The organism is Rhodococcus sp. 7Tela_A2, from assembly GCF_049311045.1.
GTDB lineage: Bacteria > Actinomycetota > Actinomycetes > Mycobacteriales > Mycobacteriaceae > Rhodococcus.
The window spans coordinates 1-56814 of the sequence record NZ_JAXION010000012.1; the positions used below are offsets into that span (position 1 = coordinate 1).

Sequence of the window (56814 nt, forward strand, 5' to 3'; positions counted from 1 at the left end):
CGGGGGGCGCTGCTCTGTGCGGTCGGGATTATCCGGAGTAATCGCGCAGGGTGAACACGAACCCTATGGCGATGACGACGACAGCGAGAATGTAGACGACGATCCGGAGCCACACCGGCCCGTAGAAACTCACCGCGATCGCGGCCGCAAGTGCCGCGATGATCATCAGCACGCCGTAGAGCGGCGTGCGCTGAGGGTCTTCCCGGCGATGGTGCCCCGTGTCGGCCATGGGTGCATTCTGCTCGCTCGGCGAGCGTGTTGGCAGCGGAACCGGTCGAACCGGCCCACATTGTCAGCCGGTCGACGGCAGCCGTCGAGGTGCGTGGATCGCCGTGACCGCGACGTCGTCTTGGACGCCGGACCCGAGAGCCCCGAGCAGTTGCCGCACCGCGGCGACGGTGTCCGTGGCGGTCGCGGGCGTCGTTGCCCTGGCGAACTCGAGCAGCGACTCCTCGCCGTACCGGTCCTGAACGGTGTCCGCGATACGCGCCTCGGTCACCCCGTCGGTGTACAGGAGCAGCGTGTCGCCGGGATCGAGCCGGACCTGCGCGGTGACGAAACGCGGATCGGCGAGCAGTCCGACCGGGTGCCCTCCCACCATGGGCAGATAGTCGGCCGTGCCGTCCGCTCGCATCAGTACGGCCGGTGGGTGGCCGCCGGTGGCAAGGGAGATCACGAAGCTCCCCGCGCGGGTGCCGGGGGTGATGGTGCCGAACACGATCGTGCAGAACGGCGCCCGGGGCTCACCGTCGCGGGATTCACGCGCCCGTTCCTCGAGGAACGCGGTGTTGAGTACGCCGAGTACCGCGACCGGGTCGGACTCGTGCACCGCCGCGGCGCGCAGCGTGTACCGGACCATCGACGTCGCCACCGCCGCGCGGGCACCCTTACCGCACACGTCACCGAGATACAGACCCCACGAATCGGTGCCGAGCGGGAACAGATCGTAGAAATCTCCGCCGACCTCGTCCGGGGACGCGATGTGATAGTGAGCGGCGACGTCGAGTCCGGGTACCTGGGGCAGGGCCGGCGGCAGGAGGGTGGTCTGCAGGACCGCGGTGATGCGCTGAAGTCGTTCGCGTTCCTTCTCGGCCTCGCGCCGCGCACGGAGCAGTTCGATCTCGTAGGCGCGTCGTTCCCTCGCGTCGAACAGCGTGGTCCGGACGAGGACGGGCCGTCCCGCTGCGTCCCTCTCGAGGTTCGAGGTCACCAGAACCGGAAGCCGCGACCCGTTCGCCGCCGTCAATTCCAATGCGATTCCGCCGATTTCGCCGTGAAGCAGGAGAAGTGGCGCGAAATGGGTCTCGTGGTAGATGCGTCCACCCACGGACAGCAGATCGGAGAAGTATCGCCGGCCCACGAGGTCCTCGCGCGGATAGCCGAGCCACGCCAGGAGCGTCGTGTTGATCTTCACGATGCGACCGTCGGGGAGGGTCGTCATGTAGCCGCAGGGAGCATTCTCGTACAGGCTTTCCGCGCTTTCCTGGAGGCTTTGCCCGAGGGCTGCGCTCCCCGGTTCGTCGTCCGGGTGCGCGCCCGGCAGGTCGCGTCGCGCGGGCCGATCCTCGGGATGGGGCGGGGTCGTCATCCGATCCGTGACACGAACTCGGCGATGGCGGCGGCCGTCTCGTCCGGGGCACTGAGCTGTGGGCAGTGGCCTGTCGCATCCAGCGTCACGAGTTCGCTGCCGGGGATGGCCGCATGGACGAAAGCGCCCACTTCCGGCGGTGCGATGGCGTCGCGCGAGCATTGCGCGACGAGCGTGGGCACCGAAACCGCCGCAAGATCGTCGCGGTTGTCCGACAGGAAGGTCACGCGCGCGAAGACACGGGCGATGTCGGGGTCGGTGCGGCAGAACAGATCGGTCAGTTCGTCGCCGAGTACCGGACGCTCCGGGTTCCCCATGATGACCGGCGCCATCGCACCCGACCAGCCCAGATAGTTCGCTTCCAGTGCCTCGAGAAGCTCGTCGATGTCCTCGGCGCTGAACCCGCCCCGGTATCCGGTGGCCGGGTCGTCGATGAAGCACGGCGACGGCACGAGGAGAACCAGGCCGCTGAACGCGTCGGGGTCCTGTGCCGCGGCGAGAACCCCCATCATCGCGCTCACCGAATGACCCACGAAGACAACGGGTCCCAGTCCGAGATCACGGCACACCTCGAGCGCGTCCTCGGCGTAGCTGTCGAGAGTCGAGTACCGCGACGCGCTCCATGCGGACAGGTCCGAGCGGCCGGCTCCGACATGGTCGAACCGCACCACGGTGAAGTCCTGTTCCAGGGTGGGAACCACGAGACGCCACAGACTCTGATCACAGCCGAAACCGTGTGCCAGCACGATCACCGGGGCGCCTCGGCGTCCGGTCACGGTGACGTGGTTCCTGCTCGGTGTCCGCACGTGGTTCCCCATGTCCACCCTCCCTTGCGTGAGAGAGTGCCACAAATCGGGCCCTTGCGGAGACTGCGCGCTCGTCGACCTGCGAAGGAGCAACTGCGTGTCCGTTCCGGCCTGCCGCTAGCCTTCAACGGGTACGGAGCAGAGAAGGGGCCCCTATGGCGAAGATCGAAGACATCCTGGCGCTGGAACGGATCGAGAACGACATCTTCCGAGGTATCGCGACCGAGACGTTGCTGCAGCGGACATTCGGCGGTCAGGTGGCCGGGCAGTCCCTCGTGTCCGCGGTGCGCACCGTCGATCCGGACTTCGGTGTGCACTCGCTGCACGGCTACTTCCTGCGTCCGGGGAATCCGGACAAAAGCATCGTGTACCAGGTCGAACGGATGCGGGACGGACGCTCGTTCGCCACCCGGCGGGTCACGGCCGTACAGGACGGCAAGGCGATCTTCACGATGTCGGCGTCGTTCCACATCGAGGACCACGGCATCGAGCATCAGGACGTGATGCCCGCGGTGCCGATGCCCGACGAGCTGACCGACGCCATGGACTCACCCGACCCCGAATACCGGTGGGTGAACCGGGAGTGGTCGGAATGGGAGTTCCGGTTCGTACCGCAGGATCGCATCGTGCGACGCGACGGCTCGGCCTCCCAGCAGCAGTTGTGGTTCCGGTCGCGCCTGCCGCTGCCGGACGACCCGGTTCTCCACGTGTGCACGCTCGCCTACATGAGCGATATGACGCTGCTGGGCTCGTCGATGGTCATCCACCGCGACGAGGACATCCAGGGCGCCTCGCTCGACCACGCCATGTGGTTCATGCGCCCGTTCCGCGCCGACGACTGGCTGCTCTACGATCAGACCTCTCCGGCCGCGGGATTCGGGCGCGCACTGACCCAGGGCAGAATCTTCGACAGCCGTGGACAATTCGTCGCTGCCGTCGTGCAGGAGGGCCTCAGCCGCACGCCGCGGCCGTAGGCGGCTTCCCCCGGGAGAAGGTACGAATACATGACCACGACGCCGACCATCGGGGTGCTCGCACTGCAAGGCGACGTCCGGGAGCATCGCGCAGCACTCGAGGCCGCCGGTGCCCGCACGATCGCGCTTCGTCGTGAAAGTGAACTCGACGCTGTCGACGGGATAGTGATCCCGGGTGGGGAGTCCACCACGATGAGCCGGTTGCTGCGCGTGTTCGATCTGCTCGACCCGTTGCGGTCCCGGCTCGGGGCGGGGATGCCCGCCTACGGTTCGTGTGCCGGGATGATCCTGCTCGCCTCCGAGGTTCTCGACACGCGACCGGACGCCGAGCACCTCGACGCGCTCGACATCACAGTGCGACGCAATGCGTTCGGGCGGCAGGTCGATTCGTTCGAGGAGGACCTCGATGTGAGGGGCGTCGAGGGTGGTCCGGTCCGGGCGGTGTTCATCCGGGCCCCGTGGGTCGAGAGGACAGGACCGGACGTCGAAGTCCTCGCCACCGTGCCCACCGGACCTGCTGCGGGCCGCGTCGTGGCGGTGCGGCAGGGCGCGGTGTTCGCGACCTCGTTCCACCCGGAGGTGGGCGGTGATCTGCGAGTGCACCGGCTCTTCGTCGATGCGGTGCGCGTACATGCGTGATCCGGCAGGTAGAATCGGCTCTCCGAACAGTCGGTAGTGATCCGACGTACCTCGCCGGAAGGGGCTCCAAGCGAATGAGCGGCCACTCCAAATGGGCCACCACCAAGCACAAGAAGGCGGTCATCGACGCCAAGCGCGGGAAGATGTTCGCGAAACTCATCAAGAACATCGAGGTGGCAGCCCGGACGGGTGGTGGTGACCCCGCCGGAAACCCGACGCTGTTCGACGCCATCCAGAAGGCGAAGAAGAGTTCGGTCCCGAACGACAACATCGAGCGGGCCCGTAAGCGCGGCGGCGGCGAAGAAGCCGGTGGCGCCGACTGGCAGACCATCATGTACGAGGGCTACGGCCCCAACGGTGTCGCGGTGCTCATCGAGTGTCTGACCGACAACCGCAACCGCGCCGCGGGTGAGGTCCGTACCGCCATGACCCGCAACGGCGGGAACATGGCCGATCCCGGTTCGGTGGCCTACCTGTTCACCCGCAAGGGCGTCGTCGTGCTCGACAAGGGCGAGCGCTCGGAGGACGAGATCCTCGAGGTCGTGCTCGAAGCAGGCGCCGAGGAGATCAACGACCTGGGCGACCAGTTCGAGGTGGTCTCCGAAGCCGGCGATCTCATCGCGGTACGCACCGCGCTGGTGGACGCGGGTATCGACTACGACTCGGCCGATCCCGATTTCCGGGCGTCCGTCGAGGTCCCCGTCGATGCGGAAGGCGCGCGCAAGGTCTTCAAGCTCGTCGACGCGCTGGAAGACTGCGACGACGTGCAGAACGTGTACACCAACGTCGATGTCTCCGACGAGGTCCTCGCCGAACTCGAAGACTGACCCCCCGGCGGCCGCCGGCCGATCGCGTGTCGGACCGGCGGGCGGCGGACCCGTTCCGATAGGCTATCGAACAATTGTTCGTAGTGCGTAAGGGGTATGACGGGTGCGTGTGATGGGTGTCGACCCGGGGCTGACGCGATGCGGCTTCGGGATCGTGGACGCCGGCCGGGGGCGGGAGGTCACCGCCGTGGCCGTCGACGTCGTCCGGACGCCCACCGATCTCGACCTTGCGACACGACTGCTGCAGATCTCCGATGCGGCAGAGACCTGGCTCGACCGGTACCGGCCCGAGGTCGTCGCGGTCGAACGAGTTTTCTCGCAGAACAACGTCCGTACCGCGATGGGAACGGCGCAGGCCGGGGGAGTGGTCGCACTGTCCGCCGCGCGACGCGGCATACCCGTCATGTTCCACACTCCCAGCCAGGTGAAGTCGGCGGTGACCGGCAACGGTGGAGCAGACAAGAAGCAGGTGACCGCGATGGTCACCCGCATCCTCGGGCTGGCGCAGGCACCGAAACCCGCCGACGCCGCGGATGCTCTCGCCCTGGCGATCTGCCATTGCTGGCGGGCGCCGATGATGGCCCGCATGGCCGCGGCGGAAGCCGCTGCGGCAGAACAGAAACGACGTTACGAGGCACGGTTGCGGGAGCAGGCCGCAGCCCGGAAGGCAGGAACACGGTGATCTCCTCCGTCCGCGGCGAGGTCCTCGAGATCGCACTCGACCACGTCGTCATCGAATCGGCGGGGCTGGGCTACCGCGTCAACGCGACCCCGGCAACCCTGGCGACCATGCGACGCGGCGAGCACGCGCGGCTCATGACGGCGATGATCGTGCGCGAGGACTCGATGACCCTGTTCGGGTTCGCCGATCCCGATGCCCGCGATCTGTTCGGGCTCCTGTTGACCGTCTCCGGCGTCGGACCCCGGCTCGCGATGGCGACGCTCGCCGTCCTCGAACCGGACGCGTTGCGGGCGGCGCTGTCGGACGGCAACACCGCCGCCCTCACCCGGGTTCCGGGAATCGGCAAGCGTGGCGCCGAACGGATGATCGTGGAACTGCGCGACAAGGTCGCCGCGTTCGGCGGCAATGGCGCGGCTCCACTGTCGGCCGTGCCCGCATCGCCGGTGCGCGAGCAGGTCGTCGAGGCGCTCGTCGGTCTGGGTTTCCCGCTCAAACAGGCGGAGCAGTCCACCGACACGGTGCTGGCCGATGGCCCGGACGCCGACACGTCCGCCGCGCTGCGGGCGGCGCTGTCGTTGCTGGGTAAGTCCCGGTGACCGGCGACGATCTGCCCGACGAGGGCGGTTCGTACGACGATCCGCACGACTCTCCGGTGACGGCCGCGTTCACCGCGACCGACGGTGACATCGAAACGAGCTTGCGTCCGAAGAGTCTCGACGACTTCATCGGGCAGCCCAGAGTGCGCGAGCAACTCCAGCTGGTGTTGCGCGGTGCGACCATGCGCGGCGGCACACCCGACCACATCCTTCTCTCCGGCCCTCCCGGGCTGGGCAAGACGTCCATGGCGATGATCATCGCCGCCGAGTTGGGAGCGTCGCTGCGCCTGACGTCCGGTCCGGCGCTCGAGCGTGCGGGCGACCTCGCGGCGATGCTGTCGAACCTCGTCGAGGGCGACGTCCTGTTCATCGACGAGATCCACCGGATCGCGCGCCCGGCCGAGGAGATGCTCTACCTCGCCATGGAGGATTTCCGGGTCGACGTGGTGGTGGGGAAGGGGCCGGGAGCTACTTCCATACCCCTGGAGGTCGCGCCGTTCACGCTCGTCGGTGCCACCACCCGCTCCGGTGCTCTCACCGGTCCGTTGCGCGACCGGTTCGGGTTCACCGCCCACATGGATTTCTACGAACCCGCGGAGTTGCAGCTCATCCTGCGGCGTTCGGCGACGATTCTGGGTATCGACCTGCACGACGACGCGAGCGCCGAGATCGCCGGACGCTCGCGCGGCACACCTCGCATCGCCAACCGGTTGCTGCGCCGGGTGCGCGACTACGCCGAAGTCCGGGCAGACGGTGTCGTGACACGCGACATCGCCCGCGCGGCGCTCGAGGTGTACGACGTCGATCCGATCGGCCTCGATCGCCTCGACCGCGCGGTGCTCGGCGCTCTGGTGCGCAGCTTCGGTGGTGGGCCGGTCGGCGTGTCGACATTGGCGGTGGCGGTCGGCGAGGAGCCGGGAACCGTCGAGGAGGTCTGCGAGCCGTTCCTCGTGCGTGCCGGAATGATCGCCCGCACGCCACGTGGTCGCGTCGCGACGCAGGCGGCCTGGCTGCAGCTCGGACTGACTCCGCCCCCGGAGGCAGCCACCGGTGGCATCGAGGTGCGCGCACGGGAACCGCAGCTCGATCGATCCGGTGAGGGCCCGGGACCACCCGGGGTCTAGCACCCCGTGCGCGTGGTCGTAGGGTCTGCGGCGAGGTAATGGCACACTGGTTTATTGCATCGGTCCGTGGAGGCCGATTCCGACGTCGAGCCGGCCCTGCTGCCGCCACGACACTGGCTACAACCGAGGACTGACTTCAACGATGGAACTGCTATTCCCGCTCCTGATTCTCGCCTTGCTCGTCCCGACCTTCCTGGGCGTACGGCGTCAGAAGAAGGAAATGGCCAAGGTAGCGGAGCTGCAGGACTCGCTGCGCATCGGCGACCGCGTCATGACGACGGCAGGCCTGCACGCCACGGTGGTCTCGCTCGCGGAGGACACGGTCGAACTCGAGATCGCACCGGGCGTCGTGACCACATGGTCGCGCCTGGTCGTTCGTGAGCGCGTCGAGCCCGCGCACGACTCCGCAGACGACGGCGGCATCGTGTCGCTGGGCAAGGACGACCCGTCCGAAGGGCGTCCCACCGAGCACTGACGCCGACGCTGCGGCGCACCGAGACATTGTGTCGGCGCCGATGCGGCTGCGTGGCCGCCCCACGCGCGTAATGCGCCTCTGAGGGCTGCTCATCTCCGATTCCACTCACTCGTATCGAGGAGACACACACACCGTGGCACCTTCCAATGGATCGGTGCATCCCGCGCGTTCGCTCGCCCTGTTCGGGGTGATCCTGGTAGCGCTGTATGCATTGGTCTTCTTCACCGGGGACAAGTCGCCGGCTCCCAAGCTCGGCATCGATCTGCAGGGCGGCACCCGGGTGACGCTCACCGCGCGCACCCCGGACGGCAGCAGCCCGAGCGCCGACAGCTTGAAGCAGGCTCAGCAGATCATCGAAACCCGCGTCAACGGGCTCGGTGTATCGGGCTCGGAGGTGGTCGTCGACGGCGACAACCTGGTGATCACGGTGCCCGGCGACGACAGCTCGCAGGCGAAGACGCTCGGACAGACGGCGCGGCTCTATATCCGTCCCGTGCTCGGAGGACCGATCGCAAGCTCCAACTCGGCGGCCGAGCAGCCTGTCGAGGAGGACGGCCCCGCCGACGGCGCCCCGGCCCCGGAATCGGAGACGGACGCTCCGGCAGAAGCTCCGCCGGCCGAAGAAGAGGGTCAGGCACCCGCCACGGACGGCGCGGAGCCGCAGGGCCGTCCGTTCCCGGCACAGAACCCGACGGACGCGCCGGTCGAACCGGGCGAGCCCGCGGACACACCTGCGCCTGCGACAGACGCTCCCGCGACGGACGCTCCCGCCGAAGCCCCGGCCGCCGACGCGGTTCCCGGAAGCCCGCAGGCAGAGGCCGCCGACCAGATCGCTGCGGCCCGGGCCCTCCGTCAGAGTTCCGACCCTGCCGTTCAGCAGGAGGCGGCTCTCTCGCTCGACTGTTCGGCTGCCGACCCGCTCGCGGGCAACGACGATCCGGCACTTCCGCTCGTGGCCTGCTCGACGGACGACACCTCCGTCTACCTGCTCGGCCCGAGCATCATCGACGGACAGCAGATCGCCGACGCGTCCTCGGGATTCAACTCTCAGCAGTCCCGCTACGAGGTCAGCTTGACCTTCGACACCGAGGGCAGCAACACGTGGGCGCAGTTCACCGCCGCCAACATCGGTAAGCAGGCCGCCTTCACCCTCGACTCGCAGGTGGTCAGCGCTCCGGTCATCCAGGGTGCGACGCCCGCGGGCAGTGCCACCTCGATCACCGGCAACTTCACCAACACTCAGGCGAGCGAACTCGCGAACACGCTCAAGTACGGTTCGTTGCCACTGTCCTTCGTCGCATCGGAAGCCGAGACCGTCTCGGCCACCCTCGGATTCGCTTCTCTCGAAGCGGGTCTGATCGCGGGTGCCGTCGGACTGGTCCTGGTGTTCCTGTTCTGCCTGGTCTACTACCGGATGCTCGGTATCCTCACCGCGTTGTCCCTCATCCTGTCCGGGCTGGCGGTCTACGCGGTGATGGTGCTCCTCGGCCGGTACATCGGATTCACGCTCGACCTCGCCGGAATCGCGGGCCTGATCATCGGTATCGGCATGACCGCAGACTCGTTCGTGGTCTTCTTCGAACGCATCAAGGACGAGATCCGCGAAGGCCGGAGCTTCCGCTCCGCAGTGCCGCGAGGCTGGGCACGTGCCCGTCGTACCATCCTGTCCGGCAATGCGGTCAGCTTCATCGCCGCAGCGGTGCTGTACGTTCTCGCGGTCGGACAGGTGCGAGGGTTCGCCTTCACCCTGGGTCTGACCACGATCCTGGACGTCGTGGTGGTCTTCCTCGTGACCTGGCCGCTCGTGCACCTGGCCTCGCGGTCGAAGTTCTGGTCCAAGCCGAGCGTGAACGGTCTGGGCGCAATTCAGCAGGTGGCGCACGAGCGCCAGCTCGCTGCGGTAGCGGCGAAGGAGGCGTGACCATGACCGACACGACAACAGCGGAACGACCCACCACGCGTCGCGGAACACTTGCCGGGCTCTACACCGGTACCGGCGCCTTCGAGATCGTCGGGCAGCGCAAACGCTGGTACATCGTGACCGCGGTGATCGTGCTGCTCGCGTTGCTGAGCATGCTCGTGCGCGGCTTCACGTGGGGCATCGACTTCGAAGGCGGCACCCGCATCCAGATGCCGGTCGTCGCCGATGTGACCACCGAGAACGTCGAGACCGTTTTCAGCGACACGCTCGGTTTCGAGCCGGAGTCGGTCCAGACGGTCGGCGCCGGTTCGGGCGCCACCATCCAGATCCGTTCGGACACTCTCGACCAAGGACAGGTCGCCGCCGTGCAGTCGGCACTGTTCGAGGAGTTCCAGCCGGCCGGCGCCGACGGGCAGCCCTCGATCAACTCGATCAGCGTCGCGGACGTGAGCGAGACGTGGGGCAGCCAGATCACCGACAAGGCACTCATCGCCTTGGTGGTGTTCCTGGTGATCGTCAGCGTGTACATCGCGATCCGGTACGAACGCGACATGGCGGTCGCGGCGATCGCCGCCCTGTTCTTCGACATGATCGTCACCGCGGGTGTGTACGCGCTCGTCGGTTTCGAGGTGACGCCCGCGACCGTCATCGGCCTGCTGACCATCCTCGGTTTCTCCCTGTACGACACGGTGGTGGTGTTCGACAAGGTGGAGGAGAACACCCGGGGCATCCTGCATCTGCATCGGCGGACCTACGCAGAGCAGGCGAACCTCGCCGTGAACCAGACCCTCATGCGGTCGATCAACACGACCGTGATTTCGGTGCTGCCCGTGATCGCGCTGATGGTCGTGGCGGTGTGGTTGCTCGGGGTCGGCACGCTCAAGGATCTGGCACTCGTCCAGCTCGTGGGCATCATCGTCGGCGCGTTCTCGTCGGTGTTCTTCGCCACCCCGCTGCTCGTTACGCTGAAGGAATGGCGCGGACCGATCGCCAAGCACACCCGCAAGGTACTGGCCAAGCGCGAGGAGGCAGCGGCACGCGCCGCAGCCGCCGGAAGCGGCGAAGTCCCCGGCACCGCAGGGACTTCGGTGGCCACGCCTGCAGGTCCTCCGGCAGCCCGCTACGCGCCCGTTCAGCGAGCCCCCAGGCCGGGAGCCCGACCGACCGGAAAGCGCGCCAAGAGAAAGTCCTGATATGCCGGTGACCGAGTGGATTCAGCGAACGCACGCCTCCCGCCGGAGGGACCGGCCACGACGCGCGGCTCTGGGCATCGCGCTTGCGGTGGTCGCGGCGGCAACGGTCTCGTGTGCCACGGAAGAAGAACGGGTGCACTCGATCGGCTACGCCATCGACAACACGGTGACCAGCTACAACGCCAACACGGTCGACGGTGCTGCGTCGGGAGCCCGGCAGGCGTTCACGCGGGTACTGCCGGGCTTCGGGTACATCGCCCCGTCGGGCTATGCCGTCTCCGACACGGACATCGGCGCCCCCCCCCCCGGGGGGGGCCGGGGGATCCGCTCACCGTGCAGTACCGGCTCTCGCCCGACTCGGTCTACTCGGACGGTGTGCCGATGTCGTGTGACGATCTCGTACTCACCTGGGCGGCGGCGAGCGGACGGTTCACCACGCCGGACGAATCCGGCGGGCAGGTCAACGTGTTCGACTCGTCCCGGCGCGGCGGGTACGCCGACATCGACCGCGTCGACTGCCAACCCGGATCGAAAGACGCGACCGTCGTGTTCAAGGGCGGTCGCGGCGACGCGGACTGGAACACGCTCTTCGGTGCGACCGAACTGATGCCCGCCCACATCGCCGCGCGGCAGGCGGGTGTCGCCGACCTGGTCGGGGCGATCAACGGCAACAACCTCGACGACGTCCGCCGGATCGCCGAGTTCTGGAACACCGGATGGTCGCTCACGCCGGGCGAATTCGATCCCGCGTTGTTCCCGTCCGCGGGCCCGTACCGCATCGAGTCCTACACCGTGGAGGAGGGACTCGTCCTGGTCGCCAACGAACGGTGGTGGGGTAACGCACCCGGCACCGACAGGATCGTCGTCTGGCCGAGAGGGACGGAGATGACGGCTGCGGCGGAAAGCGGACAGATCCAGGTCGTCGACGTCGGCGCCGGATCCATGAGCGAGGCGCACAGGGTGGTGGGCACCGTCGAATCCTCCACGGTGATCTCCCGCAATCTAGAACAGATCGTGTTCGCCACCCGCGGGGTCTTCGAGAATCCCGCAGCGCGCCGGGCATTCGCGCTGTGCGTTCCCCGCACGCAGTTGTTCGACGAGCTCGGTGCCTCGGGCGCGGGCTCGGGCTTCGCGACGGGCCCGGTCTCCTCGCGTCTGCTGGCGACCGATTCGCCGTTGTACCCGCAGACGGCTGGTCCCGCCGAGCGATACCTCCAACCCGACCTCGAGGCGGCGCGCGGCGAACGCACCGCGTCCGGTCAGGAACGCATGGAGGTCCGGGTCGGTTACCTCGCGCCGGACGACAGGCGGGCCCGCACCGTCGAACTGATCGCCGCGTCGTGCCGCGACGCGGGGATCGACGTGGTCGACGCCGGATCGGAGTCGTTCGTTCCGTCCCAGCTGGGAACCGACGTCGATGCCGTGCTCGCCGGTACCGCCGCGGCGGCAGGTTCCGGTGGCACTGCCGACATGGACATCGCGCGCGGCGCGCTGCACTCGGGTACCGGCAGCAACATCGGCGGATTCGCGAACGGGCGGGTGGACGAGATTCTCGACGGACTGCTCGTCGCGGGCGACCAGCAGGGCATCTCGGGTCTCGTCGGCGACGGAGAACGGATCCTGTGGGACGAGATGCCGACTCTGCCGCTGTTCGTGCAGCCCCGCTCGATCGGGTTTGCGTCCGGGCTGGCAGCCGGGGTTCCGAATCCCACCACCGCGGGTTCGGGCTGGAACATGGACCGGTGGATACTGACAGGATGAACGTTTCTCGGACCGATTCCTCCGATTTGATCGACCAGGCCGCCGCAGCCGTCACCGCCCACACGCGGTGGGTCGACGACTTCCCGAACCCGGGTGTCCGATTCGCCGATCTCACGCCGGTGTTCGCCGACGGTCCGGCGTTCTCCTCGATCATCACCGCTCTGTCGTCGGTCGCCCCCGGTGCAGAACTGGTCGCCGGGATCGACGCCCGCGGGTTCCTGCTGGGCGGCGGCATCGCCCGCGATCTCGGCGTCGGGGTGCTGGCCGTGCGCAAGGCCGGCAAGCTTCCCCCGCCGGTGCAGACGTGCGAGTACACCCTCGAATACGGCACTGCCGCCATCGAGATCCCGGGTGATTCCAAGATTCTGCACGGGCGGCGGGTACTGATCGTCGACGACGTGCTCGCCACCGGCGGCACTCTCGGCGCGACCGTCGAACTCCTCGAGCGCGCCGGCGCCGACATCGTCGGCGTCACCGTGGTGACGGAGATCGAGGCCCTGGGCGGACGTGCGCGGCTCGCGGGGTACCCACTGACCTCGCTCGTCCGGATCTGAGTACTACAGTTGCGGCAGGTACCGGTGGACCGGCCGTGCCCCGTACGTCCGGACAGGATCTGTCCGGACTCCGGGCGCGCGGCCGAGATGGGAGAGTGGCATGACCCAGAATCTTGATCGGTCCCAAGGCTCCGGACCGACGCCGACCCCGGCGTCGACGTCCGCATCCCGCCGTGTGCGCGCCCGCTTGGCGCGCCGCATCACGGGCCAGCGCGGTACCACCTTGAAGCCCGTTCTCGAACCGCTCGTCACGATCCATCGCGAGTTGTATCCGAAGGCCGACCTGTCGCAGCTGCAGCACGCCTACGACGTAGCGGAAGAACGCCACGCCGATCAGAAGCGCAAATCCGGCGACCCGTACATCACCCATCCCCTCGCGGTCTCGACGATTCTCGCCGAACTGGGCATGGACACCACCACTCTCGTGGCGGCACTGCTGCACGACACCGTGGAGGACACCGGCTACAAGCTCGAAGACCTCACCGCCGATTTCGGTGAGGAGGTCGCACACCTCGTCGACGGTGTGACCAAGCTCGACAAAGTGGTGCTCGGTAACGCCGCCGAGGGCGAGACCATCCGGAAGATGATCATCGCGATGGCCCGGGACCCCCGGGTACTCGTGATCAAGGTCGCCGACCGGTTGCACAACATGCGCACGATGCGGTTCCTGCCGCCAGAGAAGCAGGCGCGCAAGGCGCGGGAGACGCTCGAGGTCATCGCACCTCTCGCACACCGGCTCGGCATGGCGACCGTCAAGTGGGAACTCGAAGATCTGTCGTTCGCGATCCTGCACCCGAAGAAGTACGAGGAGATCGTTCGCCTCGTCGCGACGCGTGCGCCCTCTCGTGACACCTATCTGGCGAAGGTCCGGGCGGAGATCAATCAGACACTCGCGGCATCGCGTATCGATGCGGTTGTCGAAGGCCGCCCCAAGCACTACTGGTCGATCTATCAGAAGATGATCGTCAAGGGCCGCGACTTCGACGACATCCACGACCTGGTCGGTGTGCGGATCCTGTGCGACGAGATACGCGACTGCTACGCCGCGGTCGGTGTCGTGCATTCGCTGTGGCAGCCCATGGCCGGACGATTCAAGGACTACATCGCCCAGCCGCGGTACGGGGTGTACCAATCGCTGCACACCACCGTGATCGGCCCCGAGGGCAAGCCGCTCGAGGTGCAGATCCGCACGCACGAGATGCACCGCACCGCGGAGTTCGGCATCGCCGCGCACTGGCGGTACAAGGAGACCAAGGGACGCCACTCGGGCGACGTCGGCGAACTCGACGACATGGCCTGGATGCGGCAGTTGCTCGACTGGCAGCGGGAAGCCGCGGACCCGGGCGAGTTCCTCGAGTCGTTGCGGTACGACCTGGCCGTCAAGGAAATCTTCGTCTTCACCCCGAAGGGTGATGTGATCACCCTTCCGTCCGGTTCGACGCCCGTCGACTTCGCGTATGCCGTGCATACCGAGGTGGGGCATCGCTGCATCGGGGCACGTGTCAACGGCCGTCTCGTCGCGCTGGAGCGCAAACTCGAGAACGGTGAGGTCGTCGAGGTGTTCACCTCGAAGGATCCGAACGCCGGCCCGAGCCGCGACTGGCAGTCGTTCGTGGTCTCGCCGCGTGCGAAGGCGAAGATCCGCCAGTGGTTCGCGAAGGAACGGCGCGAAGAGGCGCTCGAGTCCGGTAAGGACGCGATCGGGAAGGAAGTCCGTCGCGTCGGTCTGCCGTTGCAGCGTCTGATGAACGCCGACCTGATGCTCGGTGTCGCCCGGGAACTGAAGTACTCCGACGTCTCGGCCCTCTACACCGCGGTGGGCGAGCACCACGTCTCGGCACACCATGTCGTGCAGCGCCTCGTCGCACTGCTCGGCGGTGTCGGAGGGGTGGAGGAGGAACTGGCCGAGAGGTCGACGCCGTCCACCATCCCCACCCGGTCGCGGCAGAGCGGCGACTCGGGCGTGCTGGTGCCGGGTGCACCGGGCACCGTCTCGAAGCTCGCGAAGTGCTGTACGCCGGTGCCGGGCGACGAGATCATGGGGTTCGTGACCCGCACCGGTGCGGTGAGCGTGCATCGCACCGACTGCACCAATGCCGGTTCGCTGCGTGAGCAGTCCGAGCGGATCATCGACGTCGAATGGGCGCCCTCGCCGTCGTCGGTGTTCCTCGTGGCGATCCAGATCGAGGCACTCGACCGGCACCGGCTGTTGTCGGATGTGACGAAGGCTCTCGCCGACGAGAAGGTCAATATCCTGTCCGCCTCGGTGACCACGACCGGTGATCGAGTTGCGGTGAGCCGCTTCACGTTCGAAATGGGCGATCCCAAGCACCTCGGCCACGTGCTGAACGTGGTCCGCAACGTCGAGGGTGTGTACGACGTGTACCGGGTCACCTCTGCGTCCTGACGGGCAGGGTTATCGCACCGCCTCGATGGTCACGGGCGTGATCGGCGTGCCGCCGCCGAGTGGATTGGTGCCGTCGTTGCCGGATGCCGCAGCCGCGTCCAGCACCGGCAGCCCCGCATCGGCGACACGTCCGAACACGGGGTAGTTCGGACGCAGCAGCGAGTCGCCGAGAAGCAGGAAGAACTGGCTTCCGTTGGTGTGGGCCACGCCCGTGTTGGCCATCGCCACGGTGCCACGCGGGTACACGACGGCTGCGGGCCGGTGCGGCTGTCCGTCGTAGGCCGGCACCGGATACTCGTCTGCGAAGGTGTATCCGGGGCCGCCCGTGCCGGTCCCGGTCGGGTCACCGCATTGGTAGAGGTGACTGCCCGGATCGTTGGACAGCCGGTGGCACGACGTTCCGGTGTAGAAACCGCGCTCCGCGAGACCCACGAAATTGTTGACGGCGCACGGCGCGAGGGAGCGGTCGAGGACGAGGGGAACCGGCCCGGCCGACGTGTCCAAGGTCAGATTCACGACGCCGGAGGTGGGTGCGGTCGACGGCGGGTGGGCAACGGTGCCTTCTCCCCGGTCGACGTAGGTGCACGAGACCGTCGCCGCGGCGGGACGCGGTACAGCGGGCAGTGCGGGGTAGATGGACATGTCACGGGGTGGCGCGCCACGCGTGCTCGATTCCCCGGCGGCGAGGACCGGGGCCGTCTTGCCTTCGTCACTGCTACAACCGGTTGCGAGAACCGGTACCGCGGCGACGAATACCGCGAGAACGAGACGTACCAGGTGCGTACGCACAGAAGTGTCGAAGGTCACAATTCGGGGAGCGTAGCCTACGCGGTGACGAACGGATAGGGACCCGATGTCGTCCCACCGGATGACATGCCCTCGTACGAGCGATCCTCGATGAGTTCGTTTCCCGGCCGGGGTCGGTACGGGTACAGAACCCGACTGCCCCCAGGAGGCGCGATGCGCACACTCGCGATAACCCAGAACATCACCCTCGACGGATCCATCGAGATCCTGGACGACTGGTTCTCCCCGCCCACGGAGGTCGAGGACGCCGATGAGGACCTCCTCGCGGAGACCCGTGCGCAGTCCGGGCAATCCGACACGATGCTGCTCGGCAGGCGGACGTTCGAAGACTTCCGTAGCTACTGGCCGCTGCAGCGCGACGATCCGACCGGGGTGGCCGAATACCTCGACGATGTGGACAAGTACGTGGTGTCGTCGACCCTTCGCGATCCCGGATGGCAGAACGCCACGATTCTCGGGGGAGACCCGATCGAACAGGTCCGCACACTGAAGGCCGGTCCCGGCCTGGACATCGTGACCACCGGAAGCATCACGTTGTGCCACAGCCTCATCGAGGCGGGCCTGGTCGACGAGTACCGGCTGTTCGTGTACCCGGTGGTGCAGGGCCGCGGTCGTGGGCTGTTTCCCGCCGGGTACACGACGGCCGGGCTGCGTCTCCTGGATGCGCGGAGATTCCGTGGAGGAGTGGCGCTCACGCGGTACGAGGCGCCATGAGAGTGCCCAGAGACGACGCCGGCCGCCCGTCCCGGCATACGGGCGGACGACCGGCGGTCGTGAGAACGGGTGGGAATCAGCCCTCGACGGTCACCGATTCGATCTGTACCCCGCGGTTCGGCGCGCCGCCGCCGGCGGCCATCGAGCCGTCATCACCTTCGGCCGCGACTTCTTCGATCACGGCGAGCCCGGCGTCGTCCACGGTGCCGAACACGGTGTAGGACGGCGGAAGCTGCGAATCCGCGTACACGAGGAAGAACTGGCTGCCGTTGCTGCCCGGCCGTCCCGTGTTCGCCATCGCGACGGTGCCGCGCGGGTAGATCACGGGCTGCCGAAGCTGCGCGTCACCCTGCTGGTAGAGGTTCTCCGGGTACTCGGTGTCGAACCCGTATCCGGGTCCTCCGGTCCCGGTGCCGCTCGGGTCTCCGCACTGCAGGACCTGCAGACCGGGAGAGGTCACCAGCCGGTGGCACGGCGTGTCGTCGAAGTAGCCCTGCTCGGCGAGCGAGACGAAGCTGTTGACCGTGCACGGTGCTTCCGCCCGGTCGAGTTCCAGCCCGATCGGCCCCACGCTGGTGGTGAGGGACACGCCGACGGTGCCGTCGGCGGGTACGTCCGTTGCGGCCGGAGCGCTCACGTCACGAGCAGGGTCGCCGGACGGGGTGTAGGTGCACGACACCGGGTCTCCGCCCGCGGGACGCTCGGGCAGCGCGCCCGTGTACTCGGGTGACTGCGCCGCACCGTTTGCCGTCGCCGATCCGGACGGGGAGGCGGCGGTGTCGTCACCCCCGTCGTCCGAACATCCGGTGAGGATCAATGCGAGCCCAGCGCCGACGGCGAGGGTGGTACGGAATCGAATCATCAGTCCATCCTGACCGAGGTGAGTGTCGTCGCTGCCGCGGGGGCACCGTCGGCGGCCCCACCGGAGACGCCCGCCTCGGCAATTTTGTCGAGAGTGGTCAGTCCGGTTTCGTCGATCGTGCCGAACACCGTGTACAGCGGGGGCAGCACCGAATCCCCGTACACCAGGAAGAACTGGCTGCCGTTGCTACCCGGCTGGCCCGTGTTCGCCATCGCGACCGTTCCGCGCGGGTAGACCACCGGTTCCTGCGACGCGGGGTCGTCGGCCGCGTACTGGTCGGTGGGGAATTCGTTCGCGAAGCCGTAGCCGGGTCCGCCGGTACCGGTGCCCGTCGGGTCGCCGCACTGCAGTACCCGCAGGGAAGGCGACGTGGTGAGGCGATGGCAGGTCGTGTCGTCGAAATATCCCTGGCTCGCGAGGGACAGGAAGTTGTTGACCGTGCACGGGGAGTCGCTGTTGTGCAGGATCAGCCCGATGTTGCCCTGGGTGGTCTCCACGCTCACGCTGATATCGGTGTTGTTCTCACCGGTGGTCATGATGCCTTCGGTGCGCGGCGCCTCGACCGGCTTCGCCGGTTCGCTCCCGTCGGCCGGGTACTCGCAGTTCACGGTCTCCGGCAGCGGTTCGGAGCGGCCCGCGGGCAGTGCCGGATACTCGCTGTCGGTCTCGGCCGTCGTCTCGGCCGCGGACGCATCCGTGGCCGTGTCGTCCTCACTCCCGGTGATCGACCAGAGGGCCGCGGCGGCAGCGACGACCACGACGACGCCGAGCGCCGACAGCGCGATGGTCATGCGTCGGCGCCTGCGCTCGCGTTCGGCCCTGTGCTCGAGCTGCCGTTCGAGTTTGCGTTTCGCGGCGTTGCGCCGCTGTGCGTTGCTCGGCACTGCAGTTGTCCTCCCGTGAACCGATCGATGGTGTGCCCGCGCTCTCGGGCCGAGTCGAGTTTGCCACCCCAACCTGAGAGCGAAAGGACGGGGCGCTGCGCCTACTCTGTAGGGGACCGCGAATGCCCACACTCGTAGGAGCGATGCCCGTGCTCGTGACCGGATTCCCTGCCGGGATGTTCCAGACCAACTGCTACATCCTCGCGCAGGACAACGCGAAGGAGTGCGTCGTCGTCGATCCCGGACAGGATGCCGCCGAGCCGTTGGGCGAATTCCTCATCGGCTCCGATCTCGCGCCGCGCGCCGTGTTGCTCACGCACGGCCATCTCGATCACATGTGGTCGGCTCAGGCTGTCGCGGACCGGTACGAGATCCCCGTCTACATCCATCCCGGCGACCGGATGATGCTCACCGACCCGCTGCAGGGCATGGGGTCGAGCCTCGCGCCCTTCCTCGACGGCGTCGAGTTCGTCGAGCCGCAGGAAGTGGTCGAGTTCGCCGACGGCGACGAGATCGAGCACGCAGGCATCGAGTTCGTGGTGGACCACACGCCCGGCCACACCCAGGGCTCGGTGGTGCTCCGCACCCGCACCAGCACCCCGGACGGTGCCGGCCTGCAGGTAGCCCTCACCGGCGACACCCTGTTCCAGGGCTCGATCGGCCGTACCGATCTGCCCGGTGGCAATCACGAACAGCTCCTGGACTCGATCGCGCGCAAGCTGCTCGTCCTCGACGACTCCACCGCGATCCTGCCCGGACACGGCGGGTCCAGCACTATCGGCCAGGAGCGTACGTCGAACCAGTTCCTGGTCGGGCTCCCGCAGTCCCGCTGACGGCTTCGCGCTGCCGGCACCATCGAACCGCCCACGAGAGAAAGCAGTACCAGTGAGCAAGGCCTCTACGTTCTCGGCGCCCAAGGGTGTGCCCGATTACGTTCCCTCGCAGTCCGCGGAATTCGTCGCCGTGCGCGACGGCTTGACCCGAGCTGCGCGACTCGCCGGTTACGGGCACATCGAGTTGCCGATCTTCGAGGACACCGGCCTGTTCGCGCGGGGGGTCGGTGAGTCGACCGACGTCGTCTCCAAGGAGATGTACACCTTCGCCGACCGCGGTGACCGCTCCGTCACGCTGCGTCCGGAAGGTACTGCGGGCGTGATGCGTGCGGTCATCGAGCACGGCCTCGACCGCGGGCAACTGCCCGTCAAGCTGTCGTACGCGGGTCCGTTCTTCCGGTACGAACGGCCGCAGGCAGGCCGCTACCGTCAGCTCCAGCAGGTGGGCGTCGAGGCGATCGGTGTGGACGATCCGGCGCTCGACGCCGAGGTCATCGCGATCGCCGACGCCGGATTCCGGAGCCTCGGTCTCGAGGGATTCCGGCTCGAGATCACCTCGCTCGGCGACCAGACCTGCCGTCCCCGGTACCGGGACCTGCTGCAGGAGTTCCTCCTCGGCCTTCCTCTCGACGAGGACACCCGACGGCGCGCCGAGATCAACCCGCTGCGGGTGCTCGACGACAAGCGTCCCGACGTGAAAGCGATGACCGCGGACGCTCCGCTGATGCTCGATCACCTCTCCGACAGTGCGAAGGCGCATTTCGACGAGGTACTCGGTCATCTCGACGCGCTCGGCGTCCCGTACGTGGTCAACCCGCGGATGGTGCGCGGACTGGACTACTACACGAAGACGACGTTCGAATTCGTGCACGACGGCCTCGGCGCCCAGTCGGGCATCGGTGGCGGTGGACGGTACGACGGACTGATGGAACAACTCGGCGGGCAAGCGTTGTCGGGCATCGGGTTCGGGCTGGGTGTCGACCGCACGATCCTCGCCCTCGCAGCCGAGGGCAAGACGGCCGGAAACCCGGCGCGCTGCGAGGTGTACGGGGTGCCGATGGGCGATGCGGCCAAGGCTGCACTCGTCCCGGTCGCACATCGCTTGCGCGCGGCCGGGATCCGCGTCGACCTCGCGTACGGCGGACGCGGCGTCAAGGGTGCGATGAAGGCGGCGGACAAGTCCGGCGCCGTGGTCGCGCTGGTCCTCGGCGAGCGGGAACTCGAAGCGGGGGAGATCGTCGTCAAGGATCTCCGCAACGGTGAACAGCAGACCGTGCCGCTCGCCGATGTCGTCGCACGCGTGGGGCAGGTCGTTGCCGGCGGATGACGGGCGTGACGGCTCGGCCGCGAGAGGCCGGGGCGGTTCGCCCGCAGCGGTGTCTCTCGACCTGATCCCTGCCCGCTTGCTGCGGCCACGTGTTCGGAAGGTCGCGCTGGCCGCGCTGGGGATCGGACTCGTCGCGGGTGTACTCGTGTACCTCATCGCCCCGTTGTGGGCCGCGATCGTGGTGGGCGTGCTGGTGGTGGCCCCGCCGACGATCGGTGCGTTCGCCGCAACCCACCGCCATCTGCGGATCGACGGGACGGTCGTCACCGTCTCGGGAGTGCTCCGTTCCCGGAGTGTGGATCTACGGCAGCTCGCGGGGGTGGAACTGCTCGTCCGGGTCGCGCGCGTGTCCCAGGTGGTGCTGCGGGTCAACGACGGCAACCACGGCCTGGTGACGATTCCTCTGGCGCTCTACGCCGGCGAGGGAGCGCGCGAACTCGACGTGCTCGCGCTGCGCACCCTCGCCAATGCGCTCGCCGCGAGCGAACTCGCACCGGCAGCGGCGATCTCGTCGGTTCTGGTGGAACAGCTCCGCGCCGAGGCACGCGACGCCGGCCTCGTCGAACGGCCGCTCTACCGGGCGATCGTGCTCGCCCGGGACGCGGGGCGGGTTCCTCAGACCACCCTGACCGATCACGAAGTGGCCTCGCTCATCGAGTGAAGCAGGGCCGGGGTTGTACGTGTCGCGGGTGCGCGTCGTTGCGCGGTCTCAGGCGTCGAGAATCCAGGTGTCCTTGGTTCCACCGACCCGCGACCTGTCGACGACCGCGCTCCCGATCGGCGCGACGCGCGTGAGCAGCGCCGGTGCGACTTCGGCGGACACCGAGGACCCGGACGCGACGAGGTGCACGAACGCACGGAGATCGACCGCACGGGGATGCACCGTCTCGCCGTCGAACGTCGGATGCGTCGACGACGGCACCATTTCGTGGGCCACGAACCGTTCCGGAAACGACATCACCTCGTGGCGGCGGAGGTCGAGTTCGGCGGCACCGGCCTCCGGACCGATCATGATCTCCGCGTCGTCGCTGCTGTCGACGGGTTCGACCACCAGTTCGCCGAGGTGGGCGAGAACATGGTCGCGGTGCGCACGGTCCGCACACGCCCATGTGGACACCTGGTCGAGCAGCGGACGCTGTCCCAGGTAGTACTCGATCATCGCGGGCACGTAGCCGAAGACGGCCTTGTCCTCGGCCACGCCGCTGCCGAGCGCGTTGGCCAGCGTGAGGGTCCCGCCGCGCATCGCCGCGAGAAGTCCCGGTCCCAGCGGACGCCCGTCGTAGCCGGCCGACGACAGCAACCTGTCCTCGTCGATCCGTGCGTACAGCACATCCACCCGCGTGAAGGACGGCCCGCGCTGGATGTAGGTGACGTCGTCGCGCACGACCAGTTCGGCGGTCTGGACGAGCTCGATTCCCGCGAGATCGGCGATCATCGTGTGTTCGAACCAGCTGGGGTCCTGCGCTCCCGCGCTCAGGACGGCAACGGTGACGTCGCCGCGCGCTGCCGGGGGCGCAGCTTCCCGCAGCGTTCGTGCGATCTGCGCGGGAACCGTCTCGACGTCGACGACGCCGGTCGCCGGCCACAGATCACCCAGGAAACGCCGCGTCATCGCACGGTGTGCCAGCGCATGTCCCGTACCCGACGGACTGCGGAGGTGGTCCCCGAGCACAACGAAGCGGCCCGGTCCTGTGCAGGCGAGGTCCACGGCGGAAATGTGTGCGCGCACCGCGCGTCCCTGCGACACCTTTCCGGTACTGCGGTAACCGCGTGCGAGATCGAGAACCTCCGGTGGCAGCACGCCCGCCGCGACGATCTCCCCGCGCCCGTAGATGTCGACGAGGAAGCTGTTCAAGGCTCTCGCGCGCTGCTCGAGCGCGCGTTGAAGGTGCTGCCACACTTCGGCGGTGACGATCCGGGGCACCACGTCCATGGGGAACGGCTGGGGGCCTCCGGCACCGCGCGCACGGAAGGTGAACTTCTCCGCGCGCTGCGTATGTCCGATGTCCTCCTGCACCTTCTGCAGCGCCGCAGCGCCGAACCGCGACAAGGCCTCGACCGTGCGCAGGTAGACGGCTCGCGGCGCACCGTCGGCGTCGATCGCTTCGTCGTACGGCGTATCGCCACCGGAAGACCGGTACCCGTGGAACAAGGTGCGGGGAGGGCGCGTCGCGGCCCCGGCCGACGAGGGGCAGCCGGCGGTTTCCGCGAGCAGATGATCGATGACATCGGTCAGTTTTCCTCTGCGGCGCAACACTCTTCGCTGCCGGGCGGCCGAACTTCCGCGCGTGGCGGCGTCCGATGCGAGCTGCGACACCAGGTCCCAGTCGCCGTTCTCTTCGAGTTGCGGCCGCACTGTGTCGACGAACCGCGTGAGAATGTCGACGGCGGGGCGGGGGAGTGACACGTCGAGATCGATGAGGTCGCCCTCCATGCCGCTTCGCGCTGCTCGCCACATCGCCGCCCGTACGAGCGTCGGCGACGGGACCGGGTTCGCGTCTCCCGCTCGCACCGCCGCGACTTCCCGGTCGACGAGGGCGCGGTAGAGACCGGTGACGAGCGTGATGGTGTCCACCGACGGGCAACTGTCGCACACGCGCAGTTCGAGGGTGGGCAGATGCGAGGAGGGGCGCACATCGAAATAGACCATTCCGGGATCGGTGATGACCCCACTCGACACCAGGTCCGCGACCAGTCGGTCGTACTCGGCGGCAGACGACACCGGCGCAGCGGGCCCGGAGGTGGGCCATCGGATCCACATCAGCGGCCGGACGCTCGAGTACCCGGTGTCCGAACCGTCCGGCCAGAACGGTGAGCTCGCGCTGAGCGCGAGGAACAGGGGAAGGTGAGCCGCCACCCGGTGTGCCACCCGGATCGCTTCGTCGCGGTCGAAGATCTCGACGTGAACCTGGGTTCCGCAGATCAACTGTTCATGTGCGAGCAGTTGGTAATCCGTGAGCATGCGGCGGAACCGGGGAGTCTCGGTCACCCGGATCTCCTCCCGCACAGCCAGAGGAACCGATCCCGCTGCGACCACGCCCAGCCCCATCGTCGCCGCGGTGGAGACGAGGAACGCGCGCTTGGCCTGCAGGTCGGCTCGTAACGCGGCGAGACGGGTATGGACGGCGCTGTTGGCTTCCACGACACACCGCTGCATCTCCGCGACGTAACTCGCGTCGGACAGACGGGCGAGCAGTGCGGGTGCGCGCGGAACGAGACGTCGCGTCCTCACGTCGATGAGCTGAAATTCCTCTTCGACGCCGATCTGCCTCGGATGCACATCGACCACTCTCACGACGGTACGCGAGAGGACCTCGGTCCCGGCCGTCCTTCGGAACCGCAGGTTCGGGCCTGATTGTGTGGGCTGCGGCTACCAGGTGTGGTCGCCACCGATGACCGCCGGGGTCACCAGCGGCAAGTCGCCCACCACGTCGGTGCTCGTCGCCGCGGCGCCGAGGAAACCGGGGGTGGTGCGGTGTTCGCCGTCGTCCTGACGCGCGCCCGCGGTCGACGGGAGGGCCCCGGCCATCGACCCACGTCCCGTCGTTCCTGCGATACCCGCCGCACCGGCTCCGCCCGCTGTGCCCGGTGCCATCGCCGCGCCCGGCACCGCCGGGGGGAGGGAGACGGGGTTCGACCCGGCGGCCCCGTAACCCGCGCCCGGCGCCGCAAAGGCGGACGACATACCTCCGCTCGCAGTGGCGCTCGGCACGGTATTCGGGAGGGTGTTCCCTGCGGGAACTGTCGGTGCGTATGCGGAGGGGGTGGTGGAGGCATCGCCACCCGGCGCTGCGGAGCCGGCGAGGCTGGAGACCGTTCCGGTGACCGTCGAGACGGTGTCGGTCGCGAGCCCGGAAAGCGCCCGCGGGTCGGTGAGCGCCGTCGCCACCGGCGCGGGCACCGGGATGGGCGTGGTCAGCGCAGTCATCGCCCCGGTGTGTACCGCGAGCTCACCTCGGGTTCGAGCGACGACGGCGAGTGCGGCGTGCAGGTGTTCGATTGCCGAGGCGATCAGTGCCGCTTGGCCGGGCGGCGTGATCGCCACCGGGGCAGCCGCAACCGCGATCGACACGAAAGAGCTTGCAATACCGGTCAACTCGATGTTTCCCCGCTCGACACTTGCGGTCGCCGCGCGCGTCACGGCGCCGATCCGGTCGCCGCGGTCGGCGAGTTCGACGCTCGCCTGCCGGGCACGGAGGCTGTGATCGGCGGCAGAATCTGCGGTCGAGCCCTCCCACGATTCGGGAAGAGCGTGAAGTGCGCTGCGTCCCAGCGCCGTCGCGTTCTCGAGGAGCCGTGACCCCTGCTGCAGCACGGCCGAGGGATCGAGTGCCTCGACGACTCCCGTGCCGAAGAGCGAGCCGAGTTCGGTGAGTGGCCGCAGGAACTCGTGGAGATCGGGTAGGACCGGAACCGGAAGCGACTGCAGCAGTTCCGTGATCGCATTCGCGTCGGGCAACGGGGGAAGCTCCCCCGGCGGCGGCGGTGTGGGGCACGTGAGCGCCGGGAGCGGCGCGTCGAGCACCGGTCCGACGGGAGATGCACGGAGTGCGTCGAGAACGGTCGGCGCCGGCGGAAGAGCGGTGTGCACGGCCTGGTTCACAGTGCCCCCGTTGCCTGCGACAGTGCTGTTGCGGTGGTGACATCGGCGCTCTCGTACCCGGCTGCGGCCTCGTGCGCCGCGATCCCGCAGGAGCCGTACGCGAGAGCGAGTTGCCCGACGGCGCGGGTGTGCTCGGACTGCGCTGCGCCGAAGACGCCGAGGAACTCGGCGCCGATCAACCCCAACGCCGGGCTGAGCGACGCGATGTTCGCGTGCAGATCGATCGCCCCGGCGTGCGCGACACTCTCGGCCGCGTGCAGATTCGTGGTACCGAATGCCCTGATTCCCTCTGGCACCACCCGGATTCCGGCACCGGGAAACAAACCGCTCATCGAACCCCCCTCGAAGATCAGTGTGCCGAGCACTGTAGCTCGAGGCACCTGCGTCGGCGAGGTGACAGCCGGCGGTCGGCGGCCGTGCGCATCCCGATCGGTGTGTCCTCGGCCGCGGACCGTCAGAACGACGGATTGGGGCGAACGAACCGCTCGTCGATGTCGGGGATCGACCGGGCCCCGGCGAGCGCCATGGTGAGATCGAACTCGGCGATCACGTTGCGGATCACTTCTTCGACCCCGCGCTGTCCCGCGACGGCCAATCCGTACATGTAGGGCCGGCCGAGCAGCACGGCGTCCGCACCGAGCGCGAGCGCGACGAACACATCGGATCCGCTTCGAATACCGCTGTCGAGCAACAGAGTAGGTTCACGCCCGATCGCGGCCCGGATCTCGGGAAGCGCGTCGAGCGACGCGATGGACCCGTCGATCTGGCGCCCGCCGTGGTTCGACACCACGATCGCGTCGACACCCAGATCGACGGCGCGGCGGGCATCGTCGGGGTGCAGAATTCCTTTGAGCACGATCGGCAGGCTCGTCCGGTCGCGGAGGGTAGCGAGGTGCTCCCAGCTCAAGCCCGGATTCGAGTAGATGTCGAGGAAGGTTTCCGCGGCTGCGCGGGGCATCGGGGAGCGAAGGTTGTCGAGAAACCTGCCCGGATAGTTGCGGGTCATCGACATCAGCGTGCGGACCGCTCCCGCTGTGATGTCCGGCCGTTCCGTGACGAAGTCCCGCGCTGCGGCCACCCGCTGCCGGACGATGTCGAGGAAGCGCGGATCCGAGGTGTACTGGGCGATGCCTTCGCCCCGCGCGAACGGCAGCGAACCGAGATTCAGATCCTGGGGACGCCATCCCAGCATCGTGGTGTCCAGCGTGACGACGACGGCTTCGGCACCGCTCGCCTCCGCCCGACGGAGCAGGCTGTCGACGAGGTCCTCGTCCGAACTCCAGTAGAGCTGGAACCAGCGGGACGCCGAGCCCATCGCGGCGGCGCAGTCCTCCATCGGGTTACAGCCCTGATTGGAGAAGATGTACGGCACGCCGGTCGACGCCGCTGCCCGCGCGATCGACAGGTCGCTGTCGCGGGCCATCAGCGCGCCGGCGCCCACGGGGGCAAGCAACAGCGGCGACGACAACGACGTGCCCGCCACCGTCGTACTCAGGTCACGCTCGGTGACACCGTGCGCCATCCGCGGAACGATCGACCACCGGTCGAACGCGCGCCGGTTGTTGCGCATCGTGCGCCCTTCGCCGGCGCCGCCCGCGACATACGCCCAGGCCCGCGTCGAGCTGGCGCGGCGCGCGGCGCGTTCGAGATCGCCGAACGCGGTCGGCACTGCGGGCCGGCGCCCCAGCGCCCCGCTGCGGTAGACAACGCCTTGGCGGTCTCGGCCGGGACCGGCGGCGGTCACAGGCACGGTGGTTTCGCTCACGAGTTCCCCTTTGCTCGGGCGCACAAGTGCACCGATCCTTCCGCAGAACGGCGGAACAGGACACTACTACGCCGGGGGCTTCCGGTATCGCGGCACAGGACCTGCGACGACCGCCGTCGCGGCAACGAAACCCAGCCGTTCACCGTCGTCGGCGCATATGCTTCGCAGGATCTCTCCGGACTCACCGACCCCAGGAATCCCATGAACCTCTTGCGTGCTCTCGGTGCCTGCACGATCGCACTCGGCATCTCTGCTTCCGCGACGGCGGGGATCGCCTCTGCGGCAGCGACCGTCCCGTTCCGGATCGACCCCGCATCGTTCGGAAACCCGAACGGGAGCTTCGACGTACCGCCGTCCAGATGCGTGGCCGTGCTCGAGGATCGCCCCGGCATCGTCACCATCTCCGGCGGGAAGCAGGACGGGTGGGGCTGCATCATCGGCTCGGAGGTGACGTGGCTGAACCTGTCGACCGGCGCCTCGGGCACCGCGTGGCTGTCGGACGGGCTGAACGGGTTCCCGCCGAAAACCACTCTGAACACCGGCAGTGGGCAGGTTGTTCTCACACTCCGGTCGACAGTCGGCACGACCACGACCCCCGGTTTTGCCACCTTCTCCGTGCCGTAGGTGATCGGGCGACCCATCTCGTCGCAGATTCGCGATTGACAGGTCATCGCACACACATTCCCCTGGGCTCAGTCCGTCCGCGCAGCCTCTGAACTGCGGTTATGTGTCGTGGACGGTGTCTTCGACGGACTTACCCGTTCGCTGCGGAGCTGTCCGTGCACAAGTGCGAGCTGGTGGCGTAGTTGCTTGTTCTCCGAGGTGAGTTCCGCGATACGAGTGTGAGCAAGTTCGAGCCGCCGCTGCCAGGAGGCATCGCTCGCAGCAGGCGGGGCGGACGACCGCGGTCGCTTCGGAGCGAGATCGTGGGACCGGTGGATTCGTTCGAGCAGATCGGGCTGGGTGTAGATCCACGATCGTGCGACACCCGATGCGCGAGCGAGTCCGGCGACGGTGATCGGGTCGTTGCCTGCTTGCAACTCGGTGAGCGCAGCCTCGGCGCGGTCACGAGCGAGCGCGCTGCGCCGTTGCGCCGCCGACCGTAGGTGGGCGGTGTTGTCGGCCCTCACGAGGATGCCTGCGGATCGGTATCGGGTTTATTCTCGAGGCTGGTGATGATCGCCGTCAGGTTGTCGGCGGTGCGGGTGTTCATCTCGACCAGACGCAGCTGCCCACGTTGGCGGGCCCGTTCGATGATGCCGCGGGTCATTTCGAGTTGTTCGCGGTGCTGCGGCAGAAACTCCGGGGTGGTGATGAAGACCGCGCAGGTCAGGCAGGCGTTCGAGTGTGGACAGCTCTGCTGCAGCGGCAGGCCGCAATAGCCGTTCGGTAGTGCCATCGTGGCGCGGGCCAGGTGGTGTTTGGTCCAGGCCGCATCGGCGAGTGGGCTGTCGTCGGTGATCGGGACGGTATGTCCGTGGATGTCGACCTTGCGGGCTCGTTCCCAATGGTCACGCACGGTGGTGTCGTGCAGGCGGGCGTAGTGTGCGGTCATCTCGGTGGAGGTGTGGTCGAGGATCTTGCGCACTACTTCCTGGGGTACGTCGTTGTTGATCAACCGGGTGCCGAGGGTATGCCGGAACTGGTGCGCGGTCACGTGGACCGGCTCGCCGCGTTCGTCGCGGATGCCGCAGTCGGCGACCCACTGTTGCAGTGTCGTGGAGATGACCGAGCCGCCGATGACCTGTGTGCCGTCGCGGTTGTTCCTTGTGCGGGGGAACAGGATCGCTCGGGTCGAGTAGTGGTCGCGGACGTGTGTGATCTGAGCGTTGATGGCGGCGGCAAGTTCATCCGAGATCGGCACCAGTGCTTCGCGTTTCATCTTGCGGTTGTAGTAGCGCAGATACGGGGCCTTCTGGTGATCGTGGACGAGGCAGTCCTGGGGCAGGTGCAGAGCATCGTTGATGCGTAGTCCGGTCTGCATGAGCAGTGGGAAGAGCAGTCGCCAGCGGGGATCGGTGAGCTTGTCGAGGTTGGTCGGGTCTTCGAGTTGGGCCATCACGAACTCCGGTAGCGCTCGGGGCGGCAGCGGCGTTCGTGCGGGGGAGTCTTCGCTGTAGAGGATGGTGCGGGCGGGAACGCCATCGAGCCAGTCGTGTTGTCGGGCGATGGACAGAAAACGCGAGAGCGAGCTCAAGGCCATGTTGCGGCCGCTGGGGGTCAGACCGTCCTCGGCGAGCACTGTCAAGAATCGGTCGAGAACCGGGCGGGTGAACTGCTCGGGGGCGGGGTCGGTGCCGGCCGTGTCGGTGAGGGCGCGGGCGAGGCGGGTCAAGGTCATGAGGTCGCGGTGCATGCCACTGGGACTGTGTTCGACGTCCTTGCGCCAGCGGATGAATCGCTTGACGGCCTCGCGAAACCAGGGTTGGTCGATGCCGGTGAAGTCGAAGATCCACCCCTTCGCAGGTCCGGCGACGCCGATCCGGCGCAGCCGCCACGTGTCACGGGCATATTCGCGGTCGGCCCCGTCACGGCCGGTGAGCCGGTCGAGTTCGTCGATGACGAAGGTGAGGAACCCAAGCGTGAGTTTCGACGGTCCTGAGTGCTGTGCAGGGCCATATTTTGTCCGTCGCGGCGACCTCGGCCAGTCCGTTTCGTCGGGCTCGAGCAGAGAGGATATCGGAAGATCTCCCAGCGTAGCGATCGTGTTGCGAAGCGCAGCGAAGCTCAACCGCGGTGGATTGTCGACTTCTCGTGCCCGCTGAACGCCGAAGGCGATCTCCCAGCGCAGTGGGATCGGCAATGCCGACAACCGCAGCTGTTGGGGGCCGGTGAGGGCGGTGCCAGGGTCCCAGTCTTCCAACGGCGGGGACCCGCGGTATTTCCAGCGATCCTGGTGTGTCGAGCACAAAACGGAGGCTGGGGCCCATTGTGGTCGTGGGCAACCGTCGATCACGCACTCGGTACCACCACCGATCGGGTCGGTGGGGTGGAGTTCGATGCGGTTTTCACGTATAGACGGCGCGACCTGCGCGAACAAGAGGTCGTGTCCGAGTTCTGTGGGCGGAACCAACCGGATCCGGCTCGTCGTCATCGTCCGCCTTCCGTCGCGGTGGGGGTGCCGGCGGCCCGGGCCAGCCAGCCGGATCGCTCGAGGGCGTCGCGAACGTGGGTGATGTCCAGGTGCGCATAGGTGCCGATGGTGGTGGTGGTCGAGGCGTGCCCGAGGAGCTTCTGCACGACCTCCGGGGGGACCTCGCGTCGCAGGAGTTCGGTGGCATAGGTGTGTCGGAACATGTGGGCGGTGAACTCGATTCCACTGCATCTGCGCAGGCGGGCGATCAGGTCGGTGACATTCCAGTAGCGCCACGGATCCCCGTGGTTGCCGGCCCAGAGGTTGACGAACACGTAGTCGCAGTCGAGGTCGCCGTATTCGGTGACGAGATAGTCGGTGTAGAGGCGGATCAGGGCAGGTGCGATGGGGATCTCACGTTGACCGCACTTGACCCGGGCCTGGTTGCTGTTGCGGCGGGCACGCACCCGGACCAGACGTTCGGCGGGGTCGATGTCCTCGTGGCGCAGCCCGAGGGCTTCACCGACACGCATACCGGTTCCGGCAAGGAGGGCAATCAGGAACCGGTCCCGCAGACGGTCGCAGCAGGCCAGGATCGCGGCGGTCTGCTCGTCGGTGAGTGTGCGGGGTAGCCGTCGCGGCGGGGTCAGCTTGATGGTCTTGCGTGTCCCGCGATCACCGAGATGCGCCAGGAACGGCCGCCACGAACTCGATCGGGCCCCGCTGGGGTTCATAGCGGTCAGCAGGTCTGCGCACGACACTCCGTGGCGAGCGTGGAATCGGTAGAACGAGCCGATCGCTGAGAGTTTGCGGTTGATCGTGGTCGCGCTGCAGTGTGGGGTCACCGTCGGCAGGGCGGTGACTGTGCCAGCTCGGGCGTCAGGGGCCAGCCGTAGCCATCCCGCAAATCTTCCCAGCTGTTCCAGCGCGACGGTGTCCCAGTCGATCTCGTGTAATCCGAGGAACTGGAAGTAGTCGCGCAGATCGAACGCATACGAACGGACCGTGGTGGGAGATCGTTCGATCACGGTCAGGTGCGCCAAGAACATTTCGATCGGCTCGATCACGGTGAAGTCGTCGTCGAGTACCGTCCACGACTCGTCTCCACCGGTCGGCTGGAGAACCCGCTGAACCAACATGTCAGACCCCATATTGTCCGCTGTGGACCACTTGTGCGGACAGTAACCGGTGGCACCGACAAGGAAGTTTCGATCCCGACGGGTCCGTCCGAAGGACCTTTTCGTGCTATCGGTCTCCCGCAAACGTCGGATTCATTCCAGAGTCTGTCGGAGCCCCGTACCACATCAGCCGACCGCGATCAGGGACGTCCTGATCGGTGACCGCAGGATTCGAGCGATCGGGTGCTACCCGACCAGTACGATCAGCGTCAGTCCCGTACAGATCCCACTTGCGGCTCTACGGTGGGAGTTGTGCGAGCTACTTCCACCGATCGAGGGGCCCGCTCGGCCGTCGGCGGTCCAGCACCAACCACGTCAGTCCATAACGACACCAGAGGGCAACAGCAACGAAGGATCAATCTCGATCAGGTCGATGTCATCGTCGGCACAAAGCGTTTCACATACGTCTCGAGGTCCACTGATGTAGCAGGAATCGTTGTAGATCGGCTGAGCGATAGCCAAATGATGATCGCGCAGCCAGACCGCAGAGGGGAAATGACGCCCTTCCTCAGCAGTAAACATGCTCAGTGTCCCCAAGGGAGCTGTGAATGTCCGCACTCCGCCTTGGGTGAGGAACCTGCTGGGATCGGCGGGTGCGGAGGACGTATGCGCCAGCAGGACCGCCATGTCCGCATACCCCTCCCACACCGCATATTCCACTTCCTCTTCAAGCCCGACAACACCAGCGAGGGTCGAAAGCAGTGCATCCATCGATCTGTGATCGACGGTGCCCATCGGCTGAGTCAAGAGTTCAGAGTGGCCGGCGCCGCTCCAGGCGTCAGCGATATCCTTCCATGTGACCTGCGGGCTCAAGGAGAGGTTCGAAATACGGGCGGCCATACCCCACGACAGCGAACGAGGTGGATCGCTCAATGGAATGGGGAGGAACCATCGGAGCACAGTATCCGCGCCTCGAAGCGCATACCCCTCCACTCGATCCTTGTCCGTTCCAAACGACTCATCCCATGCTTCGGGCGAACTGACGTCCACCGGACTCTCCTCTGCCTGGATCGATCACAACAACGCTCATTGAGGCTCGATACCGACCCCGTAGGTTGAAAAAAAGACAGGATGAGACCCTTGGAAAGGGTTGGGATAGAACAACTCCAATACGCTGTATCGGGCCCGAATGGGCACTTCGACTATCACATGAACGTGGTCGAGAGACACACCCGTCAAGCACTTCTCCTCATCTTCCGAACAGGTCAAGGACCCTTCTTCTTCGGAAGGCGTTTCCGTCATAGGGTTCGTCCCGTTGAAGAATTTCACATTCACCATCGACGGACGTACGGCGGATCCAATCCTGAACTCCAAGGAATGGTCTGCGGCCGATACGAGGGTGAGGGACGAGGCAATAACGTCGGGGCCGGGTTCAAGACTTGAGGCTGTCCGACTCTCGTTGTCAAACCACTCATATGCCAAAACCGGAACAACTTTTCCCTCGACCTCGACAACCGGTGGCGACCTCGGCGGGGAGTCTGTTCTCATCAAGTTGGAGCGGCCATTTTCCGTTGACTGAACTGCTTCGTCCGACTGTCGATCAGAACATGCGACCGCGAGTGCGGCAACGAGACCTACTGGAAGCAACACCCACGGTCGCATATTCATTCTCATTCTCACCAGTTGTTCATTCTCAGCAGTCGAACCTGCTTACACCGGGATCCTGCCAGTTCGACGTAGTCGCGGTGTAGCGGACACCGTCGCTCTCAAGCGACGCGTGCTGGGAGTAGCCCTTGTAGGTATAGGTGCCCACCCCTGAGCAATTCCAGTGCGGATGCGCATCCTGACTGGTGGTGTTGTTCGTCCGCCACGACGAGTCCGACGCCAATTGCTCCGGACCGTACCAGCGGTCTCGATAGAGAAGCGTCACAGTCTCCACGCGCGGAACAGCAACCGTGCATGTCATCCGCCCGTGAACGGAAGCGTTCACACCGCTCTTATGCGGAAAGTCGGTCGAACCAGTACACCCCGCAGGCGACGGAACAGAATCAAACGGCTGCACCACCCCCCCTTGGGGGGCAGTCTCAGCGAAAGCGGTAGATACCGGCATGGGTGCCGACTCCGGAGGCGGAAGCACCGGCGCAGTAGTGATCAGCGGGTTTGTCTCCGGCCCTGGCCCTTCACCGGGTTGCGCCGACGCCTGTGGCGCAAGGACCGTACCCACGACGAGCAACAATGCCCCCAGTCCACCGGCTACACCCCCTCTTTTGGCTGACTTCATCGCAACTCCATCCGAAGAATTGTTCTTTCAATGCTTTCCTGTGCATAGCAATCTGGTGCATCAGAGCAAGAACAGCTACGAGACATCGAAAGTTCCGATCTGCGTCACGCCGTCAGTCTTGTAAACGGGGAGGCTGACGCCAGAATCTGCAGCTAACAGATCGTCGTGAATCACGTACCCGATCTCACCATCGGTCATGTAGACGGCAACCAAATCCGGGATATCACTGGCATCCTCGGCTCCCTCGGCGGAACCGTAGCTCTGCCCTTGAGCGTTAACGCCAGCTTCCACAATCGAGTCAATACTCGACTGGGGCGCCGATCGCTCGGAATCACCGCTGGCCAAATCGAAATACAGTGGATCAGTAGGGAACGTCAGATAGTCGTTTGCCGATGCACCGGGATCCCAAACCGAAATGAAACCATGGCTGTTGTACCAGCCGGTACCGCAATCCGCGCCACTCGTGCGAACCGTGTGGGACGGAGTGTACTGCGTGTTGTACTGATAGTTCGTCGCTTCACACAGGGCACCACTCTTGAACAACCGCGCCTGTGCCCCGATCGTCCCAGGCTGGGCTTGCGAACCGAATGACGTCCAGATTCTGGTCTCAGCGACTGTAGAAGGCGAATTGATAATCGTCGATTGCCCCAGGTGGACGATTCCGAATGCGTTCGGTGGCGTCGGACTGATCCATCCCGACAGGGTCTCCGCGTTTGCCACTGGCGCTTGAGCGATGCAAATGGCAGCGGCAGCGGCAGCGGAACCCACCACTACGGATGCGCGGCGCATGCACGCGAATTCAACTTGGACACAGTCATTCCTCCCTAAATGCTGTCAATGCCTCCCCGACCCTGGCTCACCGTAGCAGTGATATGTCTATTTTTCGCGGTTTGAAATGAACATCCATTTCGCCGTTGCAACCCGACGGGGCGGTCGTCCCGCCTCGGTTGAGCGAGGACGCGACTGAGCCGCTGCTGCCGCCGCAAACTCCGTCGACCGACTTGTTCCACGCACTAGAACGTCTTGTCTCGCAGAAGGACAGTCCCGACGGCATCGTGCGGTATCCGATCTCCAACTGCGAGTGTCCAGACTCGATCAGGGCCGCCACCGTCGGCTTCGCCGCGGTCCCGGCAGCGTTGCGGAAGCTGCTGACCCGCCGCGCGTTCGTCGACATCGAGGCGCGGCCGAACCGGCTGTACGCCGCGCTATCAGAGGCCGCGCGCCTACGGCCGGCAATGTCGGACCGGATTCAGCCTCAACCCCGCAGTGTCACCGCGAACCGCTCGACACCCGGATGCAACTCCGCCAGCGCCACCATCTCAAACCCCAACGCCCGATACCCCCCCGCTTTACCATCGGTCTGCGCCTCGATCAACCCGAATCCGCAACACTCCCGCACCCACTCCACCAACGCCGCACCCACACCCTGAGGGCGAACCTTCTGCGCAGAAGCAATGCGCACCAGCTCGATTCGATCACCAATGGCACATACCCCACGACCCCCACCACCTCCACATCAGCACGCGCCACAGCCATACTCACCCGTCCGAGCCGGTATGGTCCCAAAGCCCGATCCACCCGATCCTCACCTCCGCCGATCGCCAAACGCACGACTCAGCAATCGAGGCGTCCACACCCACAACCGACTCAACCACCAACACACCCACCGCCACACGCTACGACGACACACCATCGGGAGCGTGAAGTTCCGACTTATACGAATGTCAGCGGTATGTGATCGGGAGTCGCCCGACGGCTCCCTGTCGAGCGATCGCCGGCCGGGATTGTGTCGATCAACGTGCCACGCAAGTGGCATCGTCAAGCGCTTGGATAACACTGCGCGCTCTTCCCGGTGCAGACGACAAGTACGTCGTCCACTTCGTCATGGACACTCTAGGCACCAACCCGGGAGAACACATGTTCGACTGTCTGTATGCGGTGGGCGGCTCAGACAGTGGATACGGACGACGGAGCCCTGCCCGGACTGGATCGGGCGGGTCTCGTACGCAGCGTGCAGACCCCCGAGTTCGAAGGAATCACGTTCCACGAGGTGCTCTGCAAGAGCGCGCTCAACAAGACCCCCGAGGCATCGAAACTGCCCTTCCGGTACACGGTCAACACCTTCCGAGGGTGCAGCCATGCGTGCCGGTACTGTTTCGCCCGGCCCACGCACGAGTATCTCGATCTCGACGCCGGCCACGACTTCGACAGTCAGCTGGTCGTCAAGACCAACGTGGCCGCTGTGCTGCGACGGGAACTCGCGCGCCGGTCGTGGACCCGCGAGCACGTCGCACTCGGCACCAACACCGATCCCTATCAGCGGGCGGAGGGGCGATACCGGCTCATACCCGGGGTCATTCGTGCCCTCGCCGAATCCGGCACACCCTTCTCGATACTCACCAAGGGCACCCTCCTGCGCCGCGACCTGCCGTTGCTGACACTCGCTGCCCGGCAGGTCGATGTCCGGCTCGCGGTGTCTCTGCCGATCGGCGACCACGACCTGCAGCAGCAGATCGAGCCGGGCACCCCGTCGCCCAGGGCGCGTCTGGACATGATTCGCGCCATCACCGACACCGGGTTGTCGTGTCACGTGATGGTTGCTCCGGTCATCCCGTTCCTCACGGATTCGAGCCGCCACCTCGACGAACTCTTCGCAGCCCTCGCCGCTGCCGGCGCGTCCTCCACGACGGTGATCCCGATGCATCTTCGCGGTGCCACCCGCGGATGGTTCCTGTCGTGGCTCGGGCAGGAACATCCTGCGCTGATGCGGCGTTATCGCGCGCTCTACGGGCGCGGTGCCTACGTGTCTCCGGAATACTCGCGCTGGCTCGACGACCGGGTTGCCCCACTGGTCGAGCGTTACGGACTCGGCGGCCGGAAACTCGAGCATCGGGAGATTCCGCCGGTGTCTTCCGAGCGGGGTAGGGAAGACGCCGGCACGGTCGTCGCGCCGACCCTGTTCTGACTTTCTCCCGGCCGGAAAGCGTTGTCCGCCGGAGCATTGCGGTGTAGCCTCGGGCCGGTGAACACCGGGCCGGCATCATGCCACACACGGATTGGTGATCCGGTGGAGTTCTGATCTCCGCACAGGCGCCGACACGGCGTCGTGACACCACAGTTCGAGGACCGCCTCGCTTTCGTGAGTACCGCAGCCACTACTCCACGAACAGAAAGCGAGGTCTCTTCATGCCGGCTACGTTCAACCACACCATCATTGCGTCGAAGGATCGGAACCGATCGGCCGACTTCTTCCGCGAACTGCTCGAACTCGGGGAAGCCCCGTCCTGGGGTGTGTTCACGAACCTCGTGCTCGACGACGGCGTTCTGCTGCAGTTCGCGGAACCGCCGGTGGACATCCAGATGCAGCACTATGCCTTTCTCGTCGACGACGACCTGTTCGACCGTGCCTACGCGCGACTGACCGCGGGCCGCATCGACCACTGGGCCGATCCGCAGATGACCCGGCCGGGTGAATGCAACTCCGGGCACGGTGGGCGAGGGGTGTATTTTTTCGACCCGTCCGGGCACGCCATCGAGCTGATAACCCGTCCGTATCTGTAACGTCAGGGGAGGATGTCGAGTCGGCGATCTGTCCGAAACGGAGAGTGTGATGACCGAAGCGAATGTGGCGGGTGGGCTCCCGATCAGGATCGTCGATATCGGGGATCTTCCGGCAGACATGCTCGACGAGTTCTACGACGATGTTCTCACGCCGTCGTTTCCGGACGAGGAACTGCTCTCACCCGATGCGCTCGCTGCCGCCCTTGCCGACCCTGCGGGGACGATGTGCGCCTCCGTAGCTGTCAGCGACGACGGATTTGTCGTGGGGGGCGCTGTCGGACAGTGGTTTCCGGAATGCAGAGTGCTCTTGACGGTGTATCTCGCAACGCACCCGGGGCGCCGCGGCGGTGGGATAGGCCGGGCGGTGCTCCGGGCCGTGAGGCAAGAGTGGCTACGGCGATACGATCCGCTGCTCATCCTCGGAGAAGCGGAAGATCCGCGCCATCACCGCGACAGAGGGTTCGGGGATCCGGGCCGGAGGCTCGCGTTCTACGTGAACGAGGGGGCACGCGTGCTCGACGTGCCCTACTTCCAGCCGCGGTTGCGGCCGGAGGACGTGCGGGTGCCGCATCTCCTGCTTTTGGCGTTCGCCATCGACGATCGGTCCCGGCCCGGCGACGGTCTCGATTCCGCGCCGGTCCGGTGCTTCCTGGAGAAGAACCTGCTGGCGAACGAGGGCACGATCGGTGACGATCCCGAGACGTCGGCGCTGAGAAACGCGGTGGAAGGTCCGGTCGTGCAGTGGGCGGACCCGCTCGCCGCACACCACGGGAGTTGAGGCTCGGCAGTCCGTTCAGGCGGGGAGGTCGAGCAGGAACTTGTCGAGGACGGCACGTGCGTCGTCGGTGATCGGGCGCGGGCCGCCACCGAGTGCGGTGCTCACATCGATCGAATCGGCCAGGGCGACGCACCGGCCCTGCTGGAACAGCGCCGAGCCCACCGTGAGCGAGGACGTGCCGACGCGCAGTATCCCTGTCGCGATGACGACCTCGTGGGGATAGAAGACCTCGGAAAGATAGTCGATCTCCACCCGCGCGAGTACTGCACGCTCGAACAGTGGGCTTCCGTGTGCCGGCGCGATCGCTTCCATGATCATGACCCGGGCTTGTTCGAAGTAGCGCGCGATCGAAATGTTGTTGATGTGCCCGAGCGCGTCGGTGTCGCTGAACAGCGTCGTGATCGTTCGCTGGATGGGATAGAGATCGAGCGAGGTGCGGCGCGGGTCGTGGCGCATCGGGGAACCGCCTTCGGGTGTCGAGTCTGTGGCGCTACACAACCTAGCGGCCCGCGGCGACGGGGTGTCAGGCGAGTCGGCGCCGTTCGGCCAGACGAGTGCGCACCTTCGCGAACGCCTCACCCATCACGGCCACCTCCTGCGGATCGAGTACGTCGAACATCGCAGCCCGCACTGTGGCGACGTGCTCCGGACTCGCGTCCGTGAGGGTCGACGAACCCTTGTCCGTCAACTCGGCCCAGGCGCCGCGTTTGTCGGACTCGCATTCCACTCGGCTGACCCACCCGGCTTTCTCCATCCGTGCGATCGCCCGCGTGATTCCGCTGCGGGTGGTCGTGCTCGCCTCCGCGAGATCGCTCATGCGCATGCGCCTGTCGGGTGCTTCGGACAGGAGCACCAGGATTTCGAAGTCGGCGGAGGAGATTCCGGCGTCGCGGAGAAGTTGCTTGTCGAGTTCTTTGAACAGCATGCGAGTGACGTCCAGGTAGGACCGCCACAATGCTTGTTCCTCGTCGTCCAGCCACGTCGTCGCCATATGTGCACTATATCCGAAGTAGTTGACTGTGCAACGAACCGTGTGCGACTCTGGTTGAGCAATCAACTACATCGGTCCGGCGTACGATCGCCGGTGGACGGAGGAGGCCGCGATGACCGACGACCGCACCGGCTCGGCCGACCGGTTCGAGCAGCAGCGCGAGCGGATCCGCGCCCGATATCTGGCGCCCCCGGCTACCCGCCCGGCGTCCTCGGCGCGGGGACTTCACCACACGGCGCTCGTGAGCAGCGATGTGGAACGCACCGTCGAGTTCTATCAGGGGTTGCTCGAGTTTCCGCTCACCGAGGTGATCGAGAACCGCGACTACGCCGGATCCTCGCATTTCTTCTTCGACATCGGAGACCGGAATCTCCTGGCGTTCTTCGACTTTCCCGGCCTCGACCTCGGGCCGTATCGCGAGGTCCTCGGGGGGCTGCACCACGTCGCGATCAGTGTGGAACCCGTGCGATGGAATCGCCTGCGAGACAAGCTGGTCGACGCGGGTGTGGACCTGCTCGAACACAACGAGGTGTCGCTCTACTTCCGGGACCCCGACGGAGCACGACTCGAACTGATCGCCGATCCACTCGGCGAGATGTACGGATCCGACGTGCTCTGACCCGATCCGCTCCCGCGATCCCTACGTCCGTCCCTCGATCGGAGGCACCGAATCCATGAGCAACACAGAGGCAGATCCCACCGAGATCCGGTGTTGCACCGAGGATCGTGCGGTCGGCGCCGCGCGGCACCCACGCGTGGAGATCATCAGCGCGCGCGACGTGCCTCTCGGTGGTCCACGAGCCATGCCCGTGCGCCGCACTCTGCCGCAGCGGCAGCGCTCACTCATCGGCGCATGGTGCTTCGTCGACCACTACGGTCCCGACGATGTGGCCGCGACCGGCGGCATGGATGTCGCACCCCATCCGCACACCGGCTTGCAGACCGTGTCGTGGCTGTTCACCGGGGAAATAGAGCACCGTGACAGTCACGGTGTGCACGCACTCGTCCGTCCCGGGGAGGTCAATCTCATGACCGGCGGGCACGGCATCTGCCACTCGGAAGTATCGACGGCCGGCACGACCACGCTGCACGGCGTGCAACTGTGGGTGGCGCTGCCGGACGGTGCCCGGGATGCTGCCCGCGACTTCCAGCACTACGTCCCGCCGGCCATCGATCTCGGCGGCGGGAGGGCGCGGGTGTTTCTCGGGACCCTGGCCGGGTCGTCCTCGCCCGTCACCACGTTCACGCCGCTGCTCGGTGCCGAGATCGTCGTCGAACCAGGCGCGAGCGTCACGGTCGAGATCGATCCCGCGTTCGAACACGGACTGCTGGTCGACACCGGAGCTGTCGAGTTGTTCGACACGCGGTTGTCCCGCGGTGTGCTCGGCTATGTCGGAACCGGCGTGTCCTCGCTGTGGGTGGTGAACCCCGGCGACAGCCCCGCGCGCCTGGTGCTGCTGGGCGGAACCCCGTTCGGCGAAGAGATCGTGATGTGGTGGAATTTCGTCGGTCGAGACCACGACGAGATCGCCGCCTTCCGCGAAGAATGGGAACGGGAATCCGACCGCTTCGGCCGGGTGGACGGCTACGCGGGCGAGGTGGCGCGCCTGCCTGCTCCGCAGTTGCCCCACGCTCGTATCCGACCGCGTCGCAACCCGCCGACCGCAGACGCGCACTACCGACCCCGGGAAGAGAACCGATGAGTACCGCAGCCCACGACATCCGGCTCGACGTTCGGCGCGCGGACGAGCGCGACAAGACCACGATCGGGTGGCTCGATTCGCGTCATTCGTTTTCGTTCGGGCACCACTACGATCCCGCCAACACCCACCACGGGGTGCTGATGGTCAACAACGACGACATCGTCTCGGCCGGACAGGGATTCGACACGCATCCGCACCAGGACATGGAGATCGTCACCTGGGTCCTGGAAGGGTCGCTGGTCCACCAGGACTCGGCCGGGCACTCCGGTGTGCTCTACCCGGGCTTGGCTCAGCGGATGAGTGCGGGGACAGGAATCCTCCACTCCGAGAAGAACGATGCGTGGCGTTTCGACGGGGCGAGCGGCATTCACGCCGACCGGCACGACGATCCGGTGCACTTCGTCCAGATGTGGGTGCTGCCCGACGAAGCGGGCATCACTCCCGGTTACGAACAACTCGAGATCGACCACGAACTGCTGTCCGGGGGTCTCGTACCGGTGGCGTCCGGCATGACGAAGTACGCCGACCATTCCGCGATCCGCATCAAGAACAAGTACGCGGCGATGCACGTGTCCCGGGTCCAGCCCGGGCAGCCGATCGGACTGCCGGACGCACCGTACCTGCATGTCTTCGTCGCCCGCGGTGAAGCGGCGCTCGAAGGTGTCGGTCCGCTGGCAGCCGGCGACGCCGTGCGCATCAGCGGTGGGGGAGGGCAGCAGGTGACCACCCGGTCCGGTGCCGAAATCATCGTGTGGGAAATGCACGCGGCCCTCGGCAGCCCCGCAGCATGACCGGGGTGGCGGCTTTCCCGAGTCGCCACGAGACGGGCACACCGCCACAGCAGAGGACGTCGATCGTCCGAGACGGGGCCGTAGGATCGTGTGGTGAACGAACCGTCAACCGACCCTGTCGCCGCTGCCGTCGCGATACTCGACGAACGATGGCCGCTCACCGTCGACGAAATGGCCGCGGCGCTGTCGGATCGTGGTTTCGGCGACGTCTGCACGCTCGAAACAGCCCTCGAACTGGGCGACGCGTTCGACGACCCGCGAATCATGCACTTGAGCGACGGCCGGTTCGTCTTGCCGCGCAACCTGCTCGAGGGACGCATCTGGACGCACCGCCTCACGGCCGGGGAGATCTCGGCAGACGCGATAGAACTGTTCGACGTGATGATCCCGGTCTGCCTGCCGAGCGCGGACCCGGCGATGCGTGTCGTGATGCCGGGCGAGGAATCGTTCGAAGCACGGGGGTTGCCGGGCGTGGCCTGGGCCCGTCTCGGGGTGTTGCTCTTCCCGGAAGGCTTTCTCTCCGACACCACTCTCGGTGACCTGATCGCGGTGACCTGCGTCGGTGGGGAACTCGTCGTCGACCTGTATCCCGACCAGAATGCCGGTCGCGGGAGTCTGGGCGGGTGGCTGGCCGATCGCGCCGCCCGGTTGTCGGACCCTGAGGACGCGCTGTACCCCGACACCGATCTGTTCGTCGCCCTCGCCGACGACAAGGATCTGGCCCGGGACGCGTGCCTGCCCCTGAGCGAGCAACTCGAGGGGGCCGGACTCGTGCGGGACGGATTCCGGCTGGTGCGGTCCGGCACCGTCACTTCGGCACCGACAGGCGGATACCTGGTCGAAGTAGCCACCGACTCCTTCTCCCGTGCCTTCGATCTCGACACCCGGTCCGCACGGGGCGCCATGGCATTCCTCGCCCTTGCGGGATCGCTTGCCGTCGGCAGCGACAGCACCACCACCCTCGACTCGCATTTCGCGGAGCCCGACGACTTCGCGGGTCTCGCCGACGCGCGTGTTGCCCGGGTGTGCGTGGACGAAGCGCTCGGGCGGCTCGGGTTCGATCCGGTGGTGGTGGCCGCGGCCGCCGAACAGGTGCTGCGGCGAGGACCGCGCCGGACGAGTGCGAGTGCCCTCTGGATCGCCGGCCGGGCCGCCCAGGTGGGCGGTGACGTGGACGAGGCCGAACACCGCTACCAACTCGCCCTCGCAGAGAGCCCGGACTGGGAACCTGCGCTCGAAGACCTCGCCACGATCGCTGCGATGCGAGGTGATGCGGCACGCGGTCTTCGCCTGCTCGAACGGGCCACCGGGGGCACATCCCACGGCATGTATCCGTTCCTTCGTCGTTTCGAGCCGGTCGAACATCCGGAGCTGGGGCGCAACGACAGGTGCTGGTGCGGATCGGGACGCAAGTACAAGGTGTGCCATCTGGGACGATCCGACGCATCACTGAGCGACCGTGCGGTGTGGCTGTATGCGAAGGCGAGCGTGGTCCTCGACGAACCGCGGTGGACCGGAGTGCGTGCGGAACTCGACGTCGCAGCGGGGACACACGTGGGCGAGTCCTCGGTGGATCGGCTCGTCGCCGATGTCGCGCTGTTCGATGCGGGGGCGTTCGACGAGTTCGTCGACAACTGGTCGGCGCTGCTCCCGGTCGACGAAGGTGAGCTCGCACTGCGATGGAGGGGAGCGTCCCTCGACGGGTTCGTGGTCGAGGCGACCGATCCGGGAGAAGGACTCACCGTCCGGAACGTGCGGACCGGCACCGTGTCCGACGTCCGGGACCGCACGGTCTCCGCCGTCCTCGACGGTGCCACGGTCGCGCTCCGGCTCCTGCCGGTGGACTCGGAACTACACAACTACGGCGGCGTGCACGTCGTGCCCGAGCAGCGTCGCGAGTTCGTACTCGATATTCTCGAGCGTCCCGAACCGGCTCCTTCCGATCTCGTCCGGGCCTTGACGTCCGAGTGACAGGACGTCCGAGCGACAGGACGTCCGAGTGACAGGGTCTTCGAGCTACCGAGAGTTGGCGGCAGCTACGTTGCGGAGGCGAACAGATCGCTGACGGCGTCGAGTGCGCTCGCGCACCGGACGTCGTCGGCATGGAGTTTCTGCATGAGTGTTGCCTCGGTGGGCGAGCACACGCCGTCGAGCACGTTCTCGGACACGACGGCACAAGCGATGTGGCCCGGCGTATAGGTCCGGGTCGTCTGCCAGCCTTGTTGAACCGCGATTGCACGCACCGCCGCCCATTGGGATATCTCCGAAGCATCGGGATAACCCACGAACAACAGGCGTCGCTGGGATGTCTGCATGTGTCGAGCCCCTGTCTTGTGCTGTACCTCAGAGTGGTGCGGCCTGGACTGTGATCGAAAAGTGACGTTACGCACACACCGTGTCCACGTGAAAACTATGACAGACACGCAGCCCTACTCGCCGGTACGGCGTGTCGCGCTCGATCGGTGGGGAAAGGCCAGGTGGCGGGGTATCGCGAAAAACCGCGGGGCCACCGCGCCGGATGTACCGGCGGGGTGGCCCCTGGTTGTGTTCGGGCTCGAGCGCGTGTGCTCGTCAGGCGGGCGCCGCCGCCGTCGGGAGCAACCTGGCGAGGACGTCGGCGAGGGTGATCAAGCCGACCACCCGACCGTCTTCTGTGACCGTCGCCAAATGATTGCGAGTTTCCCGCATGGTGCGCAACGCCTCGTATACAGGCACCGACATGTCGAGAGTCAACGCCGGCCGCATCAGATCCGCAGCGGTGACGTCGGCGTCCGCACGCAGGCTGTCCCGTACGTGCACGACTCCGTCGACATGGCCGTTGCCGCGCACCAGCAGTCTCAGGTGACCCGTGCGACGGGCCGTCTCCTGGATCTCCGGCGCAGTGGCCTCCGGCCGCACGCTGCTCGGCGGATGGGGAGTAACGATGTCGGCGAGAGTGAGTGCCTCGAGCTCGAGCGCGCTGGTCAGGTGACCGTGGTACCTCTCGTCGAGCGTGCCGACAGTCGCGGAATGCTCCACGAGGTGACGCAGCGCATCCGAATCCTGGCCCGTGCTGACCTGGTCGACCGCATCGACACCGACCTTGCGGAGGCACCAGTTCGCCAGATGGTTCAGCTGGACGATGACCGGCCGGGTCAGCCACATGAAGCCACGCATCGGAATCGCGAGCATCGTCGCCGACTTCTCGGGATGCGCGATGGCCCAGGACTTCGGCGCCATTTCTCCGACGACGAGATGCAAGAACGTCACGACGATCAGCGCGAGGATGAACCCGGCGACATCGGCCAGCCACAGCGGCGCTCCCCACGCCCCGAACAGGGGTGTGAGCCAGTGGTGCACAGCGGGCTTGGTCGTCGCGCCGAGCGCGAGCGTGCACACCGTGATGCCCAGCTGAGATCCTGCGAGCAACACCGACAGTTCCGACGCGCTGCGCAGGGCCGCACGTGCGGACCGGCTGTCCGGCGCCGCGTCTTCGAGCCGGTGGCGGCGCGCGGCGATCAGGGCGAACTCCACGGCAACGAAAAACGCGCTCGCCGCGATCAATCCGACCGTGACGACCACGACAACCCAGGGATTACTCATCGTGTGCCGCCTCCTTGTTCTCGACGGTCACGGTTCTCGAGGGTCACGCGGAGCGAGGCCGGCACATGCTTGTCGATGTCGCGGACCTCCGCCACGAGCATTCGACGTGGCGGCCGTTCCTCGTGGACGAGGTCCGCGGGATCGGGATCGAGTGGGATCTCGACCGTGTCTCCGATCTCGGGCAGGCCACCGAATTCGGTGATGACCAAGCCGGCGAGTGTCTCGTAATCACCTTCGGGCAGTTCGTGTTCGAGGGTGCGGCTCACCTCGTCGAGGTGGGCGTCGCCCCGAATCAGCCAGCCGTCGCCGTCACGCACGATGACCTCGGCCGAGGCCGCCGGATCGTGCTCGTCGGCGATCTCACCGACGAGTTCCTCGGCGATGTCCTCGATCGTGACCACGCCGGCGAAACCGCCGTATTCGTCGATCACCAGCGCCATCTCGTCGCTCGCGGCGGTCAGTTCGGTCAGCACGTCCGGCAACGGCAACGTCGCGGGGACGATGACCGGTGGACGGCACACCGACGCAGCTGTGCCTGTCTGGACATCGGCGTCGAGAAGATCGTGCAGATGTACGACGCCGCGCAGGTCGTCGGACGACGTACCGACCACGGGGTATCGCGTGTGCCCGGTGCTCATCTTCGCGAGGATGTCGCTCACCGGTTCGTCGAGGTCCACGACGTCCACATGTGCGCGCGGGATCATGGAGTGTTCTGCAGTGCGGGTGGGGAAGTCGAGGATGCGGTCGAGAAGCGTCGAGAGTTCCTTCGGGAGTTCGCCCGCGTTGCGGGACTCGGCGACGATGTGCTCGAGGTCGCGGGGTGTCGCGGAATGCTCTACGTCGTGGACGGGTTCGATTCGCAGTGCTCGCAGAAGCAGGTTGGACGAAGCGTCGAACAGCCGGATCAGCCAGCCGAACAGCCTCAGGTAGATCGTCGTCGACAGTGCCAGCCACAGTGCGACCGGTTCCGGCCGTGCGATGGCGAGGTTCTTCGGGACGAGTTCGCCGAAGACCATCTGGATGACTGTCGAGAAAAGGACGGCAAGTACTGTGCCGAACACCACACCGACTGCGGTGGGGATTCCTAGTCCGCCGAATGCTTCTCCGAGCCCGCTACCGATGAGGGGCTCTGCGACGTAACCGACGAGAAGGCCGGTGACGGTGATTCCGAGCTGTGCGCCGGAGAGCATGAAGGAGGTGCGTCGTGTGACGGACAGGGCGCGTGCGGCGGAGGTGTCGCCGCTTTCTGCGCGGGCTTTCAAACGCGACCGGTCTACGGCCATGTAGGCGAATTCCTGGGCTACGAAGTAGCCGGTCACGGCGGTAATGGCCAGAACGACGGCGATTCCGAACGCGATTCCGAGGGCGGTCAACACGGGAGGATCCGGGGCTCGGTGACAGGGGGGTCGTCACTGTTGGGCGGGATGGGTCTTCGAGGTTTGCGCTTGGCGCGACTCATGGCTCTCTCTGGTAACTCGCGGACAAAGGGTCTTCACAGGATAAGACGGATATGCCTGCCGCAAAGTTCCCCGTGCGCCGGAAGTGCGATCGTCGGCACACAGGTGCAGTCGTCGTCTCCCCGTGGGGCACGCATCGTCGTGCAGCCTGGGGCACGCATTGTCGCGAAGCGTGGGGCGACCGCACCTGCGGACGTGTGATTTACGTGACGATGTCAGGGGCGCGACGAGAACAACCCTTCGTACTCGGGCGCGGCGGGAGGCGGGCTCTGGGGCACCGATTCGGGCACTGTCTCGTCGTTCGGGTTGCTCGGCTGCAGGAAGAGCGGACCGGTGAACTCGCTGTCGTGGCTCATGCCGTCCTTCTTTCGGACTCGGGCTTTCGGGAACGGGGTTTTCGGAACAGGGTTCTTCGGAACTCGGGGCGACGGAAGCGTTCTCGGCGGTGAGGGTCGCCGGGGCGGGTAGAACGTGCGGGGTCCTGTGACGATCGGGCCCGCTGACGATCACGTGCGCTGGACGATCAGGCGCGATGACGATCGAGTCCGCTCGGATGTGCTTGTGGAGCACGGGTGTTCATCGGGCTGCGTGGTGCGGGCTACGACCGTGCGCTGCATCACACCCTATATGTCGATGTCGGCTACGGCGACGCGACACGGCGTCCGGACGCGCCGCGCCTAGAATCTTCCGGTGCACACCGTGTCCGACACTCTCCGCTCGCCTCGACGACTCACGACCGAGGTTCTTGCCGGTTTGGTGACGTCGCTGGCGTTGATCCCCGAAGTCGTTTCCTTTGCGGTGATCGCCGGAGTCGACCCGAAGGTCGCGCTCTACACGTCCTGCATCATGGCGATGACCATCGCGTTCGTCGGCGGTCGGCCGGCGATGGTGTCCGCCGCGGCCGGTGCGACTGCATTGGTGATCGCACCCCTCGTCGCCTCGCACGGACTCGACTATCTGATCGCGGCCGTCTGGCTCGCCGGTGCGCTGCAGATCGTGCTCGCCGTCGCCGGAGTCGCGAAACTCATGCGATTCATCCCACGATCGGTGATGATCGGCTTCGTCAATGCCCTGGCGATCCTCATCTTCGCGGCGCAACTGCGACATCTGTTCGGGGTGCCGTGGCTCGTGTATCCGCTGGTCGCGGCGGGGATCGTCATGATCGTGGTCATCCCGAAACTCACGACCGCAGTGCCGGCCGCGCTCATCGCGATCGTCGCACTCACCGGTGTGGTCGTCCTCTTCGGTATCGACGTGCCCGACGTCGCCGATCAGGGCGAGCTGCCCGGGGGCTTTCCCACGTGGATGATTCCCGACGTCCCCTTCACCATGGACACCCTCGCGATCATCGCCCCGTATGCGGTGGGCCTGGCGCTGGTCGGACTCATGGAATCACTGATGACGGCGAAGCTCGTCGACGAGATCACCGACAGTCGTTCCGACAAGACCCGCGAAGCGTGGGGCCAGGGTGTTGCGAACTGGGCGGGTGCGCTCTTCGGTGGCATGGGCGGCTGCGCGATGATCGGCCAGACCATGATCAACGTCAAGGAGGGACGCGCGCGGACCCGGATCTCGACGTTCCTGGCCGGCTTGTTCCTGCTCCTGTTGTGTGTGACGGTCGGCGACGTGGTCGGGGCCATCCCGATGGCTGCGCTCGTGGCGGTGATGCTCGTGATCGCGGTGACCACCCTCGACTGGCACAGCATCGCACCGCGGACGTTGCGCTTGATGCCCCGGAGCGAAACCGTGGTGATGCTGGTGACGGTCGGCGCGACACTGGTCACCGACAATCTCGCGATCGGAGTGGTTTCGGGTGTGCTCACGGCGATGGTCGCGTTCGCTCGGCGCGTCGCGCACATGACCCGGGTGGAGACGGTCGACGAGGGGGAAGGCAGTCGCACCTACCGGGTGTCCGGCGAGCTGTTCTGGGCGTCGAGCAACGACCTGGTGTACCGCTTCGACTATGCGGGCGATCCCGAGCACGTGGTCATCGATCTCACCGATGCGGAGGTATGGGACGCCTCGACCGTGGCGACGTTCGATTCCGTACAGCACAAGTACGCGGAGAAGGGGAAGCGAGTGGAGATCGTCGGACTCGACGGCGTGAGCATGGAGCGCCTCGAGCGCCTGTCGGGAAATCTCGACTGACCCGATCGTGTCGGAGTACGCGGGGCACTTCACCGACTCTGGAAACCGGACAATCCCCGCAATAACCTTCGCCCCGAGTCGATCTCGCCCCCCAGGCTGCGGAAGAGGCGGAATGCGGTAACAATGGGATGCCAGTGGCAGACGTCACTGATACGACCGATGTACACCGCCTGATAGGAGAAGCACCGTGATCGATTTGGCCTTCCTGGCAGATTTCTTCAGCGCCGCCGCGAACCTCTTCGAGGCCCTGAACTTCTTCTCCGGTTCGGCTGAGGCTGCCGGTCTGTAGCGGGCTCGTAGAGCGCAGCGGGGGGGGGGGGGGGGGGGGGGCCCCCCCCGCCCCCCCCCCCCCCGTTCCGTCGTCGGTGGGAACCGGTCGTCCGGGTCATCCCCCGAGATGTGCGACCGTCGCCTCCATGGTGCTCGCCACCAGTTCGAGGTCGGTCTCGGTGTGCTCTCGGTCCTGCGGCAACTGCTGCCGCAGTTCCTCTCCCGTGACGACGACGAATGCTCGACGGCGCTCGTCGGTGTCGGCGGCGTCCACGACGTGGAACCGGCCCTCCTCGAGAACCAGCACGGGGTCCGGAGACGACGAGCTGAGCAGGTCGCGCAGATCATCGGCCGTCAGATGGGTTGACACATCGTCCTCCTGATTCGATGGGCGGGTACTCGCCGGTGCGTACCCGGCGACGCACGCCCTGAATCGGCGACCCGGCGCCGGAACGCCCACGCTGGATCGGTGGGAAACCTGACGTGAGTCGACCCGATCGGCTGCGATACAACTGATTGATGACAGAGACGCGATCGTCGGACTGTGCTGAAGCACAACGCAGGGTTCCTCGGCGGTGGAAGCAGATCGATCCCTCGCGTCGGGGTGTTGTGCTGGCTTGGGTCGCTTTCACTCTGACGTTCGGTGGCGCCCGACTCGTGACGTGGCTGATTCAGGTCGACACCAGCAACCTCGGTGACGTGAGCGCAGGCGGAGTGCACCTGCACCACTATCTGTGGGGGATCGTCCTGCTGGCAGGTGTTGCGATCTTCGGCCTGGTCGACCGGACTCCGAAAGCGCGAGCGTGGATGGGTCTCGCGTTGGGGGTGGCGCTCGCTCTCATCGTCGACGAGGCGGCACTGCTGATCACTCTCGAAGACGTGTACTGGCAATCCGAAGGATGGCCGTCGGTCGCGCTGGCGATCATTGTGATCGGCATCGTCGGAACGGGACTGGTGCTGACCCGGAGCAGATCCGGAAACAATGGCGGGTCCGGGAATAGTGACGGATAACAACCATCCGACCCAATGGCGGAAACGCGGCCGCATCGCCGCCGCGCCGGTCTACAGTTTCCGAAACTGCCGGCGGACGAGCGGGCAGCGACAGTAACGGAGATCCGATGACTTCCGTATCGCGATACGTCGCCCGAGGTGTTCTCGCAGTGGGATGTGCTGTAGCCGTCGCCCTGGGCGCGGCGGGGACCGCTGCCGCCGACGAATGGCCGCCGATGCCCGATTATCCCACGCCGTTCGTGCCGTTCGAGACGAAGAACTTCCTCACCCCGACCGACCCGGGCTACTGGAATCCGCTCGACGCACGGGAGCGGCTCACGTCGCCTTTCGGGACCTCCACGCGAATCGTGTGCACCGCATTCCACGGCGTGACGTACGACTGCTGGCAGGCCGACGAGCACGGAAACCCGCACAAGCTCGTGAAATTGCCCGCGAACATACCCAGCGTGACCGGCAGTTCCATGCCGGGCGGAGGAAACAGCCATTACGTCTATCCGGGGTTCATCCCCGGCATCTGACGCACGCCTGCACCAGGCGGATGCGTTCGCCTGCGGTCGCGTACGGCATTCGATTACGGTCGAAGGACCGCGACGAAGGGCAGCCGCACGATGACCTCGAGCAACGAGTCTCCGCGAGTGGTGGTGGGAGTCGACGGGTCCGAATCGTCGATCAATGCTCTCCGATGGGCAGCGCGACTCGCGTCCGGCCTCGGCGCGGGCATCGACGCCGTAACTGCGTGGGAGCTTCCGAACACCTACGGATTCGTGGCGTATCCCGAGGACTACCGCCCCGACGTGGACGCGGCGAGCGTGCTCGGGACGGCTCTGACCGATGCGTTCGGAGAGAACCGTCCACCGGGTCTACGCGAGCGCGTCGCCAAAGGGAATCCGGCTCAGGTCCTGACCGAGGCGAGCCACGACGCAACCATGGTCGTGGTGGGCAGCAGGGGACACGGGGGATTCGCCGGACTGCTACTCGGTTCGGTCAGTTCGTATGTCGCCGAACATGCGGCGTGTCCCGTACTGGTGATTCGGCGAGGCGCCCGCGGCCTGGAAGAGCCCGTCGATCCGGCGACCGCCGATCGATGAACTCGAAATAACCTCGTCCGGAGACCTCGGCTCCTCGCCACACCGCCCTGTATGCGAACCCGGTGACGAATCCGCTGCCGAGACCGAACGTGAACTCGGTATCCATGGTCGCGTGCAGATCCAGCCACGCGTGTCCGTCGGCGTCCACGACGACGAATCGGGTCTCGGCCGGTACCTGCATCGGGACTCCGTACGGCGTCGGTTCGGGTGAGTCACGCAGTCGCACCACCTCGAACGAGACGTTCTCGAAACGGGTGCCGTACCTGTCGCGGGACCGGTGCAGCGCGGTGGTCATGAACGGGACTCCGCCGAGGGAGTACCGGCTCAGCAGGATCTGGTTGTCGGCATCGAGATTGACGATCTGGTACACGAAGTAGTCGAGCGGTGCCTTGAGTGCCGCGGGTAGTGGACGGTCGCGCAAGAGATACGGGCTGGGGCAGGCCCCGTATTCGAAGGAACACAACCCGTTCACCTCCGCGGTGGTCCCGCGATGGGTGATCGTCCCGTCGTACTCGGTCAGTAGCCCGAAATGCTTGTAGACCGGGTTGCGGAAGAACCACGACACCTTGTCGGTATTGGTGAGGCGCAAAGCGATATCGACGCCGCCGAGTCGACCGGCAAGCCGGTACTCCGGGTAGCTGCCGGTCAGCGTCAGGTCGTCACCGAACCCGACGAGTGAGCCGGCCCGTTAGGCAACGAAGGTGTCGCCGAATGCATAGTTGCCGAAGTGCGCGGGATGGGACGCCGCGGTCCCGGCCACCAGCGCCGCGTTGCGGCGAGGACTCCCGGCGATCGCGTCGTCGTTGTCGAATGCGACGGATCCCGTCGCGCCCACCAGGGACATCATCGAGAAGAACCGGTGCGGCTCCGGAAGATCCGGAATCATGACTCCGAAATGTGTCCATCCGTACCGGCGGGACCGCAGATGCGGCAGGAGGATTTCCGGTTCCGAGAAGGGTTGTCCGTCCGATGATTCGGCCGAATCGGCGATGCGGAGTGCAGAGCGCAGAATGCTCCGGATACCGGTGGACGCGATGCGATGCATGGCCGGGATACTGCCACGTGGATGAACGGGCAGCGTCAGGACACTGCGGCTCGCAGCAACCGCAACTGGCCGATTTCTGCGACGTTCTTCATCAACTCGGCGTCCACCCACGCGATCATGTGGGCGACGGTCTTGTCGGGGTCGTCCGGCCACGGGAACGGCGCGGGGGCGTCGAGATCGGCGTCACCGAGGGTGTCCAACAGGGCCGTCCACTCGTCGCGCAGGCCACGCAGCCAAGCGATCGCCGACGCACCGTCGCCCGGCCACCGGATCTCGGTGCGCTCGCGGGGAGTCCGGCCACGGGCATGGTCGATCGTCACCGACCACCACCAGCCCAGGTGCCAGGTGAGCCAGCCGATCGTCGGTACCGGCGCGGGGTCGGGCTCGGATTCGTCGAAGTCCGATACCCATTCGCCGTCGTCGCCGCGGCGCACCGACCAGCACAGCGGCGCGGGTTCCCACAGGAAGTCGCCGGGTTGCAACTGTCCGAGGTGCAGTTCGAACAGCGACCAGGTGAGGTCGAACTGCCAGCGCAGCACATCGAGTCGGGGCGAGGACATCGGCTCATCGTAGGGTGGCCGCGGTCCGTGGCGCAGCACCCGACCCGCGAAAGTGAGGCCGGCGACCGAAGCGGCGAAGTCCATCCCGGGGATTTTCCCAGGGGGCGGACCGCCGGTTCGGTCGCCGGGCACGATTGCCGGTCTCGCTCAGGCACGTCCGTGCGCGCCGATCACAGACCGGATCCGGAAAGTCCTGTGATGGGGGATCACCAGGGAAGGGTGTCGGGTGTGCTCGTGGCGGGGGCGTCGAGAAGCTTGTCGAGCCACAGCACCGCTTCGACGAGCATCTCGAGACGGCTCATCCAGTCCATGCCCAATCCGACGGGACCCAGTTTCACACGCGCTTCGGAAGCGCCACCGGCGAGCACGTCGGCGACGGCCCTCATGACGCTCGATTCAGGTTCTTCGAGGCTGCTGAGGTCGACCTCTGCGCCGCCCGTGGTGCGGATCGTGAGAGCGACACCCTCGTCGCCGCGTAGTCCCGGTCCGAGCTTGCTCACCAGAACGTCCGCGATGCTGCTGACGACCCACCGGTAGACGCCGTTGTAGGGAGGCGGGTGCGAATCGGTGCTCGAGATGAGCGCGCCGACGGCCTCGGTCAGTTCGTTGTAGGCCTTGCCGTCCGCGAGGGCGAGCAGATACCCGCCGACCTCCGCGTCCGTACGTGTGATGCCGAGTGATTCGTCGTTCATCTCGGTCGGGTGCCCGCGAGAGTGCGTTGCCACACATCCGGTTCGGGAACCGGTAGTACTCGCGAGAACAGTGGTCTGCGTCACAAGGACCTCGTACGCTGAGATCATGAAGCACATCAGCACCGGCCCGCACGATGTGACCGTCGATGTCGGGGACATGGTCGAACTGCACTTGAAGGAGAACACTTCCCGCGACTACTGCTGGTTCACCAACCGGGTGGGTGCGGGGCTGGTGCTGCACGACGTCCGGTGCGTGCCCTCCGAAAATCCGTTTCCCGGGGCGTCGATCGACCGGATCTTCTACCTCAAGGCACGGCGTCCCGGGCGCTGGCCGGTGTCGCTGCGCATGCGGCGGCTGGCCGACCTCGACGCCGATCGCGCACAGATGACGGTGACGGTGCGCAACGGCGTCTCCGGTCAGCGCAGCGCGTCCGGAGAATCCAAGTCGCGCGCCGAGTAGGTGTCGCACGCGTCGACCTGTCCGGTGCGGTAACCGGCGAGGAACCATTTCTGGCGCTGCTCCGACGAACCGTGGGTCCACGCTTCGGGGTTGACGCGACCCGACGCGGCGGACTGGATCCGATCGTCACCCACAGCCGACGCCGCCGACAGGGCGTCGCGGATGTCGGTGTCGCTGAGCGGCGACAGGAACGGCTGCCCGGTGTTCGGATCCGGCATCGTGTCCGCGTAGTACGCCCATACCCCTGCGTAGCAGTCGGCCTGCAATTCGGTGCGCACCGCACCGGACTCCGGCCCGCGCGGGTCTGCCTGCGCACGTCCGAGGTCACCGAGCTGGTTCTGGATGTGATGCCCGACTTCGTGTGCGACCACGTACTCCTGCGCGAGTGGTCCGGCACTGGCGCCGAAGCGGGTGACGAGGTCGTCGAAGAAACTGGTGTCGAAATATGCCGTCTCATCGGCCGGGCAGTAGAAGGGGCCGATATCGCTGGTGGCATTGCCGCAGCCTGTCGAGGTCGCGCCGGCGAAGAGCACGACCTCGGGTTGCACGTACGGCACTCCGGTCTGCTGAGCGAGATTCTCATCCCACACGAGATCGAGGCTCCCCACCGTGCCCACGATGCGGCAGTCGACCTTCGCGTTGAAGTCGGCGCCCGTCTCGCATCCTTCGACGGTGCCGCCTGCCCCGTACCCGGTGGACTCGCCGGGGTCGCCGGAGCCGAGCAGCGACCCGGGATCTCCACCGAACAGCAGCGCGAGGATCAGGATCAGGATGCCGCCGGTGCCGCCGCCGAGCGCGATCTTGCCGCCGCGTCCGCCGCCCCCGGTACGGACTCGGCCCGGGTTCATCCGTGCGCCCTCGTTGAAGGTCATCGCATCGCTCTCTCGTCGCAGTGCCCAGAAGTCGCACAAGCTTGTCACGAGGCGATTCGGCATGCGTGTGCCCGCCCTGTTCTTGTCTTTCGTAGGATTACACCCGACGAACCCGTCGCTGTCGTTTCGAAAGGACTTCCGTGCTGCGCACCCATCTCGCCGGCTCGTTGCGAGCCGAGCACGCCGAGCAGACTGTCACCCTCACCGGTTGGGTCGCTCGGCGCCGCGACCACGGCGGGGTCATCTTCATCGACCTGCGCGATGCGTCGGGGGTGGCGCAGGTGGTCTTCCGCGACCCGGGAGTGCTCGAACAGGCGCACCGTCTGCGCGCCGAATACTGCGTCAAGGTAACCGGCGTGGTCGAGATGCGGCCCGAGGGAAACCAGAACTTCGAGATTCCCACCGGCGCCATCGAGGTCAATGCCACCGAACTCGAGGTGCTGAACGAGTCCGCTCCGCTGCCGTTCCAGCTCGACGACCAGGCAGGCGAGGAAGCCCGCCTCAAGTACCGCTACCTCGACCTGCGACGGGAAGGCCCGGGCAAGGCCATCCGGCTGCGCAGCAAGGTCAACGCCGCCGCACGGGCAGTGCTGGCCCAGCACGAGTTCGTCGAGGTCGAGACCCCCACGCTGACGCGCTCCACGCCCGAGGGCGCCCGTGACTTCCTGGTACCCGCCCGCCTGCAGCCCGGGAACTTCTACGCACTGCCGCAGTCCCCGCAGCTGTTCAAGCAGCTGCTCATGGTCGGCGGCATCGAGCGGTACTACCAGATCGCCCGCTGTTACCGCGACGAAGATTTCCGTGCGGACCGGCAGCCCGAGTTCACCCAGCTCGACATCGAGATGGCGTTCGTGACGCAGGACGATGTCATCCTGCTCGCCGAAGACGTGCTAGAAGCACTGTGGCGTCTCGTCGGCTACGAGATCCGGACGCCGATCCCGCGGATGACGTACGCGGATGCGATGCGTCGTTTCGGGTCGGACAAGCCCGACCTTCGATTCGGGATCGAACTGGTCGAGTGCAAGGAATTCTTCAAGGACACCACCTTCCGGGTCTTCCAGGCCGAGTACGTCGGTGCGGTCGTCATGGAAGGTGGCGCGAGCCAGCCGCGACGCCAGCTCGACGCGTGGCAGGAATGGGCCAAGCAGCGCGGGGCCAAGGGTCTGGCGTACGTGCTGGTGGGGGAGGACGGGGAACTCACCGGTCCGGTTGCCAAGAACCTCACCGACACCGAGCGCGCCGGACTCGCGGCACACGTGGGCGCGAAGCCGGGCGATTGCATCTTCTTCGCCGCCGGCGCCACCAAGCCGATGCGTGCACTCCTCGGCGCGGCACGCGGGGAGATCGCCCGCAAGCTCGACCTGATCGATCCGAACGCGTGGGCGTTCGTGTGGATCGTCGACGCGCCGCTGTTCGAACCGGCCGCAGACGCGACGGCGAGCGGCGATGTGGCACTGGGGCATTCGGCGTGGACGGCGGTGCACCACGCCTTCACCTCGCCCAAGCCCGAATTCATGGACACGTTCGACACCGACCCCGGATCGGCGCTTGCGTACGCGTACGACATCGTGTGCAACGGCAACGAGATCGGCGGCGGTTCGATCCGTATCCACCGTCCCGACATCCAGGAACGCGTGTTCAAGGTGATGGGCATCTCGGAGGAGGAGGCGAACGAGAAGTTCGGCTTCCTTCTCGACGCGTTCAAGTACGGCGCGCCCCCGCACGGCGGCATCGCCTTCGGCTGGGATCGCATCACCGCTCTGCTCGCCGGGATGGATTCGATCCGCGAGGTCATTGCGTTCCCGAAGTCGGGTGGGGGAGTCGATCCGCTCACGGACGCTCCGGGGCCCATCACTCCGGAGCAGCGTAAGGAGTCGGGTATCGATTACAAGCCCGAACCCGAGGCGGACAAGGCTGCACCTCCCGCCAAGAGCTGATTCGGCTACCGGCTGATCCGGCTGGGTCGAGGCCGCACGTCCTGAGGGGCGTGC

Annotated in this window: 57 protein-coding genes and 1 pseudogene; 30 read left to right on the forward strand and 28 right to left on the reverse strand. The window is 66.6% G+C overall.

Annotated elements, in window-relative coordinates; genetic code table 11:
- Nucleotides 1-28: 28 nt before the first annotated feature.
- The 3 genes from TVH25_RS03965 to TVH25_RS03975 all read right to left on the reverse strand — a co-directional run bounded on the left by TVH25_RS03965 (nt 29) and on the right by TVH25_RS03975 (nt 2406).
- Nucleotides 29-229, reverse strand: a complete 201-nt coding sequence (locus TVH25_RS03965; RefSeq protein WP_296549502.1) for a hypothetical protein — start codon at nt 227-229, stop codon at nt 29-31.
- A gap of 63 nt (nt 230-292) precedes the next feature.
- The gene (locus TVH25_RS03970) at nt 293-1588 is read right to left on the reverse strand and encodes a SpoIIE family protein phosphatase (RefSeq protein ID WP_422423408.1); all 1296 of its coding nucleotides are present in this window, start codon (nt 1586-1588) and stop codon (nt 293-295) included.
- Complete coding sequence (locus tag TVH25_RS03975; RefSeq protein WP_422423409.1) at nt 1585-2406, reverse strand: alpha/beta fold hydrolase; 822 nt, start codon at nt 2404-2406, stop codon at nt 1585-1587. The genes TVH25_RS03970 and TVH25_RS03975 overlap by 4 nt, the downstream gene beginning before the upstream one ends.
- Before the next feature lie 143 nt (nt 2407-2549).
- Here TVH25_RS03975 and TVH25_RS03980 point away from each other — a divergent pair, with 143 nt between their 5' ends.
- The 12 genes and pseudogenes from TVH25_RS03980 to TVH25_RS04035 all read left to right on the forward strand — a co-directional run bounded on the left by TVH25_RS03980 (nt 2550) and on the right by TVH25_RS04035 (nt 15547).
- The gene (locus TVH25_RS03980) at nt 2550-3368 is read left to right on the forward strand and encodes an acyl-CoA thioesterase (RefSeq protein WP_169621741.1); all 819 of its coding nucleotides are present in this window, start codon (nt 2550-2552) and stop codon (nt 3366-3368) included.
- Between the two features lie 30 nt (nt 3369-3398).
- Nucleotides 3399-4007, forward strand: coding sequence for a pyridoxal 5'-phosphate synthase glutaminase subunit PdxT (gene pdxT, locus TVH25_RS03985; protein ID WP_422423410.1), 609 nt, complete (start codon nt 3399-3401; stop codon nt 4005-4007).
- Between the two features lie 74 nt (nt 4008-4081).
- On the forward strand, nt 4082-4834 hold the full coding sequence (locus tag TVH25_RS03990; protein WP_169621743.1) for a YebC/PmpR family DNA-binding transcriptional regulator: 753 nt from the start codon (nt 4082-4084) through the stop codon (nt 4832-4834).
- A 103-nt stretch (nt 4835-4937) separates the two neighbouring features.
- On the forward strand, nt 4938-5516 hold the full coding sequence (ruvC, locus tag TVH25_RS03995) for a crossover junction endodeoxyribonuclease RuvC (RefSeq protein WP_169621744.1): 579 nt from the start codon (nt 4938-4940) through the stop codon (nt 5514-5516).
- Nucleotides 5513-6112: a Holliday junction branch migration protein RuvA gene (gene ruvA / locus TVH25_RS04000; protein WP_169652191.1), complete on the forward strand. Its 600-nt coding sequence runs from the start codon at nt 5513-5515 to the stop codon at nt 6110-6112. Before ruvC ends, ruvA begins: the two co-directional genes overlap by 4 nt.
- A gap of 11 nt (nt 6113-6123) precedes the next feature.
- On the forward strand, nt 6124-7236 hold the full coding sequence (gene ruvB / locus TVH25_RS04005; protein ID WP_169621966.1) for a Holliday junction branch migration DNA helicase RuvB: 1113 nt from the start codon (nt 6124-6126) through the stop codon (nt 7234-7236).
- 142 nt (nt 7237-7378) lie between these two features.
- Nucleotides 7379-7711, forward strand: coding sequence for a preprotein translocase subunit YajC (gene yajC, locus TVH25_RS04010; protein ID WP_169621746.1), 333 nt, complete (start codon nt 7379-7381; stop codon nt 7709-7711).
- 133 nt (nt 7712-7844) lie between these two features.
- Nucleotides 7845-9632, forward strand: coding sequence for a protein translocase subunit SecD (secD, locus tag TVH25_RS04015; RefSeq protein ID WP_169621747.1), 1788 nt, complete (start codon nt 7845-7847; stop codon nt 9630-9632).
- Nucleotides 9633-9634: 2 nt separating this feature from the next.
- Entirely contained in the window at nt 9635-10825 is a 1191-nt protein-coding gene (secF, locus tag TVH25_RS04020; protein ID WP_378527832.1) for a protein translocase subunit SecF, read from the forward strand.
- A 1-nt stretch (nt 10826) separates the two neighbouring features.
- Nucleotides 10827-12586 (forward strand): annotated as a pseudogene (locus TVH25_RS04025) (ABC transporter substrate-binding protein).
- 26 nt (nt 12587-12612) lie between these two features.
- On the forward strand, nt 12613-13140 hold the full coding sequence (locus TVH25_RS04030; protein WP_206038678.1) for an adenine phosphoribosyltransferase: 528 nt from the start codon (nt 12613-12615) through the stop codon (nt 13138-13140).
- 100 nt (nt 13141-13240) lie between these two features.
- Nucleotides 13241-15547 carry a RelA/SpoT family protein gene (locus TVH25_RS04035; RefSeq protein ID WP_169621751.1) on the forward strand — a complete coding sequence of 769 codons (2307 nt, stop codon included), beginning with the start codon at nt 13241-13243 and terminating at the stop codon, nt 15545-15547.
- 9 nt (nt 15548-15556) lie between these two features.
- On the opposite strand, the gene TVH25_RS04040 is transcribed toward TVH25_RS04035, so the two are convergent.
- Nucleotides 15557-16354: a peptidylprolyl isomerase gene (locus tag TVH25_RS04040; RefSeq protein WP_296549496.1), complete on the reverse strand. Its 798-nt coding sequence runs from the start codon at nt 16352-16354 to the stop codon at nt 15557-15559.
- Between the two features lie 153 nt (nt 16355-16507).
- Here TVH25_RS04040 and TVH25_RS04045 point away from each other — a divergent pair, with 153 nt between their 5' ends.
- Nucleotides 16508-17068, forward strand: coding sequence for a dihydrofolate reductase family protein (locus TVH25_RS04045; protein WP_422423411.1), 561 nt, complete (start codon nt 16508-16510; stop codon nt 17066-17068).
- A 76-nt stretch (nt 17069-17144) separates the two neighbouring features.
- On the opposite strand, the gene TVH25_RS04050 is transcribed toward TVH25_RS04045, so the two are convergent.
- Together TVH25_RS04050 and TVH25_RS04055 are read right to left on the reverse strand one after the other, a co-directional pair.
- On the reverse strand, nt 17145-17930 hold the full coding sequence (locus TVH25_RS04050; RefSeq protein ID WP_169621753.1) for a peptidylprolyl isomerase: 786 nt from the start codon (nt 17928-17930) through the stop codon (nt 17145-17147).
- Entirely contained in the window at nt 17930-18814 is an 885-nt protein-coding gene (locus TVH25_RS04055; protein WP_169621754.1) for a peptidylprolyl isomerase, read from the reverse strand. Before TVH25_RS04055 ends, TVH25_RS04050 begins: the two co-directional genes overlap by 1 nt.
- A gap of 149 nt (nt 18815-18963) precedes the next feature.
- Between TVH25_RS04055 and TVH25_RS04060 the strand changes: the two genes are divergently transcribed.
- From TVH25_RS04060 to TVH25_RS04070, 3 genes are read left to right on the forward strand one after another with little or no spacing between them, the layout of a single operon-like run.
- Nucleotides 18964-19647 carry an MBL fold metallo-hydrolase gene (locus tag TVH25_RS04060; protein ID WP_296549510.1) on the forward strand — a complete coding sequence of 228 codons (684 nt, stop codon included), beginning with the start codon at nt 18964-18966 and terminating at the stop codon, nt 19645-19647.
- Between the two features lie 52 nt (nt 19648-19699).
- Nucleotides 19700-20974, forward strand: a complete 1275-nt coding sequence (gene hisS / locus TVH25_RS04065) for a histidine--tRNA ligase (protein WP_296549494.1) — start codon at nt 19700-19702, stop codon at nt 20972-20974.
- Complete coding sequence (locus TVH25_RS04070; RefSeq protein WP_378527830.1) at nt 20961-21635, forward strand: hypothetical protein; 675 nt, start codon at nt 20961-20963, stop codon at nt 21633-21635. The genes hisS and TVH25_RS04070 overlap by 14 nt, the downstream gene beginning before the upstream one ends.
- 48 nt (nt 21636-21683) lie before the next feature.
- Here the strand turns inward: TVH25_RS04070 and TVH25_RS04075 are convergent, their stop codons facing one another.
- From TVH25_RS04075 to TVH25_RS04090, 4 genes are all read right to left on the reverse strand, one after another.
- Complete coding sequence (locus tag TVH25_RS04075; RefSeq protein WP_422423412.1) at nt 21684-24263, reverse strand: glutamate--cysteine ligase; 2580 nt, start codon at nt 24261-24263, stop codon at nt 21684-21686.
- A gap of 81 nt (nt 24264-24344) precedes the next feature.
- The gene (locus tag TVH25_RS04080) at nt 24345-25577 is read right to left on the reverse strand and encodes a hypothetical protein (RefSeq protein WP_422423413.1); all 1233 of its coding nucleotides are present in this window, start codon (nt 25575-25577) and stop codon (nt 24345-24347) included.
- Entirely contained in the window at nt 25574-25909 is a 336-nt protein-coding gene (locus TVH25_RS04085; protein WP_169621757.1) for a type VII secretion target, read from the reverse strand. The genes TVH25_RS04080 and TVH25_RS04085 overlap by 4 nt, the downstream gene beginning before the upstream one ends.
- 122 nt (nt 25910-26031) lie before the next feature.
- Entirely contained in the window at nt 26032-27342 is a 1311-nt protein-coding gene (locus tag TVH25_RS04090) for a lactate 2-monooxygenase (RefSeq protein ID WP_422423414.1), read from the reverse strand.
- A gap of 201 nt (nt 27343-27543) precedes the next feature.
- Here TVH25_RS04090 and TVH25_RS04095 point away from each other — a divergent pair, with 201 nt between their 5' ends.
- Nucleotides 27544-27966, forward strand: a complete 423-nt coding sequence (locus tag TVH25_RS04095; protein WP_169621758.1) for a hypothetical protein — start codon at nt 27544-27546, stop codon at nt 27964-27966.
- Between the two features lie 68 nt (nt 27967-28034).
- Here TVH25_RS04095 and TVH25_RS04100 read toward each other — a convergent pair whose 3' ends face one another.
- The 6 genes from TVH25_RS04100 to TVH25_RS04125 all read right to left on the reverse strand — a co-directional run bounded on the left by TVH25_RS04100 (nt 28035) and on the right by TVH25_RS04125 (nt 34603).
- A complete protein-coding gene (locus TVH25_RS04100; RefSeq protein ID WP_422423415.1) occupies nt 28035-28472 on the reverse strand; it encodes a DUF6262 family protein in 438 nt (145 codons plus the stop codon).
- A complete protein-coding gene (locus tag TVH25_RS04105) occupies nt 28469-30205 on the reverse strand; it encodes a tyrosine-type recombinase/integrase (protein WP_422423416.1) in 1737 nt (578 codons plus the stop codon). Before TVH25_RS04105 ends, TVH25_RS04100 begins: the two co-directional genes overlap by 4 nt.
- Nucleotides 30206-30432: 227 nt before the next feature.
- On the reverse strand, nt 30433-31554 hold the full coding sequence (locus tag TVH25_RS04110; protein WP_422423417.1) for a tyrosine-type recombinase/integrase: 1122 nt from the start codon (nt 31552-31554) through the stop codon (nt 30433-30435).
- 354 nt (nt 31555-31908) lie between these two features.
- Entirely contained in the window at nt 31909-32583 is a 675-nt protein-coding gene (locus tag TVH25_RS04115) for a hypothetical protein (RefSeq protein ID WP_422423418.1), read from the reverse strand.
- A gap of 643 nt (nt 32584-33226) precedes the next feature.
- Nucleotides 33227-33463, reverse strand: a complete 237-nt coding sequence (locus TVH25_RS04120) for a hypothetical protein (protein WP_422423419.1) — start codon at nt 33461-33463, stop codon at nt 33227-33229.
- A 426-nt stretch (nt 33464-33889) separates the two neighbouring features.
- Entirely contained in the window at nt 33890-34603 is a 714-nt protein-coding gene (locus TVH25_RS04125; RefSeq protein WP_422423420.1) for a hypothetical protein, read from the reverse strand.
- 1144 nt (nt 34604-35747) lie between these two features.
- Between TVH25_RS04125 and TVH25_RS04130 the strand changes: the two genes are divergently transcribed.
- From TVH25_RS04130 to TVH25_RS04140, 3 genes are all read left to right on the forward strand, one after another.
- Nucleotides 35748-36779 (forward strand): Rv2578c family radical SAM protein, encoded by a 1032-nt coding sequence (locus TVH25_RS04130; protein WP_422423421.1) that lies wholly within the window; start codon nt 35748-35750, stop codon nt 36777-36779.
- Nucleotides 36780-37000: 221 nt separating this feature from the next.
- Nucleotides 37001-37375, forward strand: a complete 375-nt coding sequence (locus TVH25_RS04135; RefSeq protein WP_169621760.1) for a VOC family protein — start codon at nt 37001-37003, stop codon at nt 37373-37375.
- A 49-nt stretch (nt 37376-37424) separates the two neighbouring features.
- Nucleotides 37425-38153, forward strand: coding sequence for a GNAT family N-acetyltransferase (locus TVH25_RS04140; RefSeq protein WP_422423422.1), 729 nt, complete (start codon nt 37425-37427; stop codon nt 38151-38153).
- Between the two features lie 15 nt (nt 38154-38168).
- On the opposite strand, the gene TVH25_RS04145 is transcribed toward TVH25_RS04140, so the two are convergent.
- The gene (locus TVH25_RS04145) at nt 38169-38609 is read right to left on the reverse strand and encodes an acyl-CoA thioesterase (protein ID WP_169621762.1); all 441 of its coding nucleotides are present in this window, start codon (nt 38607-38609) and stop codon (nt 38169-38171) included.
- A gap of 67 nt (nt 38610-38676) precedes the next feature.
- Nucleotides 38677-39144: a MarR family winged helix-turn-helix transcriptional regulator gene (locus TVH25_RS04150; protein ID WP_169621763.1), complete on the reverse strand. Its 468-nt coding sequence runs from the start codon at nt 39142-39144 to the stop codon at nt 38677-38679.
- A 112-nt stretch (nt 39145-39256) separates the two neighbouring features.
- Between TVH25_RS04150 and TVH25_RS04155 the strand changes: the two genes are divergently transcribed.
- The 4 genes from TVH25_RS04155 (at nt 39257) to TVH25_RS04170 (ending at nt 43609) form a co-directional block, all read left to right on the forward strand.
- On the forward strand, nt 39257-39763 hold the full coding sequence (locus TVH25_RS04155; RefSeq protein ID WP_169652176.1) for a VOC family protein: 507 nt from the start codon (nt 39257-39259) through the stop codon (nt 39761-39763).
- Between the two features lie 55 nt (nt 39764-39818).
- Nucleotides 39819-40847, forward strand: coding sequence for a pirin family protein (locus TVH25_RS04160; protein WP_296549488.1), 1029 nt, complete (start codon nt 39819-39821; stop codon nt 40845-40847).
- Nucleotides 40844-41638, forward strand: coding sequence for a pirin family protein (locus TVH25_RS04165; RefSeq protein WP_422423423.1), 795 nt, complete (start codon nt 40844-40846; stop codon nt 41636-41638). Before TVH25_RS04160 ends, TVH25_RS04165 begins: the two co-directional genes overlap by 4 nt.
- A gap of 93 nt (nt 41639-41731) precedes the next feature.
- The gene (locus TVH25_RS04170; protein ID WP_422423424.1) at nt 41732-43609 is read left to right on the forward strand and encodes an SEC-C metal-binding domain-containing protein; all 1878 of its coding nucleotides are present in this window, start codon (nt 41732-41734) and stop codon (nt 43607-43609) included.
- A 65-nt stretch (nt 43610-43674) separates the two neighbouring features.
- Here TVH25_RS04170 and TVH25_RS04175 read toward each other — a convergent pair whose 3' ends face one another.
- The 4 genes from TVH25_RS04175 to TVH25_RS04190 form a co-directional block, all read right to left on the reverse strand.
- The gene (locus TVH25_RS04175) at nt 43675-43953 is read right to left on the reverse strand and encodes a hypothetical protein (protein ID WP_169621768.1); all 279 of its coding nucleotides are present in this window, start codon (nt 43951-43953) and stop codon (nt 43675-43677) included.
- A 256-nt stretch (nt 43954-44209) separates the two neighbouring features.
- Nucleotides 44210-45220, reverse strand: a complete 1011-nt coding sequence (locus TVH25_RS04180) for a hemolysin family protein (RefSeq protein WP_169652172.1) — start codon at nt 45218-45220, stop codon at nt 44210-44212.
- Nucleotides 45217-46596, reverse strand: a complete 1380-nt coding sequence (locus TVH25_RS04185) for a hemolysin family protein (RefSeq protein ID WP_296550805.1) — start codon at nt 46594-46596, stop codon at nt 45217-45219. Before TVH25_RS04185 ends, TVH25_RS04180 begins: the two co-directional genes overlap by 4 nt.
- Nucleotides 46597-46892: 296 nt before the next feature.
- On the reverse strand, nt 46893-47033 hold the full coding sequence (locus TVH25_RS04190; RefSeq protein ID WP_169652170.1) for a hypothetical protein: 141 nt from the start codon (nt 47031-47033) through the stop codon (nt 46893-46895).
- Between the two features lie 334 nt (nt 47034-47367).
- On the opposite strand from TVH25_RS04190, the gene TVH25_RS04195 reads away from it, so the two are divergent.
- Complete coding sequence (locus tag TVH25_RS04195) at nt 47368-48825, forward strand: SulP family inorganic anion transporter (RefSeq protein WP_169652169.1); 1458 nt, start codon at nt 47368-47370, stop codon at nt 48823-48825.
- A gap of 385 nt (nt 48826-49210) precedes the next feature.
- Here the strand turns inward: TVH25_RS04195 and TVH25_RS04200 are convergent, their stop codons facing one another.
- Entirely contained in the window at nt 49211-49465 is a 255-nt protein-coding gene (locus TVH25_RS04200; RefSeq protein ID WP_422423425.1) for a hypothetical protein, read from the reverse strand.
- Between the two features lie 149 nt (nt 49466-49614).
- On the opposite strand from TVH25_RS04200, the gene TVH25_RS04205 reads away from it, so the two are divergent.
- The 3 genes from TVH25_RS04205 (at nt 49615) to TVH25_RS04215 (ending at nt 51194) form a co-directional block, all read left to right on the forward strand.
- Nucleotides 49615-50106, forward strand: coding sequence for a hypothetical protein (locus tag TVH25_RS04205; protein ID WP_422423426.1), 492 nt, complete (start codon nt 49615-49617; stop codon nt 50104-50106).
- A gap of 107 nt (nt 50107-50213) precedes the next feature.
- Nucleotides 50214-50624 (forward strand): hypothetical protein, encoded by a 411-nt coding sequence (locus TVH25_RS04210; protein WP_169621774.1) that lies wholly within the window; start codon nt 50214-50216, stop codon nt 50622-50624.
- A gap of 90 nt (nt 50625-50714) precedes the next feature.
- Entirely contained in the window at nt 50715-51194 is a 480-nt protein-coding gene (locus TVH25_RS04215) for a universal stress protein (RefSeq protein WP_169621775.1), read from the forward strand.
- Here the strand turns inward: TVH25_RS04215 and TVH25_RS04220 are convergent.
- The 4 genes from TVH25_RS04220 to TVH25_RS04235 all read right to left on the reverse strand — a co-directional run bounded on the left by TVH25_RS04220 (nt 51091) and on the right by TVH25_RS04235 (nt 53491).
- Nucleotides 51091-51849 carry a DUF6670 family protein gene (locus TVH25_RS04220; RefSeq protein ID WP_422423428.1) on the reverse strand — a complete coding sequence of 253 codons (759 nt, stop codon included), beginning with the start codon at nt 51847-51849 and terminating at the stop codon, nt 51091-51093. The two genes, TVH25_RS04215 and TVH25_RS04220, sit on opposite strands and share 104 nt — an antisense overlap.
- A 33-nt stretch (nt 51850-51882) precedes the next feature.
- A complete protein-coding gene (locus TVH25_RS04225; RefSeq protein WP_422423427.1) occupies nt 51883-52239 on the reverse strand; it encodes a hypothetical protein in 357 nt (118 codons plus the stop codon).
- A 35-nt stretch (nt 52240-52274) separates the two neighbouring features.
- Nucleotides 52275-52799, reverse strand: a complete 525-nt coding sequence (locus tag TVH25_RS04230; RefSeq protein ID WP_296550802.1) for a DinB family protein — start codon at nt 52797-52799, stop codon at nt 52275-52277.
- A gap of 206 nt (nt 52800-53005) precedes the next feature.
- Complete coding sequence (locus TVH25_RS04235) at nt 53006-53491, reverse strand: hypothetical protein (protein ID WP_296550801.1); 486 nt, start codon at nt 53489-53491, stop codon at nt 53006-53008.
- Nucleotides 53492-53597: 106 nt separating this feature from the next.
- Here TVH25_RS04235 and TVH25_RS04240 point away from each other — a divergent pair, with 106 nt between their 5' ends.
- A complete protein-coding gene (locus TVH25_RS04240) occupies nt 53598-53951 on the forward strand; it encodes a protease inhibitor I42 family protein (RefSeq protein WP_296550800.1) in 354 nt (117 codons plus the stop codon).
- Here the strand turns inward: TVH25_RS04240 and TVH25_RS04245 are convergent.
- Nucleotides 53909-54823, reverse strand: coding sequence for a neutral zinc metallopeptidase (locus TVH25_RS04245; protein WP_240952456.1), 915 nt, complete (start codon nt 54821-54823; stop codon nt 53909-53911). The two genes, TVH25_RS04240 and TVH25_RS04245, sit on opposite strands and share 43 nt — an antisense overlap.
- A gap of 140 nt (nt 54824-54963) precedes the next feature.
- Here TVH25_RS04245 and aspS point away from each other — a divergent pair, with 140 nt between their 5' ends.
- A complete protein-coding gene (gene aspS / locus TVH25_RS04250) occupies nt 54964-56760 on the forward strand; it encodes an aspartate--tRNA ligase (protein ID WP_169621780.1) in 1797 nt (598 codons plus the stop codon).
- Nucleotides 56761-56814: the final 54 nt, after the last annotated feature.

What these genes read in the sequence shown, in the direction of transcription:
- TVH25_RS03965 (WP_296549502.1), bottom strand. Translation starts at nt 229, where the DNA reads ATGGCCGACACGGGGCACCATCGCCGGGAAGACCCTCAGCGCACGCCG.
- TVH25_RS03970 (WP_422423408.1), bottom strand. Translation starts at nt 1,588, where the DNA reads ATGACGACCCCGCCCCATCCCGAGGATCGGCCCGCGCGACGCGACCTG.
- TVH25_RS03975 (WP_422423409.1), bottom strand. Translation starts at nt 2,406, where the DNA reads ATGGGGAACCACGTGCGGACACCGAGCAGGAACCACGTCACCGTGACC.
- TVH25_RS03980 (WP_169621741.1), top strand. Translation starts at nt 2,550, where the DNA reads ATGGCGAAGATCGAAGACATCCTGGCGCTGGAACGGATCGAGAACGAC.
- pdxT (WP_422423410.1), top strand. Translation starts at nt 3,399, where the DNA reads ATGACCACGACGCCGACCATCGGGGTGCTCGCACTGCAAGGCGACGTC.
- TVH25_RS03990 (WP_169621743.1), top strand. Translation starts at nt 4,082, where the DNA reads ATGAGCGGCCACTCCAAATGGGCCACCACCAAGCACAAGAAGGCGGTC.
- yajC (WP_169621746.1), top strand. Translation starts at nt 7,379, where the DNA reads ATGGAACTGCTATTCCCGCTCCTGATTCTCGCCTTGCTCGTCCCGACC.
- secF (WP_378527832.1), top strand. Translation starts at nt 9,635, where the DNA reads ATGACCGACACGACAACAGCGGAACGACCCACCACGCGTCGCGGAACA.
- TVH25_RS04035 (WP_169621751.1), top strand. Translation starts at nt 13,241, where the DNA reads ATGACCCAGAATCTTGATCGGTCCCAAGGCTCCGGACCGACGCCGACC.
- TVH25_RS04045 (WP_422423411.1), top strand. Translation starts at nt 16,508, where the DNA reads ATGCGCACACTCGCGATAACCCAGAACATCACCCTCGACGGATCCATC.
- TVH25_RS04050 (WP_169621753.1), bottom strand. Translation starts at nt 17,930, where the DNA reads ATGATTCGATTCCGTACCACCCTCGCCGTCGGCGCTGGGCTCGCATTG.
- TVH25_RS04085 (WP_169621757.1), bottom strand. Translation starts at nt 25,909, where the DNA reads ATGAGCGGTTTGTTTCCCGGTGCCGGAATCCGGGTGGTGCCAGAGGGA.
- TVH25_RS04095 (WP_169621758.1), top strand. Translation starts at nt 27,544, where the DNA reads ATGAACCTCTTGCGTGCTCTCGGTGCCTGCACGATCGCACTCGGCATC.
- TVH25_RS04110 (WP_422423417.1), bottom strand. Translation starts at nt 31,554, where the DNA reads ATGTTGGTTCAGCGGGTTCTCCAGCCGACCGGTGGAGACGAGTCGTGG.
- TVH25_RS04125 (WP_422423420.1), bottom strand. Translation starts at nt 34,603, where the DNA reads ATGCGCCGCGCATCCGTAGTGGTGGGTTCCGCTGCCGCTGCCGCTGCC.
- TVH25_RS04130 (WP_422423421.1), top strand. Translation starts at nt 35,748, where the DNA reads ATGCGGTGGGCGGCTCAGACAGTGGATACGGACGACGGAGCCCTGCCC.
- TVH25_RS04135 (WP_169621760.1), top strand. Translation starts at nt 37,001, where the DNA reads ATGCCGGCTACGTTCAACCACACCATCATTGCGTCGAAGGATCGGAAC.
- TVH25_RS04140 (WP_422423422.1), top strand. Translation starts at nt 37,425, where the DNA reads ATGACCGAAGCGAATGTGGCGGGTGGGCTCCCGATCAGGATCGTCGAT.
- TVH25_RS04145 (WP_169621762.1), bottom strand. Translation starts at nt 38,609, where the DNA reads ATGCGCCACGACCCGCGCCGCACCTCGCTCGATCTCTATCCCATCCAG.
- TVH25_RS04150 (WP_169621763.1), bottom strand. Translation starts at nt 39,144, where the DNA reads ATGGCGACGACGTGGCTGGACGACGAGGAACAAGCATTGTGGCGGTCC.
- TVH25_RS04155 (WP_169652176.1), top strand. Translation starts at nt 39,257, where the DNA reads ATGACCGACGACCGCACCGGCTCGGCCGACCGGTTCGAGCAGCAGCGC.
- TVH25_RS04160 (WP_296549488.1), top strand. Translation starts at nt 39,819, where the DNA reads ATGAGCAACACAGAGGCAGATCCCACCGAGATCCGGTGTTGCACCGAG.
- TVH25_RS04165 (WP_422423423.1), top strand. Translation starts at nt 40,844, where the DNA reads ATGAGTACCGCAGCCCACGACATCCGGCTCGACGTTCGGCGCGCGGAC.
- TVH25_RS04175 (WP_169621768.1), bottom strand. Translation starts at nt 43,953, where the DNA reads ATGCAGACATCCCAGCGACGCCTGTTGTTCGTGGGTTATCCCGATGCT.
- TVH25_RS04180 (WP_169652172.1), bottom strand. Translation starts at nt 45,220, where the DNA reads ATGAGTAATCCCTGGGTTGTCGTGGTCGTCACGGTCGGATTGATCGCG.
- TVH25_RS04190 (WP_169652170.1), bottom strand. Translation starts at nt 47,033, where the DNA reads ATGAGCCACGACAGCGAGTTCACCGGTCCGCTCTTCCTGCAGCCGAGC.
- TVH25_RS04205 (WP_422423426.1), top strand. Translation starts at nt 49,615, where the DNA reads ATGACAGAGACGCGATCGTCGGACTGTGCTGAAGCACAACGCAGGGTT.
- TVH25_RS04210 (WP_169621774.1), top strand. Translation starts at nt 50,214, where the DNA reads ATGACTTCCGTATCGCGATACGTCGCCCGAGGTGTTCTCGCAGTGGGA.
- TVH25_RS04215 (WP_169621775.1), top strand. Translation starts at nt 50,715, where the DNA reads ATGACCTCGAGCAACGAGTCTCCGCGAGTGGTGGTGGGAGTCGACGGG.
- TVH25_RS04225 (WP_422423427.1), bottom strand. Translation starts at nt 52,239, where the DNA reads ATGCATCGCATCGCGTCCACCGGTATCCGGAGCATTCTGCGCTCTGCA.
- TVH25_RS04230 (WP_296550802.1), bottom strand. Translation starts at nt 52,799, where the DNA reads ATGTCCTCGCCCCGACTCGATGTGCTGCGCTGGCAGTTCGACCTCACC.
- TVH25_RS04235 (WP_296550801.1), bottom strand. Translation starts at nt 53,491, where the DNA reads ATGAACGACGAATCACTCGGCATCACACGTACGGACGCGGAGGTCGGC.
- TVH25_RS04240 (WP_296550800.1), top strand. Translation starts at nt 53,598, where the DNA reads ATGAAGCACATCAGCACCGGCCCGCACGATGTGACCGTCGATGTCGGG.
- TVH25_RS04245 (WP_240952456.1), bottom strand. Translation starts at nt 54,823, where the DNA reads ATGACCTTCAACGAGGGCGCACGGATGAACCCGGGCCGAGTCCGTACC.